Here is a 57,550-nt window from a genome sequence, read left to right as displayed (position 1 = left end):
GCTGCAAATTCGGGACTGCTGGGCGGAAAAGGCGTGGATGGCGCGATTCATAGCGCCGGAGGGCCGGAGATCATGGAGCAGTGCATGGAAATTCGCAAGCAGCAAGGCGGCTGCCCGCCAGGCAACGCCGTGATTACAGGAGCAGGCCGGCTGCCTGCCCAGCATATCATTCATACCGTCGGCCCGATCTGGGAGGGCGGCGGAAGGCGCGAGGAGCATACGCTGGCGGAATGCTACCGCAACAGTCTCCTGCTTGCAATCGAGGTCGGTGCCAAAAGCATCGCCTTTCCTAATATAAGCACGGGTATCTATGAGTATCCTAAAGCTCCGGCATGTGACGTGGCGTTAAAGGCGGTGACGAAGCTGCTTGAGGAAGATCTGCCGGATAACCGGCTGGAGCGGGTTGATTTCGTTTGCTTTTCTCCCGAGAATGAAGAGCTCTATGTCCGTTGGCTGGAGCGGTTCACGCAGGAGAAGGAGGCGCAAGTATAAGAAAAACCTCTATCGACGCACATTCTGAGAAGACAGACCGCATGTATAGGACGTTTTTCTTGCGATATCAGGAAGGCCCCTGCTTCGAAGTTTATACTTTCTGAGATCTTAAGAAAAACCTCTATCGAAGCACATTCTGAGAAGACAGACCGCATGTATAGGACGTTTTTCTTGCTATATCAGGAAGGCCCATGCTTCGAAGTTTATACTTTCTGAGATCTTAAGAAAAAACCTTGTGGTTATAGAATTGTTCAGCTCTGGCTGTAACATGGTGTATTCTATAATCTTAATAAAAAGCAGGGGCGCAAATGTGCGCCCCTGCCGTTTATTCGCCGTTTATTACATATGATAGGAACCGCTTGGTTCAAACAGCACCCATTCCAGCATGGTAATCATGTCGTCAAGACGGGCATCCTGATTGAGAAGGGAAGCGCGCTCAGGGCTGTCCTCTTCGAGAGAAGCCAGCCGGGTTTGCAGTTTTTTCTTTTGCATCGAAAGTTCATTGATTTTGGATTTGATCTGGTTCTCTGTTCGCATGGCATAATCCTTTCCTTTGGCATGAAAATGATCGCTGTACCCCATATTATAACATTTGATTCAGCTTAAGACGAAGGAGCGGGTCCTATGACGAGTGAAATTAATATGAAGAAAATAGCGGCTGAGCATGCCGCCAAGTATGTTCAGGACGGGATGAAGATCGGTCTGGGCACAGGCTCTACCGCCTATTACGCCATTCTCAAAATCGGAGAGATGGTCAGGTCCGGACTCTCGATCCAGGCCGTGGCTACATCGGACGCTTCGGAGAAGCTGGCGATGGAACAAGGCATATCCCTGACGCCCGTACACCAGATCGATCGCTTGGATTTGACGATCGACGGAGCTGACGAGCTGGATGATCAGCTGCGGTTAATCAAGGGAGGAGGCGGAGCCCTACTTCGCGAGAAGATCACGGCTTATCACAGCGAACGGCTCGTGATTGTGGCGGATGAGGCAAAAGCGGTTGCTCAACTGGGCGCTTTTCCGCTGCCGGTTGAGATTGTCCCTTTTGCCTATGAATGGACAATTCGGTCCCTGGCACAGCTTGGTTGTTCGGTCCAATTGCGCCGTCAGCCGGATGAAGGGTTGTATGTAACGGATAACGGGAATTATATTGCTGATTGCCGGTTTCAGGAAATCTTGATGCCGGAGGAATTGAGCTCCCGTTTAGGCACTGTACCCGGCGTGGTTGAACATGGTCTGTTCATCGGCATGGCCGATCAAGCGATTATCGGCTGCCGGGACGGTTCGGTACGGATACTGCATTCCGCGAGCATGCAGGCCAAGAATACATTTGACAGTTGATCCGGCGTTCATTAACCTTAAATACATGATATCTTTCGGAGGGTGAAGTATGTCGGATATTCAAGAACACGAGGATTACCCGCTGCATTTGCTGGTAGTCCTAGCCAGAGCTTATAACGCAGTGATGACGCATTCGCATCGAAGCATCAACAGCCATGGTTTGAATTCCACCGAATTTGGGGTATTGGACGTGCTGTACCACAAAGGTCCGCAGCCGCTGCAAAAAATAGGGGAGAAGGTGCTTATCTCCAGCGGTAACATTACATACGTGGTCGATAAGCTTCAGAAGAAAAACCTGCTTGTTCGCCGGGCTTCCGCTGAGGACCGCCGCGTGATCTATGCCGAGCTGACCGCAGAGGGGAAGGAATTCTTCGAGGCCATCTTCCCTCAGCATCAGGAATTGATGGTGAAGGTGCTTAGCGGATTGTCGGAAGAGGAAAGAGCGCAGGCGGCCATGCTGCTGCGCAAGCTGGGGATCAGCGCAGAGAAGATGCTGTAGTCCTACATGAGTTTAGATTGGAGATAGGTATGCTTAAAGATATAACGATGCAAGCGTCGCAGCCCGAAATCAAGGAGCTGCTCAGTTACTCGGTTTTCCCGGATCCGGAGGCGGTGGACGAGGCAGTCGCATTTTATCAGGGCGGCGACAGCCGGTTGTTCGGCTACGAAGAGGACGGACTTCTTCTGGGAGTCATCGGTTTTGATGTGAAGGAGGACGAGCTTATCATCCGGCATTTAGCGGTCCTGCCGGAGAATCGGGGGAAGGGATACGGACGCGGATTGATTTTGGAGCTGCTCCTCGAGGTGCAGCCTAAACCGGAACGAGTCATTGCGGAAACGGACGAAGAAGCCGTGAACTTCTACCGCAGTATCGGTTTCGAGGTTTACAGCCTGGGAGAGAAATATCCGGGCGTCGAAAGATTCCGCTGCATGTATGAGGTGGAGGAATCCGAAGAATAGCCATTCCTATGGATGCATGTAGCGTCTTTAGAGTGGAATTAAAATTGCCATTCAAGTTCATATACCCGTTTCGCACAGGAGGCATTCCTCATATAATGTCGTAACGAGCGGGGCAGGGGGTGAACATGTTGGTGTACCATTATACCGCTGTCGGCGATTCCTTGACCTTTGGGTTTGGGGCGATGCCTGGCAGCGGTTTTGTTCCGTTATACCGTCGGATGGCGGAGGAGAAGCTTCGCCAATTCGTGGCCCATGAGAATCTCGGGGTCAATGGATTAACCTCGGATGAATTATACGATCGGGTCGTTCAGCTTCCAACGTATCGCTATCATTTGCAGCAGGCCCAGATTATCACGATGTCGATCGGCGGCAATGACCTGATTCGTGCGGTGAAGTCCACGGGAGGTCGACCGAATCGGGAGGTGCTGGACACCGCCTTGTATCGATGCCAGAACCATGTGGCTAATATCGTCAAACATATCCGCAAAATAAAGTCACCGGCCAGCAAGCCTTATTTTATTCGCGCTATCGGTCTGTATAATCCATATCCGGCCTGGACGGAGGCAACGGAATACGTGATTCGGTTCAATCGGCACTTGATGGGGTTGAGCGACGGCTATTTTCGCGTTGCGGATATTTACGCACAATTTTCTGGCCGAGAGAAGGAACTGATGTCGGTGGACGGTTTACACCCGAATGGCCGAGGGTACCGGGTGATCGCGGAGCAGTTAAACCGGCTTGGGTACAAGCCACTTGCATAATAAACGGAAATTCACATGAAAAAAAGGGCGTCCCCGGGTCTCATGACCTCTAACGGACGTCCTTTTGGTTTAAGCATTATTAACACTTAGAATAAGTTCCTGAACCAGCTTCGAACCGCCCATTTGCGTTCCTGCCGTTTTTTGTATTTGGGCAGGGAGCGATACACGTCCATCGATTCCTGATAGGATTTCTTGGCATCTTGGGCTCTTCCCAGCGATTGATACATATACCCCAGCAAATAAAAGGCTTCGCTGGAGGAAGAGTGAATGGCATGGAACTGCTCTAAATAGTGGAGCGCCTTCTCGCGATCCGAATCCCGAAACGCCTCGGCAAGCCTAAGATAAGGCCGGCCATATTTGACCCTCGGATTGATCTGAAGGGCCTGGACGATATCAGCCTCTCCCTGAGCGATGCTGCCGGTATGCAGACGCGCGCTTCCGATATCGTCCCAGAATTCGGCGGAATCCTCTAAACTGGATTCCATGGTTTCCAGGAGCTTTAGGGCCTCTTCATACTTGCGGCGCTCCAGCAGCAATCGGGCAAGCTCGTGCCGGGAGGATACGTCGCTGGGGCTGACCGCAATCTGTCTGCGCAGCTTGGATATAGCCCTTGCACGCTTGAACGGCTTCGTCACACTGGGAAATACCCCGACAAAACGGCGATCCAGCACGTACACGATAAGAAGCAGCACCAGAATCGCCGTTATCGGATTGCCGAAAATGTAAAACAAAAATCCGAAAATAATGAGTTTAAACAAACAAATCCCTCTATTTCCTTGTAATGTCGTAGCCCAAATTATACCATATCATGGATTTATTTAGGGGGAAATGCGGTCGGTTCTATAGACCTTAAAAGGATGCGCATGTCGGAATAGGTCGCAGGTATTGAAAGTAGCCAGTTGATAACCGATATAGGTAGTAAAGAGGTGATAATCATGGCGAAAAAGGGACAGACATTCCATCATTACAGTTTCGAAACTAAGAAAAAGGCAGTCGCCATGCGGCTGGAAGGCATGACGAAGAAAGAAGTGGCATCCGCCTTACAAATATCAGACATCGGACGGCTGAAAGTGTGGATGCGCAAATACCGGGAGCTGGGAGAAGAAGGCTTGGTCGATCGCCGCAGACGAATCGTGCTTTCAGACCATGACAACGAACGGAATGAGAAAGTTCAGGTTCCGCAGCTGCAGAAAATACAGTAATTATAGTGAGGCGTGGTTGAACGACGGTTCCACCACGCCTCTTACATATGGGAATCATGGAAATCGGCGTATTGATACCCGCAGATGCGCTTGCATTTGGGCGGGTTCACTATTCTTATCGCGAACAGGCGGCAGCCCAGTTCATTTTAGCGGAAACGACATAACATGTGGTATGTTCAAAAAAGGAGGGATTGTTGTGAGCGGAGTAGGAGAAGGTTACGGCGGCGGCTATGGATATGGCTCTTCTGTAGGTGCTATTTTGGTATTGTTCATCTTGTTGGTGATCATTACTCGCGCATTTATCTAATCCATCTTTTGAGCGAACAAAACCAATGAATCAATAAGAGAATACCGGGCACCATGAGCAGTCACAAGGAAAGACCGTCCCGAAGAGGCATTGCTGCTTCTTAGGACGGTCTTGTTTATGAATAACGAGTTTTATTAAATTACGTCCCCTTCATGCTACATCATGATCAATATGGCTTTCCCGTTTACGAAAGATACGATATTGAAATTGGAGTACCCCCAAGTTTCAATGGTTTTTCCGCCGCCGGAGGTAATGTCTTTGGCAGCCGGGTTCCCCCATGAAAGCTGTACCTGCTCTTTCGTCATGCCGAGGGAAACCTGTCCGGCTTTGATCTGCTTCCAGACGGAGGCGGACCATTTGTATTTTTTATAGGGGTCGTAAGTTAATAACGAGGAACGGTCCGCAAACAGCTGCGTCACTTCGGAAGACCGCATAGGATAACTTTTTACCGTTTTCCCCGATGCCGATTTGAAGATTACGTTGAATTCGCCCTTGTCGTCAGGCAATATGTCGGTAACGGTCAATTTAGAGAAGCGTTCCAGATCTTCGAATTCGTTCACCCAATACGTTCGGCCGATATACTTAACCAAATTGCCCTGCATCGCTTTTTTGATCAATCCAGCCGTTTCGCTGGAGACGACGGTCATGGCCGCATCCGCGCCGAGGGAGATTTGAGCTTGCTTCCACTTGGCATCCCAGCTGGTTTTAGCTCCCAGAGCATCGGATAACACGGAGGCCGGAATGAGAAGCTCGCCCTTGTCGTTCACGGGTGCGGCTTTAAGCCGGATGGTGCTTTCATTCAGCTTGGCCTGGTTGCTGCCTGCTTTGAACGAAAGCAGGGTCTGGCCGAAGTTCGCCTCCACGCTTCCGTTTTTAGCCGAATAGGTGCCGCCCAGTGCCTGAATGACGGATTTAGCCGGTACCATGACATTGCCGTTGACCTGTTTCGCGTATTTCAAATTGTTGCGCAGGCTGGACGATACCGTCACCGATTTGGACTGGCCGCCTGAGGTTACCGTAATCTGCGTTTTGCCAACGCCGGCAGATTTCAGCGTGCCATTTTTCTGCATACTCAACAAATACGGCTTCTCGATATCGATGCCGGCGTCTTTAACCGGTACCTTGATTTTCGCCCCGTTCGTATAGGTTTCCTGGATGCTCACTTCCAGCGATTCTCCTACATAAGGCGTCGCATCGGATATGGCAACGGACAAACTCTTGACTACCGGTACATCGATGTTCTTGTTCTGTCCCTCCTTATGATGTACCCAGCTTCCATCACCCCGCTGCGCATAAAAGCCTTCCGACAAATCCTTTGCATCCCCATAGATGGATGTTTTTACGATCCCGCTAAGTCCGGTAATCTGCTCTTTGAGTTTCCAGCGGTCTTTATACTCGCCGGTAGTCCATACGGTTCCGTCCTGGAGCGTCACAATGAGAAGATCCGTCGGCTCACTCGATGCATAAACGATATGAGCTGCATTCTGGGCCACGGTAACCGGTATGATCCGCCCGTTATCGTCGAAGTTGGACGTCTCGTACACGACCACGTCGCCGTTGTCATGCAGCAGGGCAACGCGTCCGCTGTGTACCGTCATGGATTTGACGGCTGCCGTGTTTTCCACGATCCCGAGCTTTTTGAATTGCCCCTTTTTGTAGTTATCCTGGAGCAGCAGCTCTCCATTGGAGGATAATGCAGCGAATTCCTGATCCGCATTGGCGATCAGCAATATGCCGCTGAGGTTCTTCGCTTTTTCATCGCCGGCCCATACGGTACCGTCCGACTTCAGCCAGTAGGAACCGGCTATCTGCTTCACGCCGCTTGTTCCCGGAACGACCTGGGGCCCCTTGCCGATGTCCCACTCTACTAAGCGGCCCTCCTGCGTCATACCGATGCCGCCGTACTCATAACCGCTGATGGCTGCGACGTTGCCTGGTGTTCGAATGGCGTGGCGCCCGTCAATCAGGGACCACATGGAGCCGTCGCTCATCAGATAGGTGTTTCTTCCGGCAATGTCTTGGATCCGGAGCTCGGACCCGTCGGCAGAAGCGATGTCTTGCGTCGTCCCTGCAAAACCAAGCCCTGCCAGCATGCTGAATAACACGAGAACATACAACGTTCTTTTCACTTACATGACCTCTCTTCACTGTACAAATAGGAATATTTTTCAAACAACCTCATTGTTTTCGACAAAATAGGCGTTATTCCTGCAAGATTTAGGGAAGCGTTGATTAAAAAGGAACAAAAAAACGCTCCTGGATGGGGGCGTTTTGCAGATGAAGCTTGCAATTATTCGATGAATTTGTCCCGGCCCGACATATAAGATAAGCCGGTTCCCTTCAAGAGCAATAAAACCGCGCATGCATCATTTTTCACGATTTCGATTTTTGGGAATTTTCTGAACGTAACGATTGAAATTATTATGAACAGAGCATATTTCATTCTGGCGAGTTCTATTTCCTTAGTTTCATTGCTAATGAAACCATTCATAATCGAATCACCCCTCTTCATCAATGGAAGTGCCTTGTTAACGGAACAGAAGATATACAATGCCGGCTGCTGCAAGAAATACAATTCCCGCGAGAAAGAACCAGTTGGCCGACTTTTTTCTGGATGCGCGGTCGTCCTTGGAATCGGCATAGAAGTTGCCTCTCTGCTGGTACCCCGTTGTAAACGCTCCCGATAGGATTCCTGTCACCAAGAGACAAGCTATTCCTGCGTACAATAGCAGGTCCATCTTGAATTCCTCCCCTTATGCTCTTATATAATAAGAACGTTCGCAGAGCGGGATTGGTTATGCTTCATGACGCATATGGATTGCTGGACCAACAGACCGCGGGTCTGAAAAATATAAAAAGCCGCTCAATGTAGAGCGGCTGAACATAAAAAAAAAGAACAAAAGCCCCGTAACAACATGTTGACATTACAGGGCTTTTGTTCGGGAGCCACCGAAGTGACTCCCTCATGGGAGAGGAGAAACCGGACGAAGAGCTTATGGGGAAACGTAAGTCTTCTCCGCGGTTGTCTACGACATTCATTGATGTCGATATTTCAAGGATGCCCGGCTGGTGCAGAAATATACCTTGCTCTGAAAAAAAGTTGGGAGCTGTTACGTTTCATTTTTCATATACGGGATGATTGTGTTACGATAATCACTGTCCATGGCGTTGTCTGGGCATCTAATTTATAGATAATGAAACGGGTGAATGAAGCAGTGAGAGTAGTATCCGGAAGTGCAAAAGGCCGGCCGCTCAAAAGCGTGCCGGGTACAAGCACCCGTCCGACGACGGATAAAGTGAAAGAATCCATATTCAGTATGATCGGCCCTTACTTTGAGGGAGGAATCGCGCTTGACCTGTTCGCAGGCACGGGAGGCCTTGGCATTGAGGCGTTAAGCCGGGGGATGGATCGTGCTGTTTTTATTGATGTGGAACCGAAAAGCATCAGCACGATCAAGGATAATTTGAAGGCGGCCCGGCTTGAGGAAAGCGCAGAGGTATACCGCAACGATGCGGCACGGGCGCTTAAAGCGCTTGAAAAGCGAGGCTATGGCTTCGATTTGGTCTTCTTGGACCCGCCGTACAGGTTTAAGAACGGCGATGAACTGATGCTGGATATGGCCGAGCGAGGGTTGCTGCAGGATTCAGCCTTGGTGGTATTGGAATACGAATCAAGTTACAATTATGCTGAGGAATTTGGCGATTTTCATTGTATCCGAACCGCGAAATACGGAGAAACCGCCATATCGATATACCGTTATGACACAGCGCAAGATCAAGCGACGGAGCTTGATGAGGAGGAATTACACGATGACAAATGAGAATACTAGTACATACCGCGTTGCCGTATATCCGGGGAGTTTTGATCCGGTCACCATGGGACACATGGACATAATTACACGTGCTTCGAAGCAGTTTGATCTGCTGATCGTGGCCGTACTCAATAATTTAAGCAAGAACCCGCTCTTCACGGTGGACGAGCGTAAGGACCTTCTGAGACAGGCTACCGCGCATCTGCCGAATGTGGAAATCGACAGCTTCCGCGACCTTTTGGCGAACTATATCCGTCAGAAGAACGCCCAGGTCATCGTACGCGGGATCCGAACCGTGACCGACTTTGAATATGAACTTCAGCTGGCATCCACCAACCATAAGCTGAATCCGGATGCAGAGACCATCTTTATGATGACGCATCCGAAATATTCGTTCTTGAGTTCCAGTCTTGTGAAGGAAATCGCGCATTTTAACGGCGATACTACAGATTTGGTCAGCCCCGAGGTCGATGCGGCGTTGCGACGCAAATTCAGCGGGGATCACGCCCGATAAGACGGGAGCACAGCCAGAAAGCCGCTATTAATAACAAGCAGATCATGCCTTGAACCTGCAGGAAAGAAGGCAGTCCGCTCCAAAAATTGAAGAATTGCTCCGTATCGGCATGATCGATCGGTTCCGTTCGGAATGCCGGCACGATGCCCGCGGAAAGGGTGCTGACCGGTTTCCATATGGCCAATGTAATGACAAAGGCGAGTATCGAATGCAGGAATCGCTTTGCCATAAAGTAACGCCAGGAGAGACCGGCTTCCCGCATCAGCGACAGGCTTTGCAGATGGGCGCTGATTCCGCTCCATGCCAGTGCTGCCGATAGGACCGCCAGCTGCAGAGCCCCTGCTTGAAATGCCGAGGAGCTGATCGATTGGGCGGCCAGATGGGCTTCCAATATCCCGGGCACAAGATAAGATGGAAGCTGGGGGAGCAGCTGGCCGGTCAATACTCTAGTAAGAACGGCGAAGAACAAGATAAAGCCGCCCGTCATCATTAAGGTCTGTACCGAACGGGTAACGGATTCGCCAAGGAGTTTGCCGAAGCTTCGCCCATCCCGTCGATGGGCGTCCAGCGCGGCGGAGGCTGCCCGTCGAAGAATCGGACGCTTCGCCCATTCGTTCATCCGGTCATTAACGACGGGTGCGCCCTGCTTCCCGGCTTCTGCAGAGGGCGATTTGCTGAATAGACTGAATGTCCATGCGGCCAGCAGGCCGGATATCCAGTGGACGATCAGCAGCAGATAACCGGCTTCCGGTTTATGCAGCAGGCCGGTTCCGATGACAACGAGGATGGTCATCGGATTGCAAAAATGGGCCAAAGCGGCAAGCCTGCCGGCGTCAATGGCACGGAGCTCGCCTTGTTTGTGCATGCCGGCCGCGGCCTGAGCGCCTGCCGGGAACCCGGCTGTCATTCCTGTTATAAGAACCCAGCCGCCAGTACCGGGGAGTTTGAATATTTTTTTCATCATAGGGTCCAGCAGTACGCCAACCCCGTGGGCCCAGCCGTAAGCGATGAGGATTTCCACCAGCACGAGAAAAGGCAGCAAAGATGGAAATACGATATTCCACCACAGCTTGAGTGCTTGCAGGGTGGCTTGGAAGGCGGGTTCGGGCGCGCTGACGACGGCCAGTACAAGCAGGAACGCGGCGGCACCGAGAAGAATGGTGTTCCACAGCCCGTTGGATGACTTGACGGCGTTGTCTTTATTCATAAGGAATCTCCTTTCGGCGTAAACATGGCTAGTACAACTTTATGCAGAGGAGACAACCGTCAGACCAAACTTGGTGGAAGGCTGGATATATGAGGCGGAGGGAAGGAAAACCATGAAGAAGTCTGTAAAACCGAATGGCTTAAAAATTGCGCTGTATTTGTTGCTGGTCGGGGTCATGCTGTACGTTGTCGTTTATATGCCGACCCCTTATCTTGTATACCAGCCCGGGAGTGCCGAAGAGGTTCGTCCCATGATCAATGTCGAGAAGGGCGATCCGGCGGAAGAGGGTACGTTCATGATGACTACCGTGTCGGCAAGTTATGCCAATATGGCTTTGTTAATGCTGTCTGCGTTTAATCCTAATGCAGAGGTCGTGAAGAAGGCCGAAAAAATGGGCGATCAGAGCAAGGACGAGTATGCGGCCACGCAAGTGTATTATATGAATTCTTCACAGTCTTCTGCGATGGAAGCTGCTTATCAGGAGGCCGGAATCGATTACAGCATCGAGCCCGCTTACGTATTCGTGATGTCGATCTCCGAGAATTCGGCCAATGCCGAGCATTTTCGGCCTGGCGATAAATTGATCAAGATCGATGGTCAGCCAGCAGAGGATAATGAGAAGATTGCCAGCCTGTTAAGCGGGAAAAGCATCGGAGAAGAGGTTTCCGTGGAGCTTGAACGCAAGGGGAAAACCGTGAAGGAGCAGGTGAAGCTTGTAAGCATTAAGGATGAGAAGACCGGCGCGGAGCGTCCGGGATTAGGCGTCATGATTGCCACGATGCAGAACGTGGAGCCGGCCGATCCCGATCACACCATTCACTTTGCGAATACCAACATCGGAGGACCGTCAGCCGGACTGATCTTCACCCTTGAGATATATAATCAGCTTACCGAAGGGGATTTAAGCAAGGGTTACCGGGTAGCCGGAACGGGTACCATCGATAAATCAGGCGCCGTAGGGCCCATAGGCGGCGTGAAGCATAAGATCGTGGCTGCCGACCGGAAGGAAGCCGATATCTTTTTTGTGCCTCAAAAAAATTACGATGAGGCCAAGAAGCGCGCGGACCGGATCAAAACGGATATGAAGCTGATCCCGGTCGATGACCTGCAGGATGCCGTGGATTATTTGGAGGAGCTGCCGCCTAAGGGGTGAGCGGCGGCAGCAGGTAATCGCTGTAGTAGTTTCGTATTTGGGGCCTAGGTTGCCCGTTAGCATAGACGGCGGCTGCCGCCAGGTCACGCTCCAGCTGAGGATGCTCCAGCTTAGCAGGCTGATGAATGACGGGGAGTGAAGCGCTTCGCTTCATTCGTTTCAGCAGCGAACGCCCCGTCTCGCTGAAGCCGAGGACCCGGATATATCCCGGACCTTTGGCGAGCTCTTCACGATTCATCGATGCCTTGTCATGATTCAGCATGATGTGCATCAGCATGCGTTGAAGCTTGGTTCGCGTATAGCGCTTGGTCTTCAAGGCTTCCAGAAGGGCGTCAACCGTCGGCTGCTCCAGCAGCGATAGCGAGCGCTGAACACGATGCTCCAAGCCCTCGGTTACTTCGAGGAAGCTTTCAAGCTGAGCGGGTGTATGCGTGAGCAGGGCTTGGAACAGCGGCTGGCGAAACTGCTCCCAATGGACAGGAGCTAGTCCGCTCTTGATTTCCCTCTCCATGATGTCGTACGTGAATTCCGGCATATAGGGTCTGGCGGCTTCCAAGCCTTGTGACAGAATAATGTTCCGGATGGCGGTTGCGCTGGCAATGGATGACGTTCCCGGCAGCGGATCGTGGTAATGTGCGCTTACTCTTGGAATGGTATAGGGCGTAATGCGGCTGCCCAGGCGCTGGAGTGCGATCAGATAGTGCAGCCCCAGGGAGTTGTTCGGCTGCGTGAGCAGCTCTTGCAGCTCTGTCGTTGCCGTTGCCGGACCGGATTCACCGAAAAGGGCAGCGGCGGCAGCGCCGTAGGCAGATGGGAAGTTCATGCCTTCCCGGAGGCGCTTTTCGATTTCGGATCGAAGCTCGCCGGATTCGTTTGCGAGCGAACGGGACAACGGCAGGATCTGCTCCAGCGTCCCGCTTTCGGATCCGAAGGAAAGGCCATCCACGACGCCCGTAGCTTCCAGAATGGCTACCGCACCGAACGCGAACCATTCCGCAGGCTGCACGGCATAGGTTACCGGCAGCTCGAGGCACAGGTCAACACCCATGGCAAGGGCCATTTCCGCCCGAGCGCGCTTGCTTGCGATGGCAGGTTCGCCGCGCTGGAGAAACGGACCGCTCATCACCGCGACGACGGCATCTGCCCCCGATACTTCTTTGGAACTGCGATAATGCAGTACATGACCGTTATGTAAGGGATTATATTCAACGACTATGCCAACCGTTTTCATTCGTTTCAACTCCTTGATTAGAATATAACATAATTGCATGACGTTCCTGCAACAATAAGCGACCCTCCCGGGAGTGTTATAATTCTGGTAGTATGAAGAGAAATATCGGGTAACAATATAGAGGTTGTTAGGGTTATCCTGTTGACAAAACTCTCTGGGAATCGGTATAATAATCTTTGTTTGTTTGGAGTGATGGATATGCTAATTCAATTTCGTAAATTGACAACCAGCGATCAACCGTTACAGTTCCATCAAACCGTGGATGTAAGCAATGCCATTAAGGACCGGAAGGATATTGTTGCGGTTAAGCCATTAGACGTGGATTTGAAAGCAACTTCGTCGATTACCGGTTCGGTGGATGTTCGCGGACGATTGCAAGGCGAGCTGGAGATGAATTGCTCCCGCTGCCTGAAGCCGATCAGCGAGCATGTGCACATCCCTTTTCATGAAGTATTCCAGCCGGTGGAAGATCCTGAATCTGTGGTTCAGGATGAGGATGACGATACTACATACGTGCAGGGTGAGAGTGTGGATCTCACTCCCTATGTAGAAGAAGCATTTCTGCTCCACCTGCCGCTAGCTCCGGTTTGCAAAGCCGACTGCAAGGGACTCTGCCCGAATTGCGGCAAGGACCTGAATGAAGGCACCTGCGACTGCGATACGGAAGTGATCGATCCTAGGCTAGCCGGACTGAAGGACTTCTTTAAATGATGATGGATATGGCACCCGTGTTTTAGCGGGTTGAATTGATAAGGAGGTGGGAACATGGCAGTACCTCAACGTAGAACGTCCAAAACACGTCGTGACAAGCGTCGTACTCATTTTAAGCTGGCTGTGCCAGGCATGGTGAAATGCGAGCAATGTGGTGAATTGAAGCTTGCTCATCGCGTATGTAAAGTGTGCGGAACGTATAAAGCAAGAGAGATCATCAAACAATAGTTTCTAAATAAGTAGTACTTCATCTTTGGTGAGGTGCTATTTTTTTTGTCTCAAGTCCCTCTTTCTTTTTAACGTGACATGATTTATACTTAACATTAGTACCAGGTTCTAATATTTGCGACTAATTTACATATAAGTATGTTTGAAGATTGGCGGCTATCATAGCGGCAGAAGGAGTTGTTTCGTCATCGATCGTTTATCCAAGAAAGACCGTCACCAGCGGCTGATTCAGCTGATCGACGAGAATCCCTTTGTTACGGACCGCGAGTTGACTCGCCAGCTTAAAGTAAGCATTCAAACGATACGCCTTGACCGTATGGAACTGGGCATCCCGGAGCTCCGTGAGCGAATGAAGCAGATGGCGGAGCATTCCTATGACCAGGTTCGTTCCTTGTCGCTCGAAGAGGTGATCGGGGATGTCGTTGACCTGCAGTTGGACAAGAGCGGAATATCGATATTTGAAATCCGTGAGGAACATGTATTCAGCAAAACGCGGATTGCCCGCGGACATTATGTGTTCGCTCAGGCCAATTCGCTTGCCATTGCCGTGATCAATGAAGAAATCGCATTGACGTCTTCAGCGGATATACGGTTTTTGAGACAGGTGCGCCTCGGCGAGAAATGCATTGCCAAAGCCTACGTCAGGTCCATTGCCGGCCAGAAGGGGAAGGCCAAGGTGGAAGTGTTTACTTATGTCGCTGATGAAATGGTGTTTCAGGGGAATTTCGTAATCTACCGATCTGCAGGGGAATGACATAAGTGAAGGAGGAAATTTGGCATGAGAATTGTGGTTGATGCGATGGGCGGGGACAATGCCCCCCAGAGCAACGTCGACGGCGCGCTGATTGCCGCACGGGAATGGAGCGACACCGAGATCATCCTCGTCGGGGATGAGGCCCAGATTGGAGCCTTTCTGAAGGACAAGCCGTCCAATCTGAAGGTGGTTCATGCGAGCGAGGTCATTGAAGCGGAGGATGAGCCGGTTAAGGCCGTTCGCCGGAAGAAGGATGCGTCGATGGTCGTGGCGGGGCGGATGATTCGGGAAGGCGAAGCGGATGCCATGATCTCGGCGGGCAACACGGGAGCGCTCATGACGACCGGATTGCTCGTCGTGGGCAGGATGAAAGGGATTGAGCGCCCCGCGCTGGCCCCAATGATTCCTACGCTCGACGGCAAGGGGATGCTCGCCTTGGACCTCGGAGCGAATATGGACTCGAAGCCGGAACATTTGCAGCAGTATGCGCTGATGGGCAGCCTGTATCGCGAGAAGGTGCACGGTATCGCCAAACCTCGCGTCGGGCTGTTAAATGTCGGCACCGAGCCGGGCAAGGGCAACGAATTGACGAAGCACGCGTATCCATTGCTTGAGGAATTGCCTATTCATTTTGTTGGCAATGTGGAGTCGCGCGATGTCATGAACGGCGTTTGCGACGTACTTGTCTGCGACGGGTTCTCGGGCAATATTCTGTTAAAATCGATTGAAGGAACAGCCGGTGCACTCTTTTCGCTGTTGAAGGAGCAGTTCGGCAAGTCCCTTAAGACCAAGATGGCTGCCGCATTGATGATGCCGGAGCTTCGCAGCCTGAAATCGACGCTCGATTATAAGGAGCATGGCGGTGCGCCGCTGCTTGGTCTGGGCGGCCTGGTTGTCAAGAGCCACGGTTCGTCGGATGCGAACGCCATCAAGAATGGGGTTCGTCAAGCCCGAACGGCGCTGCAGAACCGGTTGGTAGAGAGTATTTCGAATGAAATCAGCGGGAAGTGAGTGAGGAAATGAACAATTTGCGTCCGGTCGGTATTATTGGCACAGGCAAATACGTGCCTGAAAAGATTTTATCCAATAGCGATTTAGAGAAAATGGTAGATACTAGCGACGAATGGATCGTCTCGATGACGGGGATCCGCGAGCGGCATATTGCCGCGCCGAACGAAGCGACTTCGGATTTGGCTTATCAAGCTGCTGTGAATGCGTTGAAATCCGCCGGCATGCAGGCTGAGGATCTGGAATTGATTATTGTGGCGACCATTACGCCGGATATGTTCTTTCCATCGACCGCTTGTTTGCTCCAGGATCGGCTTGGAGCCAAGAAAGCAGCGGCATTTGACCTGTCCGCGGCCTGCTCGGGATTTGTATACGGCCTGGCCACTGCCACCAACTTCGTGAAAACGGGCATGTACAACAACGCCCTGGTCATCGGGGTGGACTGCTTGTCCCGGATTACCGACTATACCGACCGCAACACCTGCGTCCTGTTCGGTGACGGCGCCGGAGCGGCGATCGTAGGCGAAGTGCCGGAAGGCCGCGGATTCCAGGCGTTTGATCTAGGCGCGGAAGGCGCGGGCGGGGCCCATCTGTATATCGAGGCAGGCGGCTCGAGATTGCCTGCGTCCGCTGAAACGATTAACACCAACAAACACTACATTTACATGAACGGCCGCGAAGTGTTCAAGTTTGCGGTGCGGGTCATGGGCACTGCCACGGAAGCCGTCCTATCCAAAGCAGGCATCGACAAAAAGGATATTGATTTATTCGTTCCTCATCAAGCGAACATCCGGATTATCAAGTCGGCCATGGAGCGATTGGAGCTTCCGGAGGAGAAGGTCGTCATCAATGTTGACAAGTATGCCAACACCTCGGCCGCTTCCGTGCCGCTGGCGCTCGTGGAAGCCCAGGAGTCCGGCCGCCTGAAAGAAGGGGACAAGGTGCTGATGGTTGGTTTTGGCGGCGGATTGACATGGGGTTCCTCAGTACTCATCTGGTAAACCGAATGGATTTAACAGGACTAGTGAAAGAAGAGAAGGGAGCCAACGATTTTGGGTAAAACAGCATTTATATTTCCGGGTCAGGGCGCTCAGTCCGTCGGAATGGGAAAAGACGCCTATGATGCGGTTCCTTCCGCACGCGATCTATTTCTAACCGCGGATGCTCAGCTTGGATTTCCGCTCAGCTCCATTATTTTTAATGGCCCTGATGAAGATTTGAAGCAAACCGTCAATACGCAGCCGGCTCTGCTCGCAACCAGCATGGCTTATCTGGAAGCCGTTCGCGGCAAAGGAATCGTGCCGGATTACGTTGCGGGCCATTCCCTCGGCGAGTACAGTGCGCTTGTATGCGCAGGCGTGCTCTCGTTCGAAGAAGCCGTGTCGATCGTTAGAACACGCGGCGAATACATGGAAGCTGCCGTTCCGGGAGGACAAGGCGCCATGGCAGCCGTTCTCGGCGCAGACCGGGAGGCCCTGGCCGAGCTGTGCAAGGGCATTTCGGCAGAGGGGCATGTCGTAGAGCTTGCGAACATGAACTGCCCGGGGCAAATCGTCATCTCCGGTTCGGCTCAAGGCGTTGCAGCTGCTGCAGAAAGAGTCAAGGAAGCCGGCGGCAAGCGGGCCATCCCGCTGGAAGTCAGCGGCCCCTTCCATTCTTCCTTAATGAAGGAGGCGGCAGAGCGTCTGGCCGGCAAACTGGCGCAGGCTTCGTTCAACGCACCTTCCGTTCCGGTGGTTGCCAACGTGACGGCCCGTCCGGTGGAAGATGCCGCTGCCATCCGCGGTTTGCTGGTGGAGCAGGTCTATTCCCCTGTGCTGTGGCATGACAGCGTGGAGTGGATGATCGCTCAAGGCGTGGACACCTTCGTCGAGATTGGCCCCGGCAGTGTTCTCAGCGGTTTGATCAAGAAAATTGACAAATCCGTCAAAGTCATGAATGTGAATAGTCTGGAGAGCGTCAACAGTTTGGAGACGGTTGTTTAAACAGCTTTTGATGTCAACCGGATCACTCTGGAAAGGAGGAATAGGTATGAGTGAAGCTCTAAAAGGACAGACTGCGCTTGTTACGGGTGCTTCCCGAGGAATCGGCCGGAGCATTGCTCTCGCACTTGCCGATCTGGGCGCGAACGTTGCTGTCAATTATGCAGGAAGCGAAGCGGCCGCAACCGAGGTTGTGGAGGCGATTCGTGCAAAGGGCGTTTCGGCGATCGCGGTTAAATCCAACGTCGGACGGACCGAGGAAGCCGATGCGATGGTTAAGCAGGTGTTAGAGACTTTTGGTCGAATTGATATCTTGGTGAATAATGCAGGGATTACTAGAGATAATCTAATCATGCGCATGAAGGAAGAGGAGTTCGATCAGGTGATTGAAACGAATCTGAAAGGGGTATTCAATTGCCTCAAAGCGGTGACGCGTCCCATGATGAAGCAGCGCTATGGACGCATTATCAACATATCCTCCGTTGTCGGAGCGCTTGGCAATCCGGGACAGGCCAATTATGTCGCGGCCAAAGCCGGCGTCATCGGTCTGACCAAATCAGCCGCGAGGGAGCTGGCTTCCCGTGGCATTACGGTAAATGCGGTAGCGCCAGGATTTATCGATACCGACATGACTCGTGAACTTCCCGAGGACATGCGCGAAGGCCTGCTTGGCGGAATTCCGCTGGCCCGTTTAGGCCAGCCGGAAGAGATTGCCGGCGTGGTGACTTTCCTAGCATCTTCCAGCGCGTCTTATATGACTGGACAGGTGCTGCATGTGGATGGCGGCATGTACATGTAGAGCCGCTGCTGTTCCGGCGCTTGACGCGCCGGGCGCTAAATCGTTTTCAAATGCCTTCTATGGCAATTTGAAGTCATATCTCGTATAATGACCAAGAGGAGGTGAGCCGGATGTCCGATGTATTGGAACGCGTAAAACGCATCGTTATCGACCGCCTGGGTGTTGACGAAGCCGACGTAACATTAGAAGCATCTTTCAAAGACGACCTTGGAGCTGATTCTCTCGATGTAGTTGAATTGGTGATGGAGTTGGAAGATGAGTTTGATATGGAGATCTCTGATGAAGATGCGGAGAAAATTACGACCGTAGGTGAAGTTGTAAACTACATACAATCTCATACCTAAGTCATTACAGTTAAGTCCCGTTCTTTAGCAAGGCGGGACTTCTCCACATTCAATCAAAGCTTTAGTTCTAACAAGTGATAGATTATTACTGCCTTGGTTCATCTTGAGTCCTTACGGTTTCATAGATGGACGGGCAGTCCATATAGAGGTGAGTCTGTTTGAAACAAAGAGTCGTTGTAACAGGAATGGGAGTCATGACCTCGCTTGGTCAAGATCTTGATACATTCTGGAACAGTTTGATGGAAGGCAAGTCCGGCGTATCCCGCATCGAAGCATTTGACGTGAGTGATTACACCACGCAGATCGCTGCGTCCATGAAGGATTTCAACCCGGAGGATTACATGGACCGCAAGGAAGCCCGCAAGATGGACCGATTTGTGCAGCTAGCTGTGGCAGCCGGTTCGAAGGCGCTGGAGGACAGCGGTCTTGATATCGGCGTGAATGCCGATGCAGAGCGGGTCGGCGTTTCCATCGGATCGGGTATCGGCGGTTTGGGAACCTGGGAGGATCAGCATAACATCCTGCTGGAAAAAGGCCCGAAACGTGTAAGCCCCTTCTTTATTCCGATGATGATCGCCAACATGGCCTCAGGGCAGATGTCCATCAATCTGGGAGCCAAAGGGCCGAACACCACCCAAGTGACGGCTTGTGCTACCGGAACGCATTCGATCGGCGATTCCTATCGCCTGATTCAGCGCGGCGATGCCGACGTCATGATCTGCGGCGGGGCGGAGGCGACCATTCGTCCGACGGGGATGGCTGGTTTCTGCGCTATGCGCGCAATGTCGACCCGCAATGACGAGCCGGAGAAGGCCAGCCGGCCATTCGATACCGGCCGCGACGGTTTTGTCATGGGTGAAGGTGCCGGCGTGCTCGTCATCGAATCCCTTGAGCATGCGTTGAAACGCGGAGCCAAGATTTATGCCGAGGTGATTGGTTACGGCCTTAGCGCCGATGCCCATCACATTACCGAGCCGGATCCGGACGGGGCAGCCCGCTGCATGAAGATGGCGATCCGCGACGCAGGCATTGCGCCGGAAGACGTGGATTACATTAATGCTCACGGGACTTCTACGCCGGTGGGTGACCGCTCGGAAACGAAGGCCGTAAAGATGGCTCTTGGCGACCATGCATACAAAGTGGCCGTGAGCTCGACCAAGTCGATGACAGGTCACTTGCTTGGGGCCGCCGGCGGTGTCGAGGCGGTTATCTGCGGATTGAGCTTGAAGAACCAGACCATTGCACCGACGATTAACCTGGAGGATCAGGATCCGGAGTGCGATCTGGATTACGTACCGAATCACCCGCGTAAAGCCGATTTGGATGTAGTGATGTCCAATTCGTTCGGGTTTGGCGGGCATAATGCCACGATTATCCTGAAAAAATACGCCGAGTAAGGGGACAGTGTGTTGAGTGGAGATCTGAAGCAGTTACAGCATAAACTTCAAATCCAGTTTCGCAATGCAATGCTGCTGAAGCAGGCCTTTACCCACGCATCTTATGTAAACGAGCATCGCTTCAGTCAGAGCCAGGACAACGAGCGACTTGAATTTCTCGGAGACGCCGTTCTGGAACTGACGGTCAGCGAATTCTTGTACAACCTTTTTCCGGACCGTCCGGAAGGCGAATTAACCAAGCTGCGGGCCGCTATCGTATGCGAGCCCTCCCTGGTGCAATTCGCTGTAAGTCTGGACTTTGGACGTTACGTTCTGCTAGGCAAAGGAGAGGAAATGACGGGCGGTCGAACCCGCCCGGCTCTTCTTGCGGACGTATTCGAATCATTTGTGGGGGCGCTTTATTTGGATCAGGGATTGGAAGCGGTACGCCGGTTTTTGAGCGACCACGTCTTCCCTACGGTGACCGTCAACGGTCGACCGCAGATGAGCGATTATAAGACCGAGCTTCAGGAACTGACCCAGCATCACGGCATGGGCGCACTGGAATATCGTATCGTAGAAGAGCGAGGACCGGCGCATGAGCGGGAGTTTGTCTCGGAGGTATACATGGGAAGCGAATGTCTTGGACGCGGAAGCGGCAGATCCAAGAAAGAAGCCGAGCAGCAGGCAGCGGCGGTAGCCTTAAAGCAGCTGAAACGTGCGGATGCCTAAAGCTTCGCTGATGTGATGACAAACAAAGAGCAAAGAGCAGTCAAGCGGATAACCGGACCCGGATAGGATGACTGTTTTTTGCTCTTTTCGTTGTCTGTCTTTTGTTTAAGGGGACAGCTGCTTATAACGTTGATGGACCTCGTCCAAAGACGGCGGTGAAGCCGATTCTACTTGTGGTACAATAGCAGGAGAGGTGATAGTTCGAATATGTTTTTGAAACGGATCGAGTTAGCAGGATTTAAATCGTTTGCCGACAAGACGGAGATGGAGTTTGTCCGGGGAATCACGGCCGTTGTAGGTCCGAATGGCAGCGGCAAGAGCAATATTTCCGACGGGATCCGCTGGGTGCTTGGCGAGCAAAGCGCTAAATCCCTCCGCGGAGGCAAGATGGAGGACATTATCTTTGCCGGAAGCGATGCGCGTAAAGCGGTCAACTATGGGGAGGTTTCCCTTACGCTGGACAATGAGGACCATGTGCTGCCGCTGGATTTTAACGAGGTGACCGTAACCAGACGGGTGCACCGCAGCGGGGACAGCGAGTATTTCATTAACAGGCAGTCCTGCCGGTTGAAGGATATTACGGAGCTGTTCATGGACACCGGGATCGGCAAAGAAGCCTATTCCATCATTGGACAAGGCCGCATTGAGGAAATTCTGAGTACACGATCAGAAGATCGCCGGGGGATTTTTGAGGAAGCTTCCGGGATCGTTAAATATAAGTCTCGTAAAAAAGAGTCTGTGCGCAAGCTGGATGAAACGGAGCAAAATCTGCTTCGCATCCATGATTTGGTCACCGAGCTGGAGGATCAGATCGGACCGCTCAAAGAGCAGTCCGAGAAGGCCATTCGCTACAAGGAGCTCCGGGAGGAGCTGAAGCACAAGGAAATTTCGCTGTACGTGTATCAGATCGAACAGATACATACCTCATGGAGCGAGGCCAATGCCAAGCTGGAACAACTGAAGGAAGAGCAGCTTGCCTTATCCACCGTAGTTTCCGCGCATGATGCCAAGCTGGAGAGCGACCGATCGGCCCTGCGCCAGCTGGAGCAGGAAGTTGAGGATCTGCAAAGTCAGCTGCTTCAGTTCAGTGAGCTGTTCGAGAAGAGCGAGGGTTATGGCGAGGTGCTCAAGGAACGCCGCCGCAACCTGGAACGTACGCGCGAGCAGCTGGAAGAAAGCTTGCACTCGGGCGATCATCGTCTGGAAGAGCGTGTAGGCGAGCTCGCGAGAATGAAGAGCAAGCTGCAGGATCTGCAGCAGGAGCTTACCCAGGTTCGGGATCAGCTGTCGGCGGAAGAAGCAAAGCTGGTTGGCGTAACCGGCGGTATCAGCCAGCAGCAGGAAGAGAGCTTGAAGGGGAATTTGCTGGAGCTTATGAACCAAATGGCGCAGGCGCGGAATGAAATTCGGTATGCCGACCAGCAGCAGGAGGCACTCGACCGGCGGATGAACCGGGCGCAGGAGGAATCCGGCAAATGGGAAGCCCTGAAAGAAGATCTGCTCCGTCGCAAAGATAGCATTGATCGAAGCATTGAACGTTTCGGCAAAGAAATTGCGGACCTTCGCAGCGGTTACATCAGCGAAAGCGAGCGGTATCAGTCCCTGCAGAAACTGCAGGAGGAGACGCAGGGAGCCCTTCGGAAATGGGAGCAGAAGCGGGAAGCGCAAATATCCCGCCGGGATACCATGAAAGAGCTTCAGGATGATTTTGACGGATTTATGCTGGGTGTTAAGGAAGTGCTGAAGGCTTCGCGCAAATCCGTGCTCCATGGCGTCCATGGTGCGGTGGCCGAGCTCATTCGCGTACCGGAGAAGCTGGAGCTTGCGATGGAGACCGCCCTTGGCGCGTCGGTTCAGCATATCGTCATGGAGAACGAATCCGTGTCGAGGCAGGCGATTTCCTTCCTGAAGCAGCGCCAGTTAGGCCGTGCTACATTTCTGCCCTTGGACGTTATTCGTCCAAGGAACGTATCGGCATCCGACCGGCACTTGGCGGAAGGGGAGGCCGGGTTCGTAGGGTTTGGCTCCGAGCTGGTGAAGTATGATTCCAGATACAGCAACATCGTCGGCAGTCTGCTCGGCAATGTCGTTATCGCCGAGACCCTGGAGCAAGCGAATAAGATCGCGGCCCGATTCTCCTATCGATTCCGCGTTGTCACCCTAGAGGGAGACGTCGTCAATGCAGGCGGCTCCATGACGGGCGGCAGTCAGCATAAAAAGACAAGCAGCCTGCTGGGACGCAAACGGCAGCTGGAACAGCTCGATCAGGAAATTTCGGAAACGGAGAAGCAGCTGGAGAAGCTCCAGCAGGGCATTGAAGGCGTTCGGAATCAAATGATTGAATCTCAGGATAAGCTGGACGAGCTTCGCAAAGCCGGAGACGACAAACGGATCGAGGAACAGCAGGCTGCGGGCGACCGCAAGCAGCTGGAGCATGAGCTGCGTCACGTTCTTGAGCAAGCCGAGCTTGCAGGCGAAGAGAAGAGCAGTCAAGAGAAGGAAGCCAAGGAAATTCAGCAAAGCCGTGAACGCGCACAGAAGCTGCTGTCTGAGCTGGAGGAAGAAGAGAAGTCCACCCATCTGGCGATCCAAGCGGCAGAGTTTGCCCGAAAAGCAAATGAATCGGCCAAGGAAGAGCTTCAGAGCCAGCTGACAACCCTCAAGGTTCGCGAAGGAAAGCTGGATCAGGAAACCTTCTCGCTGGAGGAGCAGCTGAAACGCCTGCAATCGGATGTTGACAACCATGAGAAGGAACAGAAGCAGAACCGCACGATGCTGGCCTCCGTTCAAGCAGACTTAAGTCAGAACGAAAGCGAGAGCGTGAAGCAGATCGAGGATCTGAACCAGTACAAGCTGAAGAAGGAAGAAGCCACGCAGCAGCTCGAATTCAAACGGGCGGCACGCACCGCGCTAAGCCGGAAGCTGGAGCTGGAAGAGAGCGAAACCAAGGAACAGCGCACCCAGCTGCGGTCCGTGGATGATCAGCTGCGCCAGACCGAGATTGGGGTAAACCGGCTCGATGTGGAGCTTGAAAATATATTGAAGAAGTTAAGCGAGGACTATGAGCTGAGCTACGAGCTTGCCAAGCAGCGGTATCCGATTCCGGAAGACATCACGGCCGCTCAGAACGAAGTGCGTGATTTGAAGCGGTCGATCACTTCCCTGGGGGACGTCAATCTCGGGGCCATTGAAGAATACCAGCGCGTCAATGAGAGATACCTCTTCCTGAGCGAGCAGAAGGCGGATCTGGTGGAAGCAAAAACGACGCTCTACCAAGTCATTAAGGAAATGGACGATGAAATGTCCAAGCGCTTCAAGCAGACCTTCGATGCCATCCGGCGCGAGTTCGGCACGGTGTTTACGAAGCTGTTCGGAGGAGGACGAGCCGACCTGATCCTGATCGATCCGGAACGTTTGCTTGAGACGGGGATCGATATCGTTGCCCAGCCTCCAGGCAAGAAGCTGCAGAATCTGCAGCTGCTCTCCGGCGGAGAACGTGCATTAACGGCTATGGCGCTGCTGTTTGCCATTTTGCAGGTGAAGCCGGTTCCGTTCTGCGTGCTGGACGAAGTCGAAGCGGCGCTAGATGAAGCGAACGTGGTACGATTTGCCCAGTATCTGCGCGAATTCTCTGAACAAACGCAGTTTATTGTGGTCACCCACCGCAAAGGAACGATGGAAGAGGCGGACGTGCTGTACGGCGTCACGATGGAGGAAGGCGGCGTGTCGAAGCTGGTATCCGTCAAGCTTGAGAATGAGGAAGCGGAGATTGCCTAATTTAACATAACGACATGGAGGTACGTATGAGCTTTTTTAAGAGGTTAAAAGAGAGCATTTCCAGCAAAACGGAAAACGTAACAAAACAGTTCCGCGACGGGTTGGAGAAAACCCGGAAGGGGTTTATCGAGAAAGTATCGGACCTGGTGATTCGCCGGAAAAAGATCGATGAGGAGTTCTACGAGGAATTGGAAGAGATTCTGATTGGCGCTGACGTCGGCGTCAATACGGTGATGGATCTGATGGACGATCTTCGTGCCGAGGTGAAGAAACGGCGGATCGAGGACGCTGCCGATTTGCAGCCGGTATTGTCCGAGAAGCTGATGGGACTTCTCCGTGATGACAGCAGCAACGAGCTGCGGGAGAATCCGGACGGAATAACGGTCATCCTGTTCGTGGGCGTTAACGGAGTCGGCAAGACAACAACGATTGGCAAGCTGGCGCATCGTTACAAGCAGGAGGGCAAGAAGGTTTTGCTCGCAGCGGGAGACACGTTCCGGGCGGGTGCGATCGAGCAGCTGGAGGTATGGGGAGAGCGGGTTGGCGTAGAAGTCATTAAACAGCAGCCCGGCTCAGACCCGGCAGCCGTCATGTTTGATGCGGTTCAAGCTGCCAAGCAGCGGCAGGCGGATGTCCTGCTCTGCGATACGGCGGGACGCCTTCAGAACAAAACGAATCTGATGGAAGAGCTGAACAAAATCTTCCGCGTCATTCAACGCGAAATTCCAAGTGCCCCGCACGAGGTGCTGATGGTCCTTGACGCGACGACGGGACAGAATGCGTTGAGCCAGGCGAAACTGTTCGGCGAGAAGAGCGGCGTGACCGGCCTCGTGTTAACCAAGCTCGATGGTACGGCTAAGGGCGGAATCGTCATCGCGATTCGTCAAGAGCTGAATTTGCCGGTGAAGCTGGTGGGCTTGGGAGAGAAGATGGGCGATCTCCAGACCTTCGATTCGGAGCAGTTTGTGCATGCTCTCTTTGCGGGTTTAATCAAAGAAGAAGAGAATGCCGCAGAACAACAAGGCTAAACTCTTGTCTAGCGAAAGCGAGCAGGTATATGAAAAGGACCGAAAGACTTACTTTCGGTCCTTTTTCATGTTCTGTTCGGTCCAAGAGCCATGCATACATATTCTTATGAAGAAACGATTCGAACGAATTCAATCGAGCGAAGCGGGATGATGGCGGTATCGGTTGGCGGGCCATAGATGATCGGCGGTACTTTTAAGGTGATGGTTCCCTCGCCCACTTCGTTCAGCGTGCCGATGATGACATCTCCCGACACCGTTACTTCGGTTTCCGAGCCGATAAATCCTTGCAGCCAATCCACGTAGCGCATATCGGTTAACCTCCTTGCCGTAAATGAAAGTTTGAATCCGATCTTCAGATCCCTAAGGGAATTACTGAACGGAAGTAATATTGGCGAACGGAATCAGCACGAGGTCACCGGATGCTTCACGAAGCTGAACGCCGTCTTCGGCGGTGGCCAAAACGACCCCCTCCAAGGTGACAAACGTTGTGCTTACTCGAACCTGTTGACCGGTGCGGACTTCGAAGTACTGAGTCAGTTCCGGATTAATGGTTAGCCCCGTGAGCACCTGGCTCTCCAGGGATTCCACCCTATCGGTCAATTGACTGGTTTCCTGGCTTAGAAGCTCGACCTGCCGCGTTAGTTTTTTTACTCGTCCGGCAAGCTTTCTGCAGAACAGGAAGCAACACATGCTCATTCTCCTTTCTGTATTACCAACGGTTGTGCTCTTCGATGTGATCCTTTAAATCGAGGAGCGAGGCTGTGCTTTTTTTCTCGGCTGCCCGAATCAGCGGCATCATCTGCTGCACGCGACCAGGGCCGTATTTTAGGAAGCTCTCGGTTTTATCCACCAGCACATCAAGCGGCTGACGGTAATCCGTAAAGTATTGGCCTAGATGAAAAGAACTCAGCAGGCTGTGCACTTTGCCCATGGTGCTGAGCGCCAGTACGGGTTTGCCTCCGCGTAAAGCGGCCAGCGATGGATGAAGCTTGAACGAGATCAGATAGTCCACGGATTGTATGAAACGGTAGGTGAGCTCAATATCCATGAGAAACGGCAGCGTTTCAATGGAAGCACCGGGTGTTAGCTCCCTTACCTTCTGCTGTAATTGCAGGCATGTGTTGTAATCGGAATACGCGTTCCCCGGATGATGAATGACCGGAATAAGGACGGCATGATAGCCTACTGCGACAAGATGACCCAGCAATTTGGTCATAATATCCATCGGGAACGATTCATAGGAAAACACAACAACGCCAATCGTTGGACGCTTCGAGAATCGTTTTACCGGGATGTCGGGCTGACGGTAGCCGAATACCATATCTGGGGCCGTTTCGACGTTTCGGTGAAAGCCAGCCCGCTTGGCGATGGCCGACGATCGTTCATCCCGGAACACCGCGCGTTTTGCCTGGGAGATCATCTCCCGGTAGGCGGACACCTGGTCTTCAGGCCAGGTGTGTTCCGGGTAGGCATCGACGATGCCGACGCCGTAAACCCAGGTAGGTTGTCCTTTGAGCTGCGAAGGGAAGTAATACGAATTGAACGAGTAAGGTGTGATCAAATCGCCACCGCCGATGATAAAGGCATCCGTCTGACCGGGATCCAATCGGGAATTCCAAGGATAGACGTGGTGTTCGTGGAATACTTGCCGAAGGGTGTGAAGAAACAAATCATCGCCGAAGTTTCCCATTCCGTAGTAGCCGGAAGCGGCAATATGCATGACGTATCACCTCCTTTTCAAGCGCTAACCCTGCATGGATTGCTTATACCAGGCTTCGAAGAGGCTGCTGCTTCGTTGGCTGGTGCTGCCGCCATAAATGACGCGATGATACAACAGCGCATCCACCATGATCGGCGAACTTTGTTTAAGAACGCGTGCGGTCACATCGATATCTTCGAAGATGCGTCCGAAACGATCCTCGCGATTTCGCCATCCGCCAACGGCGACCAGGGAAGATTTGCGGTACATTCGGGGAACGAGCGGGTGGCCGTGTTCATGCGATCGATTGAAGGACGGAGAGTATATCGAATATAGCTTGCCGGAGTCAACATTCCTTCTCCATAACGGACCGAGCTGCCGGGTTCGTTCCCAACATCCGTATCTGCCCGTGGCGATCAGCCCGTCCGGATTTTTGTCAAGCGCATCGGATAGGAGAGCAACCGCATCGGGTGCCAGCCAATCATCCCCGTCCAATTCCAGAATATAGTGACCTTTTGCTTCCGTAAGCAGCCGATTCATCATGATCGCCTTTCCTCGGTTACGCGATTCTGCTGTCACCCGTATTCGGCCGTCATGAAAAGCGCAGGCTTCCTTCAGGCTTTCGTCCTCCGAGCCGTCATCGCCGATTAACAGCTCCCAGTTTTCGTTCGTTTGCGCCAGTACGGAACGAATGCTCCAGCCTAAAGTGTCCTTCATGTTATGAATGCTCATGAGAATGGAGACTTCTGGCTGCTGAGACGATTTGGAGGATAAAGCCCCTTCGGGGTCAGCGGCGCTATCTAGCCTCCGTGTTGCAGACAGTATGGGGAGAATATACTCCAGTTCCTTTTGATACGGTGGGTTATGCGCCGCTTCCAGGTGTAACGTTAGGCTGGAATCGACTGGCAGGAGATCATAAGGCAGAAATCTGGCAGCGGGTAGCCTGTCATTCCAGCCGGCGAGGGCGGCAAGAAGCCAGGCTCTTCTCCAATAGATCGGGGCACCGCTCATACATATACAGACGATATGGTCCGGAATATGAAGCGGCATTGGGATCAGAGCCGACGATGCCCGATGGGTAAACGACAAGCTGCAGCTCCATAAAATCCACTCGCGGTCTGTTCCTGAGACTTCCTGAATGACCCGCTCACGATAAGATGCGGCATCGGTGGACCTATAGCCGAACGGCTGCGTACGAATCATGGCGTAAGGGATCACTGGGCATTCATGCTTTTGTTCATGATGGCTTGCCGGATCACTTGATCGGCTTTCAATCCGCGTTCAACCCAGCGGTTCTCTCTGGCGAAGGCTATGCGGGCGAGCTTATGCTCTGCCGTATCCGGGCGATCCAGCATGGCTGCCAGCTTGCTCAGGAAATCATCATGGGTCGTCGCTGTGGTGACGTGCGGCTCCATGGCAATGCATTCCGGCAGCGCCGTTGACAGCACCCGGACGCCGGAAGCCATATACTCGTATGCTTTGACCGGATTGGTAGCGAGCGTAATCGGATGGTACTGGAAGGGAATCAATGCAACGTCGATATGAGTAAGGTAACGCTTCAGCTCTTGGTGCGGCTTTTCCCCGAGAATATGCACGTTCTGAAGCTTCGAATAATCGCCGGAGCTGCCGTAAGGAGCACCAATGGAAACGAACTGGACGTTCGGAAACCGGAGGGCGGCCTTAGCGAACAGCTCATGGTCCACCCAATAAGCCCAGGCTCCGATATAAGCAACAACAGGACCCGGAGGGAGATCGGCGGGTCTTTCGCTGAATGGAATATGAAAAAATGAAGAATCAGCTCCATTCGGGATCAGGGTGAGCGGTTTATCCGGATAAGCCAGGGACAACCGGGTGTGGATCACCTCTGCGGTACACACGACATGGTCCGCCTCATCAATCATTTTCGGTTCATATTTAGCCCAATGCGGAAATTCGTCACAGCAGTCGTAGATCGTAATATCGGGCTTGAAAAGCGTGGAAATGCGCGTCCGGAGCTTAGACCAGGTGGTCCAGACGACAATGGGATGTTTTTTGCGGAGGGCAGGCAGCTTTTTGTGCAGAAACGTTTTGGTATCGGTGAACAGATACACGTTCGGTTCAATTTCTTTGAACTCGTTATCGAGCGGGGCCAGGTTTTCGAAGAAAACCTGATGACCAAGCGAGCCCAATTGCGCCATAAGCTGCTGCGGTCTCTGTTTCATGTACGACCAGTTCATCGTTCTCGGATAAATGATGACAGCCAAGAGGTTTCCTCCTTTCTTTTGTACTCGGGATAATATATGCGTTGCTAGCTTCATAGAATTGGACGAATGCGCCGAATCGCTGAAAAATGGTTGATTTCTACAAGCTTTCCCCTGGCCGGAACGAATCTATCAGCTTCCCATATATTGCTTAAAATATGACGTTTTCAATCCTGTCTTTTCATATAAAAAGAGGGAGAGTGAAGGTTCGTGAATTCCAAGAAGGTTCTTGTTGTGTTCGGAACGCGTCCCTACCGCAAAGAAGCCGATATGGGGGTCCGCTGGATTTTGCATGCCGGCAGAGCTTATAATGAAGTATAAGTCGGGTTCAGAAAGTCAGGTGTTCAGCACCGAAGCTTAAACTTCCGATGTGCGTTTATTCAAAACGCTTCAGTTGGATGAAGGTAGATGATGGCTTTTTGAAGAACCTCTATAAGATTTCAAGCGAAAGGATACTGTTATGGCCAATACTTACACTTATCCGCGCAGAGAAGAGATAGCGAACGCAATAACGCATGGCATAGGAGCCGCGTTAAGCGTTGCCGCGCTGGTGCTCCTGATCGTTTTTTCAAGCTTGAAGGGCACGGCCTGGCATGTTGTGAGCTTTACGATCTACGGATCCACGATGCTTCTGCTGTATTTGAGCTCAACGCTCGTTCACGGCTTGAGGGACGGGAAAGCCAAGGATTTCTTTGAGTTCATGGACCACTCTTCCATTTATTTGTTTATCGCGGGGACATATACGCCATTCCTGTTGGTCGCCATCCGGGGGCCGCTGGGCTGGAGTCTCTTCGGAATCGTATGGGGCATTGCGCTGTTCGGCGTCGTATTTAAAGCGTTTTTTGTCAAAAGGTTTCTGTTCCTCTCCACGATTTTCTACATTGCGATGGGCTGGCTGATCGTCATTGCCTGGAATCCGTTAACGGCGGTAGTCGCGCCTCAAGGCATGAATTTGCTTGTTCTTGGCGGCGTGCTGTACACGCTGGGTACCATTTTCTATGTATGGAGAGGTTTCCCGTACCATCATGCCATCTGGCATTTGTTTGTGCTGGCAGGCTCGATTCTCCACTTTTTTGCGATACTGATTTACCTTCTGCCTATCGGTTGAACCGCTGGGAAGACGGCTTTCTGAACATGATGAAGGATGACAAGGGAAATGGCTTGACATCCTTCTTCGTTTTTTGTATGATAAGGTTCGTTAAGCGAACTGTAAAGTGTTTTTCCTTGACGAGGGGGTGCCCTTAAATGAGTCAGGAGAATCGGCTCGAGAAGACGAACCGGATCAATTTGCTGTTCGATTTCTATGAGCAGCTGCTGACAGAGAAACAGCAGACCTTTTTGAAATATTATTTCCATGACGATTTTTCCCTGGGTGAAATCGCCGGCGAATTTGAGATTAGTCGTCAGGCCGTCTATGAGCATATTAAGCGCGCAGAGCAGGTGCTCGAGTCTTATGAAGAGAAGCTGGGGCTCCTGAGCAAGCATGAGGCGCGTGTCCGAGAGCTGGATAAGTTTCGGGAAATGGTGGAGACTAGCGACCTGGACGAACATGATAAGCATGTAATGACCGATATGGTCGAACGATTAAAAGTATGGGATTAAGTATGAACGGAGGTGGCGGATATGGCGTTTGAAGGATTGACCAGCAGACTACAGAATGTGTTCAGCAAGCTTCGTGGTAAAGGCAAGGTGTCCGAAGAAGATGTAACAGCCGCCATGCGTGAAGTTAGACTAGCGCTTCTGGAAGCCGACGTTAACTTCAAAGTGGTTAAGGATTTCGTATCCAAAGTAAAAGAGAAGGCCATCGGCAAGGAAGTGATGGACAGCTTTACGCCCGGCATGGTGATCATCGACATCGTTAACAAAGAGCTGACGGAGTTGATGGGGGGAAGCCAAGCCAAACTGGCGAAGAGCAATAAGCCGCCGACGGTCATTATGATGGCCGGTTTGCAAGGTGCCGGTAAGACAACGACCTCGGGCAAGCTGGCTAAGCTGCTTCAGAAGCAGAACAGCCGACCGCTGCTCGTGGCAGGCGACATCTATCGTCCCGCTGCGATCAAGCAGCTCGAAGTGCTCGGCAATCAGATCAATGTGCCGGTATTCTCCTTAGGAGACAAGACAAGCCCGGTTGAAATCGCGAAGCAGGGCCTGCAGCATGCCAAAGATAACGGCCACGATTATGTCATTATCGATACCGCCGGCCGGCTGCACGTCGATGAAGAGCTGATGGAAGAATTGAAGCAGATCCACAGCGTGGTGAATCCTGATGAAGTCCTGCTTGTCGTTGATGCGATGACAGGTCAGGATGCGGTGAATGTCGCGGAAAGCTTCAACCAGCAGCTGACGCTCACGGGCGTCGTGCTGACAAAGCTGGACGGTGACACCCGAGGCGGTGCTGCCCTCTCGGTTAAGGCCGTTACCGGATGTCCGATTAAATTTGCGGCGCTCGGGGAGAAGATTGATGCGCTCGAGCCGTTCCATCCGGAACGGATGGCATCGCGGATCCTCGGCATGGGCGATATGCTGTCTCTTATCGAGAAAGCACAATCGAACATTGATGCGGACAAGGCCAAGGAAATGGAACGTAAGATGCGCAATGCCGAATTTACGTTCGAGGATTTCCTGGAGCAGATGGATCAGGTGAAGAAGCTCGGTCCTCTGGATCAGCTGATGGATATGATTCCAGGCATGGGCAAAATGAAGCAAGCCAAGGATCTCAAGGTCGACGAGAAGCAGATGGGACGCATCGAGGCTATCGTCCACTCCATGACAACGGCGGAGAAGCAGCAGCCTGACATTATCAATCACAACCGTCGTAAACGGATTGCGGCCGGCAGCGGAACCTCGCTGGCTGAAGTGAACCGGCTCATCAAGCAGTTTGACGAAATGCGCCGTGTGATGAAGCAATTCTCGGATATGATGGGTCCTAAAGGCGGAAAGAACAAGGCTTTGAAGCAGCTGAAGGGCCTGACCGGCGGAAAAGGCATGAAGTTTCCGTTCCGTTAAGCCCCGGTTATATCGAATGGACATTTTTTGAAGGAGGTGAATTTTCAAATGGCAGTACGTATTCGTCTGAAACGCATGGGTGCTCACAAGGCTCCTTTCTACCGCGTGGTGGTTTCTGATTCCCGTTCCCCACGTGACGGCCGTTTTATCGAGGAAATCGGTTATTACAATCCGGTTGCTCAACCGGCTGAAGTTAAGATCGATGAAGAGAAAGCACTGAACTGGCTTCAAAATGGTGCGCAAGCATCTGACACGGTTCGCAACTTGCTTAGCAAAGCGGGCGTAATGAAGAAGTTTCATGAGCTGAAGCATCAGAAATAAGACTGATCGCGAGGGTTATCTATGGAAGAATTAGTTCGCGTTATTGCTAAGGCTTTAGTGGATCATCCAGAAGATGTGACTGTGAAAACCGTTGAGAAGGAGCACTTGATTGTATATGAACTGTACGTGCATCCTGACGATGTCGGGAAGGTCATAGGCAAACAAGGGCGTATCGCCAAATCATTGCGTACAGTCGTTACATCGGCGGCAGTTAAAATGGATAAACGGGTGACCGTTGATATCATTTCTTAAAATATACGAAAGGGGGTTAGGATGCATGTCCTAGCCCTTTTTCGTACATGCTGAAGAAATCAGCCGGTCATACCAGCTTGGAACGTTCATTAAGTGATGCAGGAGGAAGACCATGTCTGAAAAGTTGTATACCGTAGGCAAAATCGTGAACACGCACGGCATTCGCGGCGAAGTTAAGGTCATGCCGCATACGGATTTTGCCGACCAGCGTTTTGCCGCGAAGAGCAAGCTGTATATCGTTCCCGACAAAGGGAATAAGATTGAAGTAACGGTCGAAACATCCCGCTTTCATAAAAACATGTATGTCCTGAAATTCAAGGAGCTTCATGGGATTAACGAGGCTGAAAAATATAAGGGCTCGCTGCTGAAAATCACCGAGGATCTTCAGGAGGAGCTTCCGGAGAACGAGTACTATTTCCACGAGATCATTGGTTGCAAGGTGATGACGGATGAGGAACCGGCTGAGGAGCTTGGCACGATTTCCGAGATTTTGACGCCAGGCGCCAATGACGTATGGGTTGTCAAAACGCCTAAGGGAAAAGAAATTCTTCTCCCGGCCATACCGGATGTCGTGCTGGATGTCGACAAGGAATCGAAGCTTGTCCGCGTGCATCTGATGGAAGGGTTGTTATAGTCCATGCGGATTGATGTGTTGACGCTGTTTCCCGAAATGTTTGATGGCGTGTTCCATTCGAGTATTCTGGGTAAAGCGGCCGAGAAAGAAATCGTGAACCTGAATGCCATCAATTTCCGCCAGTATGCCGGGAACAAGCATGGGCAAGTCGATGATACGCCATATGGAGGCGGTGGCGGAATGGTGTTAAAACCGGACCCGATTTTTGCTGCGGTAGAGGACATCCTCGCTTCGAATCCGAATCATGGTGAGGGAGCTCATCCTCCCGGAGAGATTTCGGCTGAAATCACCGGCGCAGCCAAACCTCCGCGAGTCATTCTGATGTGCCCGCAAGGAGAGACTTTTACGCAGAAGAAGGCGGAAGAGTTGTCTCAAGAAGAGCATCTGGTGTTTATATGCGGGCATTACGAAGGTTACGATGAACGAATCCGCGAGTTTCTCGTGACGGATGAGTTATCCATCGGAGATTACGTGCTTACCGGCGGAGAGCTGCCGGCCATGGTGGTCATCGATTCCGTCGTCCGATTGCTGCCGGGTGTACTTGGGAATGAAACCTCGGCGGTGACGGATTCATTCAGTACAGGCCTGCTGGAATACCCGCACTATACACGTCCGGCGGAGTTTCGCGGCTGGAAGGTGCCGGATATTTTGCTAAGCGGTCATCATGCGAATATCGATGTATGGCGCCGTGAACAAGCGCTTAAACGGACATGGGAAAGACGCCCTGAATTGTTGGAGGGACTGGAGCTTTCGAAACAGGATAAGGCGTATCTTGAGAAATTACGTGCCCAAAGCGGCAAGGGAAAATGAAACGAATAACTTGGATGACGAAAAGAGAGGGCTTCTCGTAAATGGGCCTTCTCTTTTTTTGTTGCGGCTCAACTGTGAGATTTCGAACCTATTGTTCGCCCAGTGAATAGTCTGCAGATATGGGTGTTTGCTGAGTCCAGAGAAGCAGAACGAGGAGTGAAGCATATTGGATTCCCCACGGAGAGGAAATCGCGGCAAATTGAAGTGCACGACTTCACGAAAAACAGTGCCCAGGCGAACGAGGTTAAGAGAGCTTTGGTTGAGTCGCCTGGTTTGGTCGTTTCGCCAGTTGAGAGTACTTGTCCGCATATTCATTGAGCAACCGGTAAATGAAAACTTCATTCGGCTAAAAAGACAAGTTCAACGGATCCAAAAATTGTTGTCTTCCAATATGTCACTCTCTAGAAGCGAAAAGCGATTTATTCGTATGGCCGCTGAACAAGTATTGGTTATTTCTAATATGAACAATAGCAGAGAAATTATAGATCGAATAAACTTTTTTGCAGTACTTATCCTTTCTTATGCCGAGCGCATCGGAATAGGAAGATTGATTAGATCATCCGTTCTTGAAATTAGCAATTCTCTCAACAGATGGGGTTATGCACGAGAAAGAATGGATTTGATCCCATTACACAACTTAGTCGATAATCTCCCGTTATATATTGCGGACGCAGTGACGAATCCAGGGATGGAATCCGCGAATAGATTAGGAGTTGTTTTTGAAGACATCAATCAACAATTATCCCTTTTGGGGGCTTCAGCAGCGCAGCGGGAAGCTTTGCAGACAGCGCCCCAGGACGTAATAGCATCACTGGTGGAAGGCGCGTCTCCGATGCAAGTGAATGATCGATTGATGAATTATACCAATATGCTTGGAGAAACGGTAACAACTTTGGATATACCGACAACTGATCGGAATGGGTTGTTGTTTTCTTTGTTATCTGTTTCAAGAATAAGTGCCGAAAGCGTTCAAAGTATGATGGTGCAGGATTTCGCTGAAAATGTACAAGATCTAACGGGACCGACGGGTGAAACAGGAGCCGCAGGTCCCCAAGGAGTACCGGGTGTTCCTGGTGCAGCGGGGTCAACGGGAGCGACGGGTGCAGCAGGTGCAAGAGGAGCGGCGGGAGCGGTAGGTGCAACTGGGGCAATGGGAGCTACAGGTGCTACTGGAACAATAGGAATGACGGGAACGGCAGGAGTAACAGGTGCAGCGGGAATGACAGGCGAGATAGGAGCAACCGGAGCGACGGGATTGACGGGTGTGACAGGATCGACAGGCCCAACGGGAGTAACGGGAGTAGGAACAACTGGTGAGACGGGAGCGACAGGAGCCACCGGAGCGGCAGGAGCCACTGGAGCAACTGGGGTAACAGGAGCAAACGGAACAACAGGAGTAACAGGGGCAACGGGGGTAACAGGAGTAACCGGAGTAACCGGAGCAACAGGTGAAACGGGTGCAACGGGAGCTACAGGCGCAACGGGGGTAATCGGGGTAACAGGAGCCACGGGAGCCACAGGAGCGACAGGAGCAACAGGAGCAACAGGAGCAAGGGGTGCAACCGGAGCTACAGGTGAAACGGGAGAGACAGGAGCAACTGGGGCAACAGGAGCAACTGGGGCAACAGGAGCAACTGGAGCGACAGGTGTAACAGGAGCAACGGGGGTAACAGGAGCAACAGGAGTAACAGGAGCGACAGGTGAACCGGGTGCAACGGGAGTGACAGGAGTAACAGGAGCGACAGGTGAACCGGGTGCAACGGGAGTGACAGGAGCAACAGGAGCCACTGGAGAGACTGGAGCAGCGGGAGCAACAGGAGCGGCAGGAGTGACAGGAGTGACAGGTGAAACGGGTGCAACGGGAGTTACGGGAGCGACAGGAGCCACTGGAGCCACGGGAGCAACTGGTGCAACAGGAGCAACAGGTGTAACAGGAGCCACGGGAGCAACGGGGGTAACAGGAGCCACGGGAGCAACGGGTGTAACCGGAGAAACTGGTGCAACAGGAGCAACAGGAGCCACTGGAGAGACTGGGGCAACAGGAGAGACTGGAGTAACAGGAGCAACAGGTGCAACGGGAGCCACCGGGGTAACAGGAGCAGCAGGGGCAACAGGGGCAACCGGGGTAACAGGAGCAACAGGGGCAACAGGAGCCACCGGAGCCACGGGTGCAACTGGTGCAACAGGAGCAACGGGGGTAACAGGAGCCACTGGAGCCACAGGAGAAAGAGGAGTAACGGGGGCCACTGGAGAGACTGGAGCCACGGGAGCAACAGGAGCAACTGGGGCAACAGGAGCAAACGGAACAACAGGAGTAACAGGAGTAACCGGAACAACAGGTGAAACGGGTGCAACGGGGGTAACAGGAGCAACAGGAGCCACGGGTGCAACAGGAGCAACAGGAGCCACGGGAGCGACAGGAGCTACGGGAGCAACAGGAGCAACCGGGGTAACAGGAGCGACAGGAGCGACAGGAGCAACGGGAGCCACAGGAGCGACAGGAGCAACAGGAGTAACAGGAGCCACGGGGGTAACAGGAGCAACCGGAGAGACAGGAGCCACGGGTGCAACCGGGGTAACAGGAGGAACAGGAGCGACAGGGGCAACAGGTGAAACAGGAGCAACGGGGGTAACAGGAGCTACAGGTGAAACAGGAGTAACCGGAGCAACAGGTGAAACGGGAGCCACAGGAGCAACCGGAGAGACAGGAGCGACAGGAGCCACGGGAGCCACAGGAGCAACAGGAGCAACGGGAGCCACAGGAACAACGGGAGCCACAGGTGCAACAGGAGCCACAGGAGGCACGGGAGCAACAGGAGGCACGGGAGCAACAGGAGTAACTGGTGCAACAGGTGCAACAGGTGCAACAGGTGCAACAGGTGTAACTGGGGAAAGAGGAGCCACCGGGGTAACAGGAGCCACGGGAGCGACAGGAGAAAGAGGAGCAACGGGGGCAACGGGAGCCACGGGAGCCACGGGAGTAACAGGAGTAACAGGAGCCACAGGAGCAACAGGAGCGACAGGAGCTACAGGAATAACAGGAGCGACAGGTGAACCGGGTGCAACGGGAGTGACAGGAGCAACAGGGGTAACAGGAGCCACGGGGGTAACAGGAGCGACGGGGGTAACAGGAGCGACGGGGGTAACAGGAGCGACGGGGGTAACAGGAGCGACGGGGGTAACAGGAGCCACGGGTGTAACGGGAGCATCAGGGGCAACGGGTGTAACTGGAGTAACAGGGGCAACAGGAGTAACTGGAGTAACAGGAGTAACAGGAGTAACAGGAGCGACAGGAGCCACGGGTGCAACCGGGGTAAGAGGAGCGACAGGGGCAACAGGTGAAACGGGAGCAACAGGAGAAAGAGGAGCCACGGGAGCCACGGGTGCAACCGGGGTAACAGGAGGAACAGGAGCAACAGGGGCAACAGGTGAAACGGGTGCAACGGGAGCAACTGGGGTAACAGGAGCAACCGGAGAGACAGGAGCCACGGGAGCGACAGGAGAAAGAGGAGCAACGGGGGCAACGGGAGCCACAGGAGTAACTGGTGCAACAGGAGCAACAGGAGTAACAGGATTAACAGGAGTAACGGGAGCAACAGGAGGCACGGGAGCAACAGGAGGCACGGGAGCCACAGGAGTAACTGGTGCAACAGGTGCAACAGGTGCAACAGGTGCAACAGGTGTAACTGGGGAAAGAGGAGCCACCGGGGTAACAGGAGCGACAGGAGAAAGAGGAGCAACGGGGGCAACGGGAGCCACGGGAGCCACAGGAGTAACGGGAGCAACAGGAGGCACGGGAGCAACAGGAGTAACTGGTGCAACAGGTGCAACAGGTGTAACTGGGGAAAGAGGAGCTACCGGGGTAACAGGAGCCACGGGAGCGACAGGAGAAAGAGGAGCAACGGGAGCCACGGGAGTAACAGGAGTAACAGGAGAAAGAGGAGCAACGGGAGCAACAGGAGCAACGGGAGTAACAGGAGCTACGGGAGCAACCGGCCCAACCGGAGCAACAGGTCCGGTAGGCCCGACGGGTCCAACCGGGTCTACTACCCTCGTGGGCGGTAGTGTGATCTATGCCAGCAATGGAGTCATACAAAATGTGGCCACCAACTCGCCGGTTACTTTTTCAACAAGCACACTTCAAGGTGTAACCTTTAACGGTACCACGACGCTGACCATCGTGACAGCTGGCTTCTACTACTTTGACTGGCAGATTTCGCTGGAAACTGGTTCGACAGCGCCTAATACTTTCGGAATCGTTGTTAACGGTAATACGACAAATACGGCGAACATGAACTCGAATTCAACCAACGCCGAAGTTTCAGGATCTGCCGTCATCAATTTAAGTGCAGGTAATACCGTTGGGCTTTATAATTTATCGCCGGTCTCTAAATCGATAATAGCACCGCAAACCGCTGCAAGAATTTCTATCTTTAGAATTGGCTCATAGCCCAGTATTGTATACTTTAATGTCAACTTTTTTAATATGGTTGATGCATCGTCTCCTTCAGTGGGTAATATGTATCTGGAGAAACACTTGAGATTACTGGGAGGCATCTTGTCATGACAGAACATCGACAACAACAGGAAGCAAAAATAGAAGAAACAAACCATACTGAAGTTCAATTCCAAACGGTAGACGACATCCTTGAATACTATGGCAAGCGCCACAAAGGCTTGCATGACTCGAAAGAAAGCGTAAATTAAGTTCAGCCTAACCGCTTCCGGCATGATCTTCATGCTGGAAGTGGTTTTTTAAAGACCAGTGAGCGTTAAACGGATTTACAGAGAGGGTGTAAAGATAAAATACTTGATTCAGTCAGCAAAATATGTTATTATTTCTTTTGTTGTGAATACGGTGGTCCGCTGCGGATAATGAAGGAAATACATAGAGTTTCCGGAAGATGCAAGAACACCTGTGTGAGAGGAGGGAGTCCTAGATGAATATCGTTCAAGCGATTACTCAAGAACAACTTCGTAAAGATATTCCGAGCTTTCGTCCTGGTGATACTTTAAAAGTACACGTTAAGGTTATCGAGGGAACTCGTGAGCGTATCCAGTTGTTTGAAGGTGTAGTAATTAAACGTCGCGGTGGCGGAATCAGTGAGACTTTTACTGTTCGTAAAATTTCTTACGGTGTTGGTGTGGAAAGAACTTTCCCAATCAACTCGCCTAAAATCGATAAAATCGAAGTGGCTCGCCGTGGTAAAGTGCGTCGTGCGAAGCTTTATTATCTTCGTGAACTGCGCGGTAAAGCAGCGAGAATTAAAGAAATTCGTCGTTAATTACAAGGCGGCGGTAAAAGGGGGCTTGTGCGTATATACAAGCCCCTTTTGTATATCCAAAAATCGTTATCATGCGAAAGCGATCTATAGGGAAGGACGGTGGATTATGGAGAAAGATCAACACCAGGAGGCCATTGAAACCAACGTGGGGAAACCCGCCAAAAAGGCTAAGAACGAGCTTGTAGAATGGCTGAAGGCTCTTCTCATTGCTCTGGTTCTCGTCGTTCTCATTCGCTGGCTTCTCTTTAAACCGTTTATTGTGCAGGGACCATCGATGGAACCTAACTTTGTTTCGAATCAGAAGCTGATCGTCAACGAGATTTTATATGATATCCGCAAACCCGAGCGTGGCGAAGTTATCGTGTTCCATGTTCCTGACGAGGGAAGGGATTTCATTAAACGCGTGATCGCGGTTGCCGGTGATACGGTTAAAGTGGAAGGCGATAAAGTGCTTGTCAACGGGGAACCTGTGAATGAAACCTACATACAGGAAGCAATTGATCAAGCCCATGCTGAAAATCGATTATACAATAACACGGATTTTCCGAACTCGTTTGTTCAGGACGGCGTTGTCCCGGAGGGCCATGTGTTCGTGATGGGGGATAACCGCTCCAACAGTACCGACTCCCGAATGATAGGATATGTTCCTTTGGGGGATATTATCGGTCGAGCAGACTTGATTTTCTGGCCGATTAAAGACATAGGGCTCATCAACCATTAGCCAGCCGCATGGCGCTATAGAAACGATGAAAGTTTGCAGAGCAAAGTAGAGGTGACGACGTTTGACAATACAATGGTTTCCTGGACATATGACCAAAGCGCGCCGTCAAATTCAGGAGAAGCTGAAGCTGATCGATGCCGTTATAGAACTGATCGATGCGAGGCTTCCGCTCTCAAGCCGAAATCCGATGATCGACGAGATTTTGCAGGGCAAGCCGCGGCTCGTTATTATGAATAAAGCCGATTTGGCCGATCCTGAGGTTACAAGGCAATGGCAGGCCTATTTTAAAAAAGACGGACTGACGGCTTTTCCCGTCGATGCATCCACGGGGACAGGCGTTAAGGATATTCCGAACCAGATTAAGCTGCTGCTGAAAGAGAAGATCGACAAACAAATCGCCAAGGGCATGAACCCGCGAGCGATGCGCGTGTTGATTGTAGGCATACCGAATGTAGGTAAATCCACGCTGATTAACCGGCTTGCCGGCCGTAACATCGCGGAGACGGGAGACCGTCCGGGCGTCACGAAAGGGCAGCAGTGGATCAAGGTTGCCGGCGGTGAGATGGAATTGCTGGATACCCCGGGTATTCTGTGGCCGAAATTCGAGGATCAGAATGTAGGATACCGCTTAGCGGTAACCGGTGCCATCAAAGAGGAAATATTGAACGTAGAGGATATTGCCTTTTTTTCGATCAAATATTTCGCCAACTATTACTGGGAAACGATGAGCGAGCGCTTTGACCTGAAGGAGCGCCCGACGGATCTGGACAACCCGGATGAAATCGTCGCGGTCATGGAGGCGATCGGAAGAAAACGCGGCTGTATCGTAAGCGGCGGAAGAGTCGATCTGGAAAAAGCCTCGAGCCTATTCCTGCGTGAGCTTCGCGCAGGGAAGCTTGGGCGATATTCCATGGAATCGCCTTATTGATTCGTTAAAGGGAGAATGCAATGCCTCTCCAACCCCATTAAACCGAAAGAACCGTTCAGCCGAATACCGGCAGAACGGTTCTTTTTTCTTAAAAAGGATAAAACTAGTCTGTTTTTTCGGTAGATGCCCTGAAGATCGGCTTTGTTTGGATATGGGTGACTTGATAGGGCAGTGCCGGTTCTTTCACCCGTGACAACAGCATGTTAGCCGCAGCAATTCCCATTTCATCGCTATAGATATGTACCGTTGATAAATGGGGTTCAACGATGCGCGATTCAGGCGCATTATCGAATCCGCATACGGCAATGTCGCCGGGGATGGCGATATGGCTATGCTTCAAGGCTTTCATCACATTGACCGCAATAAAATCATTGGCGCATACAAAAGCGGACGGCAACTGTTTCATCTGTTTCAGCCGCTTCTCCATCCAGTCGGACTCGGAGAAAAACTCACGGTCCGGGTTTAGGACACACTGTTCCGGATCCAGCCGGACCCCCATCTCGGTCAAAGCCCGATTAAATCCCACCCAGCGTTCATTAAAGCTCTTGCAGTGCTGGATGTCCCCGATGAATCCCAAAGACGCGTTGCCCTGCTCAATGAGCAGCTTGGTCATGTGACAGGTGCTGTGTTCATTCTCCATCAGAAGCAAATCCGCCTGCAAGTCCGGGTAGAACATGTCAGCGGCACAATCGATAAATACGGTAGGCAGGCCCAGGCTTGTGAGCTCCTTGCTGTATTCCATATCAAATAACTCGATACATATGATGCCATCCACTTTGGAGGATTCAAAATTGTTAGGCAGCGTCCGAGAGCTTCGATCGATGTCGCGGACAATATGAATGGACAGGTTATATCCTTCCGCGCTGATTCGTTTCTCAAGCCCACTGATTAATCGCGAGCCAAAGTGGGAGGTGCTTGGAAGATTCGCCGTCAGAAGAGCGATGTTTCCCGGGTTTTTGGTCAGCAGATTGTCCGTCTCCATGAAAGCAAATTGTTTGTATTTCAGTTCAATCGCTTTTCGGATAACCTTGCTGCGCGTCTCGTCCGGAATACTTTCGCTCCCGTTCAGAGCCTTGGATGCCGTGTTTCTGGAGATCCCCAGTGCATCGGCAATATCTTGAATTGTGACTTTTTCTTTCGTCATGTATCTGATTTCACCTCAAATGATCAAGTTCATACGAAGGTCCGCTGTTTCTTCCAGTCGCTAATGACCTCTGAATATCTTAAATCAAATGTATAATAGATTAGCCCAAATAGCAACCTCAACTTTACAAATGCACAATCTATTTAACATTTAAACAGAAGAGGTTGAGTTATATTTCTGGTTTCCATTTATTTATATTGGCAGAAACATCATCTAACAAGGAAAAAATAATAAACACTTCCGACTTTATAAGGAAAACAGCTTGTGCTGCTCATTTTTATGACAGGAAGGGGAAATAAATGAACAAATAGTGTTGTCAATTGCACAAATTTATTTTTACAAATACTATTGACTGATGTTACATCATTTGATAAATTGTAAAAGCGATATTCAACATAAGTGAAAAATGAAAGCCTTTTCTGTAAGCAATATGTAAACTTCTCTAGAAAGAACGGGGGAACAGGTTTGAGACATTCAGTGGAACCAGCCAATCAGGGGGCAGGGGTAATCAGGGGACGGAGCTCCGCAGGGCGAACGCTCGCTTTCATCAAGAAAAATTATTTTCTATACATACTGCTGGCTCCGGCACTTATATTGACCCTTATTTTCAAGTACGTTCCGATGTATGGTGCCGTTATTGCATTTAAGGATTTCAGCCCCATTAAAGGAATCCTCGGGAGCGAGTGGGTCGGGCTCAAGCATTTTGAAAAATTCATCGCCTCGCCAAATTTTGACGTCATTTTTATGAATACGCTTAAATTGAGTTTTTTTGGTCTTATCTTTAGCTTTCCGGTGCCGATCCTGCTTGCGCTCATGTTAAACCAGGTTCGCAAAGCGGCAATCAAGAAAAATATTCAGCTGTTTCTGTACGCGCCCAATTTCATCTCGGTGGTCGTCATTGTCGGGATGCTGTTTATCTTCTTGTCCCCGACGGGGCCGATCAATCAATTGGTCATTTGGATGACGGGAAGTCCGCTGATGTTTATGTCGCAGCCGGAATACTTCAGGTGGATCTATATTCTATCGGATATATGGCAGGGTGCCGGATGGGCCTCCATCATCTATGTGGCTGCTCTTGCGAATGTGGACCCGGAACTGCATAACGCGGCCAGTCTGGACGGAGCTAATTTACTCCAGCGCATCCGACATATCGATCTGCCTACGATTAGGCCGATTATGGCAATCGTCTTCATACTGGCGGCAGGAGGCATTATGTCCATAGGCTTTGAGAAAGCTTATCTGATGCAAACCTCGATGAATCTTCCTACTTCGGAGATTATCGCTACCTATGTGTACAAGGTCGGATTGCAGTCAGGCGATTATGCATACTCGGCAGCCGTTGGTTTATTCAACTCCGTCATCAATGTCATTTTGCTCGTAACGGTGAACTTTATTGTCAGAAAACTCAATGAAGGCGAAGGCCTCTACTAGGAAAGGAGTCATACTCATGGCCGTCAAACATTCACGCTTCGACCGTTTCCTGTTGTCATTAAATGCGATCTTTTTAACGCTTGCCGTACTGGTCGTTGTCGTACCCTTGGTTTACATTGTGGTGGCCTCGTTCATGGATCCCACCGTTCTGCTGAATCAAGGACTGTCTTTTAAAATCTCCGATTGGAGCCTGGAAGGATATCAGATGATTCTGTCCAATCCCGCGATGCTCCGCGGATTTGGCAATGCCGTTTTGTATTCGACAGCCTTTGCGCTTCTCACGGTAACGGTTTCGGTCTGTGCGGGATACGCACTTTCGGAGAACCGGCTGGCCGGACGCCATTTTTTCATGACGTTGTTCATTATCACCATTTTTTTCGGAGGCGGACTGATCCCTACGTATTTGCTTGTAAGGGAGCTTGGCATGCTCAATACGGTATGGGCCGTGATCATCCCCGGCGCGGTGAATGTATGGAACATCATTTTGTCCCGAACCTTCTTCAAAGGGGTGCCTAATGAATTGAAGGAGGCAGCCAATGTGGATGGGGCTTCCGATATGAAAATCTTTGTCCGGATCGTACTGCCGCTATCCAAGCCCATCATCTTTGTGCTCGCGCTGTATGCCTTCGTGGGCCAGTGGAACGCATTCTTCGATGCCATGATCTATCTGGATGATCCCAAGCTGCACCCGCTGCAGCTCGTTCTGCGATCGATTCTCATACAAAACCAGGCTGCGCCGGGCATGATCAGCGACCAGCTTGCGATGGCGGAGCTGAAACGGCTCTCGGAAATGATTAAATATTCGGCGATCGTGATATCCAGCCTTCCGCTATTGATTATGTATCCGTTCTTCCAAAAGTACTTCGAGAAAGGTGTTATGGTAGGCTCTCTCAAATAGCGGGCCGCCTTCAACATAGTTATCCAAATACAGGATTCGGGAGGTCATTGATATGAATACGAAGAGATCCAAGAAACATAACCGTAAAAAAGCGGTAACCCTGACAGCTCTGGCGGCCGTGCTGCTCTTGTCCGGGTGCGGCAAGGGCGGGGAAGCCTCAAATGAGTCGCCGGACGGTAAAGTCACCCTGAACGTCCTGACGCAAAGTTCGCCGCTAGCGCCTGCTGACCCTAACGAGAAGCTGATCAACAAGCGCCTGGAGGAGAAAACGGGCATTCACATCCAGTGGAAGAATTATACCAGCGATGTATTTGCGGAAAAACGCAATCTGGCCGTAGCGAGCGGAGATTTGCCCGATGCCATCTTTGATGCGGGGTACGGAGATTATGATCTGCTGAAGCTGGCAAAGGACGGAGTCATCATTCCCGTTGAGGATTTAATCGAACAGCATATGCCCAATCTGAAAAAGGTGCTGGAGGAGGCGCCGGAATACGTCAACATGATTACGGCGCCGGATGGGCATATTTATTCCTTCCCATGGATCGAGGAGTTGGGCTCAGGGAAAGAGCGGATTCAATCGGTGGATAACTTCCCCTGGATTAACGTGGAGTGGCTCGACGCCTTGGGACTGGACATGCCAACTACGACGGAAGAGCTGAAAACCGTATTAAAAGCGTTCAAAACCCAAGATCCGAACGGCAACGGGCAGGCTGACGAAATACCGCTTTCCTTCATTAATAAACCGGGCGGGGAGGATCTGACATTCCTGTTTGCTTCATTCGGCTTGGGCGAGAACTGGGATCACACCGTTGTTACGGATGACGGCAAGGTGGTGTTCACCGCCGCAGAGGAAGGGTATAAGGAAGCCATAGCATTCATTAACGAATTATATGAAGAGGGATTAATCGACATCGAAGCATTCCAGCAGGATTGGAATACCTACCTGGCCAAGGGAAAAGACCATCGGTACGGCATGTATTTTACGTGGGATAAAGCCAACATCACGGGCATGAATGATACGTATGACCTGATGCCGCCGCTTGCAGGGCCAACCGGCGAGATCAATGTAACGAGGACGAACGGAATCGGCCTGGATCGGGGAAGATTGGTCATTACCAGCAGCAACAAGAAGCTGGAAGAAACGGCCAAATGGATTGATGCCATGTATGAACCGCTCCAATCGGTTCAGAACAACTGGGGAACTTACGGCGACGACACCCAGCAGAATATTTTTGAGCTGGATGAAGCCAAAGGGATGCTGAAGCACCTTCCGCTTGAAGGCACGGCTCCGGTAGAGCTTAGACAAAAAACAAGCATCGCGGGGCCGCTTGCGATCCTGGACGAGTATTATGGAAAATACACCACGATGCCGGATGATGCGGCGTGGAGGCTCAAACTCATGAAAGACGTCATGGTACCGCACATGAAAGCAGAGAATACATACCCGAAAGTGTTCTTCTCCATCGACGAGTTGGATCGCTTATCCACGATTGAAGCGGACTTGTTCCCTTACCTGGAAAGAATGCGCACCGAATGGTACCAGAATGGAAAAGCAGATCAGGAATGGGATGCTTATCTGAAGGAATTGGATCGACTCGGACTTCAGGAGTGGCTGACGATCAAACAAACGGGTTACGACAGAAACATGAAGTAACCGTGTGGAATGCAGCGGCCGTTCATGCATATCGTTGAAGTACGGCCGTAAACCCATGATAACGATAATGAAGGAGATCACAAATGACGAACACGGAACAGCAAAACTATCGAAATGCTTACCATTTTTCACCCCAAAAGAACTGGATGAATGATCCAAACGGCATGGTCTATTTTAATGGGGAATACCATTTGTTTTATCAGCATCACCCATTTGGCACCACATGGGGACCCATGCACTGGGGGCATGCGGTCAGCAAGGATCTGGTCTTCTGGGAAGAGCTCCCCATTGCGTTAGCGCCGGATGAGCATGGCACGATCTTCTCAGGCAGTGCGGTTGTGGACTGGAACAACACCAGCGGATTTTTCGATGAAGGGCCCGGGCTTGTGGCGATCTTCACGCACCACCATGATGTGCCGGGCGCACAGCAAATGATTCAGTACCAAAGCCTGGCGTACAGCAAGGACGAAGGAAGAACCTGGACGAAGTATGAAGGCAATCCGGTCCTTGGCCATGACAGCTATGTTGATTTTCGGGATCCCAAAGTGTTCTGGCATGAGCCGTCATCGCAGTGGGTGATGATTGTGGCATGCGGGCAGACGGTATGTCTCTATCGATCTTCAAACTTAAAGGAATGGGTATTTGCCAGCGAGTTTGGAGAGGGCATCGGATTTCACGATGGAGTCTGGGAATGTCCGGACCTGTTCCCCCTTGCAACGGAAGACGGTGGAGTGCGATGGGTCATGCTTGTCAGCATTGGCGATGATCCGGCCTACGTCGAGGGCTCCAGGACGCAATATTTCATTGGAGACTTTGACGGGACAACGTTTATGCCGGATGAACGCTCCAAAGGTGAAGTGCGGTGGCTGGATTACGGCAGAGATAACTATGCCGGGGTCAGCTGGTCGGACATTCCGGCAGCGGATGGCAGAAGGCTGTTCATCGGCTGGATGAGCAATTGGAAATACGCAAACCTCACGCCAACGGATGGTTGGAGGGGGGCCATGACCTTGGTGCGTGAACTCAAGCTGGAGACGCTGGAAGGCGAAGTTACGGTAACGCAGCAGCCGGTTCGCGAAATGGAAGCCCACCGCACCGAGTTGCTTTCCTTACATGATATCGCTGTGGATGAAGCTGCAGCCCGTTTAGCCGCTGTGCGGCTGGAGAGCTGCGAGATCCTTGTCCGCTTTGATGCAGCATTTTCGCTTGGTTTGAAAGTAAGGACAGGATTAGAGCAAGAGACCTTGGTCGGTTGGGATGCGGGGTCTGCCGAGGTTTACGTGGATCGCAGCCGTTCAGGGCAGGCGGATTTCCATAAGGATTTCCCGGGCAAACATACGGCCCTGCTTCAGACATCGGGCTCTATGCTGGAGATGCGGATTTTCGTGGATCGTTCGTCCGTGGAACTGTTCGCGGATCGCGGGCAGGCGGTGATCACGGATTTGATTTATCCTGATCCTCCTTCAACGGGAATAACCGTATTTGCCGATGATGAACGGAAGGTTATAGAGTCCCTGCATGTCTATGAGTTTTCTTCACCTGGTGGCCAGCTAAAGCAATATGAATGAGTAATAAGGAGATTCGGCGTTATGCGTATTGGAGCAATGGAAGCGGGCGGCACCAAATTTGTCTGCGGTATCGGAAATGAAGACGGAATCGTCGAGGAACGCATCAGCTTTCCGACAGGACAGCCGGAAGGCACATTATCCAGAGCCATTTCCTATTTCCAGGATCATGCGGTAGAAGCCATCGGCATCGGGTCGTTTGGACCCATCGATCTGAAGCTGGACAGCCCGACATACGGGTATGTAACGTCAACACCGAAACATGGATGGTCGCAGATCAATGTTCTCGGTAAGATGAAGTCGCATATGGATATTCCCTATGGCTGGGATACGGATGTCAATGCAGCTGCTTTGGGAGAGGCGACTTGGGGAGCAGCCAAGGGGCTGAACAGCTGCGCGTATTATACGGTAGGTACAGGTTTTGGGATCGGCCTTTATACCGAAGGTCGGCTGGTTCATGGATTGGTACATCCGGAAGGCGGGCATGTTCCCGTGAAACGCCATCCCGAAGATGCGTTTGGAGGAACCTGTCCTTACCATGGCGATTGCTTGGAAGGATTGGCAGCTGGTCCGGCGCTTGAAGCCCGATGGGGATTGAAAGGGGATCTGCTGCCCGCAGACCATCCGGCTTGGGAAATCGAAGCCTATTATTTAGCGCAGTCCATAACTGGACTGATTCTGACGAATTCCCCCGAGAAGATCATACTGGGCGGCGGCGTTATGCAGCAAGCCCAGCTGTATCCCCTCATTCGTGCAGAAGTGAGGCGTAATTTGAACGGATATGTGCTTGCCGACGAAATTGTACATGATATCGAGAATTATATAGTTCCCCCATTATTAGGCACCCAGTCTGGGTTATGCGGGGCATTGTCTCTGGGAATCCGGGCATGGCAAGATTCGCAATCCTAAACAGGCTCGTCATTAGGTGAACAGTCCGATTGTTCGGGCTGTTCCTCCCTAATATAACGCTTGGTAAAGAAACCGAAAAGAGGTGGATATATGAAATTATCGCAAGGCATACATACGGTGTTGCTGCGCACGATGTCTGCGATCACGATGACCTTGTTGCTGGCGACAAGCGTCATTCCGGGTTCGGCATGGGCGGCGTCAGCGATCCAAGAAGAGAATGCAGTTTTAAAGGAGAAAGGAGAAACCGACATTTTTGAAAGCGCATCCAATGTAAATACCAACCTCGAGGGGTGGCAGTTGAAAGGCAGCGGCAGAATGGAACAAACGGCAGAAGGTTTACGGCTTAGCTCCGATTCAAGTGAGAATGCAGCGGCAATCTCCGCAACCAGAGCGGATGATTTTGTCTATGAAGCCGATGTGATGATTACGAATATGCAAGCAGATGCTTCGCTGGTCTTTCGTTCAAGCGATGACGGCTGGTCGTCGTATATGCTGCAAATCGTGCCCAGCGCAGGTTTGGTTCGCCTCAAGGATGCCCGCGAAGGGAAGGGAAGATTGAAGGTGGAAAAAGCGGTCGCATTGAGCCAAGGGGAAATCGTTCACCTTAAGGTCAAGGTGGTAGGCGGCAATATCAAGGTATATTGGGGAAGCCAATATGAACCGATGATTGAAGTCGATGATACGGCTTATTCCACAGGATACCTGGGTCTTCATGTGTGGGACGGCTCCGCCCTCTTTCAGAATATCAAGGTGAGCGAGTGGAAAGGCAACCTGTTCGGTCCGGCAGCTACGAGCGGGGAATGGCAGCCTGACATCAAAGGGCTTAAGGGGTCGGCATCGGAGGGGCACGAAGCCCACAAGATCTATAAGAATGCGGCTGCGGATTATGTGCTGGAAGGCAATATCACCTTAGGGGGACAGGCTGAAGCGGGGTTCTATTGGAGAGGGAACGATCAAGGAACGGAGGGATACGAGGCCGTATTCAGGAGAGAGGATGATCAGGTGCGGGTAACGCTGGAAACTTCGGATGGAAAGGTGATCGGCGCATCGAGCCGTACCTACCCAAGCCTGCCCACAAGTGCGCATCATGTGGAGATCCACGTCTCCGAAGACAGCATTCAAATCGCTGTAGATGGTTACGAACCCGCTGCGATCCGCGTATCCGACAGTAGTTACGCGGGCGGATCGATCGGGATGAAGGTAAAGTCCGGAACGGCATACTTTCAGGACGTGTACGTAACCCCAATGGCGGATTATTATACGGAGGAATACCGCCCGCAGTATCATTATAGCCCAATCCGAGGCTCGGCAAGCGATCCGAACGGATTGGTCTATTTCGAAGGGGAGTATCATCTCTTCCATCAGGACGGAGGCCAGTGGGCGCATGCGGTAAGCCGGGATCTGGTGCATTGGAACAGGCTGCCGATCGCGCTGCCTTGGAACGATCTCGGACATGTCTGGTCGGGTTCCGCCGTTGCCGATACAACGAACGCTTCAGGTCTGTTCGGGGATTCCGGAGGCAAAGGACTCATTGCCTACTACACATCCTTCAATCCTGATCGGCCGGGCGGAAATCAGAAGATCGGACTTGCTTACAGCACCGATCACGGACGGACCTGGACGTATTCGAAGGAACGGCCGATCCTCATCGAGAACCCGGGCAAACAGGGCGAGGATCCGGGAGGATGGGATTTTCGCGATCCCAAAGTGGTTCGGGATGAAGCCAACAACCGCTGGATCATGGTGGTATCAGGGGGAGACCATATCCGCTTCTATATCTCCGACAATCTTGTCGATTGGACCTTAACGGACCGTTTCGGGTATGGGGAATATATCCGTGGAGGCGTGTGGGAATGCCCGGATCTGTTTCAGCTTGCCGTGGACGGCTCCGGTCAGCGCAAATGGGTGTTGATGATCAGCAGCGGCGCTAATCCGAACACCCAAGGCTCCGATGCGGAATATTTTATCGGCGATGTGACGCCAGACGGCAAATTTATGAATGATCATACGGCGGGGACCGTGCTGAAAACGGATTGGGGCAAGGAATTCTACGCCTCCATGTCCTTCTCCGACCTGCCGGACAATCGAAGAATCATGCTGGCATGGATGACGAACTGGGATTATCCCTTCAATTTTCCGACTTCGGGCTGGAAGGGTCAGCTGACCATCCCTAGGGAGTTGTCGCTCAGAACGACGAGTGAGGGAATACGTCTGCACCAGTCTCCAATCTCTGAGCTAGAAACCCTCCGGAATACGGTAATCCATGTGAATAACAGGCAAGTGACGGAGACCTCGCAGAATGTGTTAAAGGGTATTCAGGCAGGCACGTTTGAAATCGAGGCGGAAGTCAAGATTCCGACAGACAGCAGCGATCTGGAATTCGGCTTCCGGCTGCGGGAAGGCGGCGAACAACAGACGGTGGTCGGTTATAACAACTCCGCGCATCACATGTTCATTGACCGTTCGGCATCGGGAACCACGGATTTCTCCAGCTTGTTCTCGACCGAACACAAAGCATTGCTGCACCCCGTAGATGGAGTGGTCAAGCTGCGTATTTATGTCGATGAATCTTCCGTCGAGGTGTTCGGCAATGATGGAAAGGTTGTGTTCTCGGACGTCATTTTTCCGGATCAAGCCAGACGGGGGATGAGTTTTTACACCCAAGGCGGCCAAGTGAAGCTGAAATCCCTAAAGGTTCATGAACTGGATTCCGTGTGGAGGCCTCTTGATCCATCGGAGCCTGCTTCCCGCATCCTGTTGGATTCATACGAGTTGGACCTGTCCCAGGGACAGACCGAATCGTTGTACGCAGCCGTGGATCGTGTCCCGGGCAACGGGAAGAAACCTCTGGTATGGACATCCAGCGATCCCGATACGGTCCGGATAGTTTCATCCGATGAGACCCATGCCGTATTGAAAGCGGCGAATGCGGGAGAAGCCGTCATTACGGCCTCAACCCCAAACGGAAAAATATCGGCGAGCACCCGCGTGTTGGTCTCGAGCGGAACATTCAAAACGAATCTGACGGGATGGAAACCGGATCTTAAGGCCTCGAAGTGGGTCCTTACCGAGCATGGAATCCGGGGCAGCCATTCGAGTGATGCTAATTATATGGCGCAAGAGAAGGCAGGAGACTTCAGATTCGAGGGAGACATGCGGCTTGGGGAGGCAGGCGGTGCCGGATCCATGCTGTTTCGGGCAAGCGGGGACGGCCGCAGCGGATATTATCTGAATTTGGACCCTGGATTGAAGTCGATTCGGCTCTTCTATATGGTCGAAGGTCGATTCGAGGAACGTCAAGTCCTGGCCAGCGTCCCCGGCTTTATCCAAGGGGGAAGAACCTATCACCTGAGGATTGAAGCGAAAGGTCCGCATATTCAAGTCGGCGTGGACGGGAAGACGGTAATCGATGTGATGGACGGGACATTTGCCGAAGGGCATTTTGGGGTCAATGTGTTTGGCGGACAGGCTTCCTATCAAAATGTCTACGTCCGTCATTCGTCTGAAGCTCGACTGACGAAAACCAGCTTCACGAACGAAGCCGTGAACAAGGCGATCTATACCGAGAAATCCGTAAACGGCGAACCCGTTACCGTGAAGGAATCAACGGGTACGGGCAACCTGCTATGGGTATGGGTGCCGACAGGAGAGGAAGGCACGTATTCCATTCGCACGCCGGAAGGGAAGGCTTTGGATATGGATACCGGGCAGAACCGGATTCAGTTATACACGTATCTCGGTTATAACAATCAGCGGTGGAGAGTGGAACGTCAGGAAGATGATACGGTAACCATCCGATCGGTCCACGATGGACGGGCACTTGCTGTAAAGGCTGACGGTTCGGGGCTGGAATTGAATGAGCCGGATGCCGCTTCGGATCGTCAGCGATGGCGGCTTGGGCTTTGAAGCCAAGGATCGATAATCGAATAAAGGGAAGAGCTGCCGTTGCCGGCGGCTCTTTTTTTCGGGGATTATAACCGAGGGTTCGCCGATGGACGAACCCATTCCTGCCGGGATGCGGACGGGATAAAAGGGTGACGCTCCCTGGCGAGTATGATACTCTAGAAGAGTTACTAGATTGATAGAATAGATGCGATACACCGTGTGAACGAATAGGAAACAAACGGTAATTCGGAATCAAAGGGGTTAAACCTATGACAGATTTATTAATGTACGAGCGAGAGTATTGGAGCCGTTATATACATATTGCAGGCATCGACGAGGTCGGCCGCGGCTGTTTGTTCGGCGATGTGGTCGCTGCGGCGGTCATTATGCCGGAGGGGCTGGTCATTGAAGGAATTAACGATTCGAAGAAACTCAGTGCCAAGAAGCGGGAAACCCTTTACGACCTTATCATGGAGCAGGCGTTGGCGGTCGGCGTCGGTTTGGTGGATGCGGAAACGATTGACCGCATTAACATCAAACAAGCCGCAAGACTTGCGATGAAGAAGGCGATTGAGCAGTTGGCCGTTCCCCCGCAGTTTCTGCTTGTTGATGCCGAGAAGGTGGATTGCGATATTCCCCAGCGTGCCATCATTAAAGGGGACGCCAACAGCCAGTCCATTGGGGCAGCCTCCATCATAGCCAAGGTCACCCGCGATAGGCTGTGCGAGGGGGAATGGGAGGCGCGTTATCCGGAATACGGAATCGCCGTACATAAAGGCTATGCTACCAAGTTTCACCGGGAACAGCTGCAGCTGCACGGACCTACCGCCATGCATAGAAGAAGCTTTTTGAAAAATATGGAGATTGAGCAATTGTCCTTGTTCTAGATTTCGATGCAGCCCGCCCTCGTCAAAAGGCGGGCTGCTGCCGATATATAAGGTAAACAGAAGGTGTGGGAGGAACTATCGTGAACATCGGATCGTTGATTCGCGGACTCCTGGGCGAGCAGAAGCCGGGAGACGCCAAAGCGTTGGAACTTAAGCCGGGTCAGGTCGTTCGCGGTGTCGTTATGAACGTATCGGAGGGCGGGCAGGAAGCGGTGGTGCAGATCCAGGGCGTTCAAGTGAAAGCGAAGCTGGAAACGCCGCTCCGAGCCGGGGAAACGGCTCTGCTGCAGGTTCAGCCGCCGGGAGAGGGAGGGACAGCGGTGCTTAAGCCTCTCAGCCAAACGCCGGGACAGCCGTTGTCCCCGTCATCCATGGCGGAGGTGCTGGATTTTGCGGGTCTTCCGGATACGAAGGAAAACCGCGAAATGATCCGGGGCATGCAGAACGCGGGAGTTCCCCTGACGAAGGACAATATTGCCATGTTCCGAGAGGCTTTGGCCGTAAAGCCTCCTCAGATCCCGGCTGCGGAATGGGCGGAGTCGGCTGCGATCGCGTTTCACCGCGGACTGCCGATTAGCCCTGAAAGCGTAAAGGGACTGCATCAGGCCGTATTCGGACCCCAGCTGCATCAGCTGCTGCAGTCGCTGGAGCAGCAGCTGACGTCTGCTCTAAGCAACGGTAACGGAGGCGCAGCGGCTGCCGGGAAAAATGCAGCGTCCGCTGCGCCTTCGACGGCAGCTGGCGCAGAGGGTACCGCTGCCGCGCAGCAGCAAGCAGCAGCGGCGAACAACGCTGCTGGAGGTACCGCGCAGACCGGCTCAGGTCAGCAGGCGCTGCTGACCAAGCTGCAGGGCCTGCTGCAGCAGCTGCGCGGCGAGCTCGCGCAGCCATGGGCCAGCGGCGGCACGACAGCGCCTGCCGCCGGACAACCCGCCGCCGTGCCCACGGGGCCGGCGGCAGCTCTTGGCGAAGGGGCCGCAGGCCCTTCGCCAAAGCCGCCCACCCCCGGCGCGGAGCCGTGGGTGGGGCGGCTCTTGAAGCTGCTCGGTGCGGAGCACGAGCAGCAGGCCCTGCGCGGGGCCGGGACGGGCCCCGCGGGCGAAGCGGCGCGTGCGGGCAGCACCGCGCCGGCAGCGCCAGCCGGGCAGCCTGCGGCGACGCCCGGAAGCGGCACGGCTGCGGGCACGGCTCACGGCGCTGCCGCGCCCGGAGCGAATGCGGCCGTGCCTGCGTCGGCAGCTGCTCCAACGGCAGCTGGCGCGGCTGCACCGGCTCCGGGCGCAGCCCAGCCAACCGCTGCTGCGGCTGCCCAAGCTTCCCTGCCCGCCACTCCTGCCCCTGGCAGCGGTGGCGCAGCAGCGATTACGCCAGGAGCTTCCGCCACGCCAGGGAATGCGGCGAATGCGAACCAGCAGGCGCCGGCTGTTCCGAATGCTCAGGCCGGCGCCGCGAATCAGCCTGGCTTGACGCAGCCGGTAACGCCAACGGTGCAGCAGCAAATAACCCAAGGCGTACATCAGGCCGCCATGGCTTCAGGGCCATCAGGGGATTCGTCGCTTGCCCTGCAGGATACGCTGAAAGGGGTACTGCTTCAGGTGCTGTCCGGCCAGGATACGCCTCCGGCGCTGAAGGAAGCGGCTCAGCAGGTCGTTCAGCATTTAACGGGCCAGCAGCTTTTGCTGAATACCGATCGAACGGCGCCGTTCGCACAGGTCACGCTGTTCATACCTTTGCATGGCGCCGACGGGGAACAGACTGCGTCCGTACATATTCAATCCCGCAGAGGCCGCAAAGGCGAGCTGGATGCAACCAACTGCAGGCTGTTGTTCGACCTGGACATGAAGTTTCTGGGGCCGACCTTGATCGATGTGAAGGTTGTTGACCGGATCGTCAGCCTTAACTTTCGGAATGATCAGCCATTTGCCGCGGAGCTGTTCGAAGGGACCAAGCAGGAGTTGGCACAAGCCGTTTCGTCGATCGGCTACCAATTGCTCAGTGTCAAAACAGAACCGCTGCCCCTGGATTCGCTGCCGGTTGCAGAAGATTCCGTGCAGGGAACGGCAGCCGAATACACCCCTCAGGTTTATAAAGGGGTGGACATGCGGATATGAGCAAGCTAGAGAAAGAGGAAGGACCAATCCCTGCGATGAAAAAGGCGGTGGCGCTTAAATATACGCCCGGTGAAAGCGAAGCGCCGGTTGTGGTTGCCAAGGGACAAGGCAAACTGGCGGAGTCTATATTGGATAAAGCCAAAGAGCATGGCGTTCCCGTGCAGGAAGACGCAGCCTTGGTGGAGATTCTCTCCAAGCTGGATCTGGATCAGCAGATCCCGGAGGAGCTGTACCAGCTGGTTGCGGAAGTGCTGACGTATGTTTATCGTGCGGATCGCCAAGCGAAGGACGGAGGGATGATGCCGTCATGACCTCTCCATCCGGAAAAAAGGACAACCGCAAGCAAAAAGGAGCGGCTGCCGAAGAACTCGCGGCCGCCGCCCTGATTCAAAAAGGATATCGGATTCTGGACCGGAACTGGCGCTGCCGTTTTGGAGAATTGGACATCGTGGCGGAAACAGGGAAGACTCTTGTGGTGATCGAGGTAAGGAGTCGGAGCGGTACGACCCGCTTCGGCACGCCTTCCGAGTCCGTGAACGCCCGCAAAGTGATGCAGGTCCGAAACACGGCCCAGCAGTATGTTCACCAGAAGCGTTATTATGAACGGACGATACGGTTCGACGTCATTTCGGTTATGCTCCGGGAAGACATGACGGCAGATTCGATGGATCATATCGAGAATGCATTTTAAGTTGGATCTGATCCGAATCGAAAAGAATAACCATAAAAACAGGTGAGGGCTCCTTGATCCCTCACCTGTTTCTGCATGATGGCCGTTCTCTTTAATACGAGCAAACTTCCAGACAATTGTCGTCCAGGTCATAGAATGTAAAATAGGTTGCGCCGTATTCCAGGATGGTATCGACCCGTACGTTTTGTTTCCTCAGATGCCGATATGCGTCCTCCACATTCGGAACGAAAAAATTAAACATGGCATGCCGGCGTTCAAAGTATCTCTCTTCTTCTGTTGAGAAAAGGGTAAGGGAGGTCTGTCCGAACAGAATGCATTGATACTCCCCTTGCTCGCTCTCCCAGCCGATTCTGCCCCCAAGAACGCCTGTGTACCATTCTTTAGCGGCTTTTATATTCCTCGTGGGGACAAAGACGGTGTCAATATGCTGAAATATGGAAACGCTCATGCTATCCTACCTCTCGTCCTTATTCTTGCGCCAGATCATAATATGCTCTTGTTGCCCTGTATCGGGATCCACGGTTTCTTCAAGGCGTTCAAAACCGTTCTTCGCGTAGAAGCGGAGTGCCCTTTGGTTATCCGCATATACCCGAAGCTTCAACGTATCTCGAAGGTCCATGGCATAGCGAAGAAGGGCTTTTCCGCATCCTTGATTTTGGCGGTTTGGATCGATGAACAATGCCGCTAAATCCTCGCCTACAAGGGAAACAAAGCCCCGGACTTGACCTGTTTCCTCCAATAGATAAGTTTCGGCCATCGG

Annotated in this window: 58 protein-coding genes and 1 pseudogene (2 of these 59 running past the window's edge); 45 read left to right on the top strand and 14 right to left on the bottom strand. The window is 52.4% G+C overall.

The window, feature by feature from the left end:
* Positions 1-492 carry the 3' portion of a macro domain-containing protein gene (locus M1D70_RS20785; protein ID WP_015736389.1) on the top strand. 84 nt of this gene lie to the left of the window's left edge, so only the last 492 of its 576 coding nucleotides appear in the window; its start codon lies off the left edge, out of view; it ends in the stop codon at positions 490-492.
* Positions 493-831: 339 nt separating this feature from the next.
* Here the strand turns inward: M1D70_RS20785 and M1D70_RS20780 are convergent, their stop codons facing one another.
* The gene (locus M1D70_RS20780; protein WP_456287804.1) at positions 832-1,029 is read right to left on the bottom strand and encodes a hypothetical protein; all 198 of its coding nucleotides are present in this window, start codon (positions 1,027-1,029) and stop codon (positions 832-834) included.
* Positions 1,030-1,116: 87 nt separating this feature from the next.
* Here M1D70_RS20780 and rpiA point away from each other — a divergent pair, with 87 nt between their 5' ends.
* From rpiA to M1D70_RS20760, 4 genes are all read left to right on the top strand, one after another.
* Positions 1,117-1,833, top strand: a complete 717-nt coding sequence (rpiA, locus tag M1D70_RS20775; RefSeq protein ID WP_456287803.1) for a ribose-5-phosphate isomerase RpiA — start codon at positions 1,117-1,119, stop codon at positions 1,831-1,833.
* 49 nt (positions 1,834-1,882) lie between these two features.
* Positions 1,883-2,332, top strand: a complete 450-nt coding sequence (locus tag M1D70_RS20770) for a MarR family winged helix-turn-helix transcriptional regulator (RefSeq protein WP_009595330.1) — start codon at positions 1,883-1,885, stop codon at positions 2,330-2,332.
* 29 nt (positions 2,333-2,361) lie between these two features.
* Entirely contained in the window at positions 2,362-2,793 is a 432-nt protein-coding gene (locus M1D70_RS20765; protein ID WP_456287802.1) for a GNAT family N-acetyltransferase, read from the top strand.
* A gap of 125 nt (positions 2,794-2,918) precedes the next feature.
* Complete coding sequence (locus M1D70_RS20760) at positions 2,919-3,554, top strand: GDSL-type esterase/lipase family protein (protein ID WP_009595336.1); 636 nt, start codon at positions 2,919-2,921, stop codon at positions 3,552-3,554.
* Between the two features lie 86 nt (positions 3,555-3,640).
* Here M1D70_RS20760 and M1D70_RS20755 read toward each other — a convergent pair whose 3' ends face one another.
* Entirely contained in the window at positions 3,641-4,312 is a 672-nt protein-coding gene (locus M1D70_RS20755) for a tetratricopeptide repeat protein (protein WP_009595342.1), read from the bottom strand.
* A gap of 177 nt (positions 4,313-4,489) precedes the next feature.
* On the opposite strand from M1D70_RS20755, the gene M1D70_RS20750 reads away from it, so the two are divergent.
* Positions 4,490-4,756 (top strand): helix-turn-helix domain-containing protein, encoded by a 267-nt coding sequence (locus M1D70_RS20750; protein WP_009595340.1) that lies wholly within the window; start codon positions 4,490-4,492, stop codon positions 4,754-4,756.
* 196 nt (positions 4,757-4,952) lie between these two features.
* Positions 4,953-5,063, top strand: coding sequence for a hypothetical protein (locus M1D70_RS20745; protein ID WP_015736381.1), 111 nt, complete (start codon positions 4,953-4,955; stop codon positions 5,061-5,063).
* Positions 5,064-5,218: 155 nt separating this feature from the next.
* Here M1D70_RS20745 and M1D70_RS20740 read toward each other — a convergent pair whose 3' ends face one another.
* Both M1D70_RS20740 and M1D70_RS20735 read right to left on the bottom strand, forming a co-directional pair.
* Positions 5,219-7,192 carry a stalk domain-containing protein gene (locus M1D70_RS20740; RefSeq protein ID WP_009595334.1) on the bottom strand — a complete coding sequence of 658 codons (1,974 nt, stop codon included), beginning with the start codon at positions 7,190-7,192 and terminating at the stop codon, positions 5,219-5,221.
* 399 nt (positions 7,193-7,591) lie between these two features.
* Positions 7,592-7,801, bottom strand: a complete 210-nt coding sequence (locus M1D70_RS20735) for a DUF5316 family protein (RefSeq protein WP_009595327.1) — start codon at positions 7,799-7,801, stop codon at positions 7,592-7,594.
* A 477-nt stretch (positions 7,802-8,278) separates the two neighbouring features.
* On the opposite strand from M1D70_RS20735, the gene rsmD reads away from it, so the two are divergent.
* Both rsmD and coaD read left to right on the top strand, forming a co-directional pair.
* On the top strand, positions 8,279-8,884 hold the full coding sequence (gene rsmD / locus M1D70_RS20730) for a 16S rRNA (guanine(966)-N(2))-methyltransferase RsmD (protein WP_456287801.1): 606 nt from the start codon (positions 8,279-8,281) through the stop codon (positions 8,882-8,884).
* A complete protein-coding gene (coaD, locus tag M1D70_RS20725; RefSeq protein WP_009595333.1) occupies positions 8,874-9,389 on the top strand; it encodes a pantetheine-phosphate adenylyltransferase in 516 nt (171 codons plus the stop codon). The genes rsmD and coaD overlap by 11 nt, the downstream gene beginning before the upstream one ends.
* Here the strand turns inward: coaD and M1D70_RS20720 are convergent.
* On the bottom strand, positions 9,367-10,596 hold the full coding sequence (locus M1D70_RS20720) for a nucleoside recognition domain-containing protein (RefSeq protein ID WP_456287800.1): 1,230 nt from the start codon (positions 10,594-10,596) through the stop codon (positions 9,367-9,369). The two genes, coaD and M1D70_RS20720, sit on opposite strands and share 23 nt — an antisense overlap.
* Positions 10,597-10,708: 112 nt before the next feature.
* Between M1D70_RS20720 and M1D70_RS20715 the strand changes: the two genes are divergently transcribed.
* Entirely contained in the window at positions 10,709-11,749 is a 1,041-nt protein-coding gene (locus tag M1D70_RS20715) for a SepM family pheromone-processing serine protease (RefSeq protein ID WP_036673913.1), read from the top strand.
* On the opposite strand, the gene M1D70_RS20710 is transcribed toward M1D70_RS20715, so the two are convergent.
* On the bottom strand, positions 11,739-12,980 hold the full coding sequence (locus M1D70_RS20710; protein WP_456287799.1) for a nucleotidyltransferase: 1,242 nt from the start codon (positions 12,978-12,980) through the stop codon (positions 11,739-11,741). The genes M1D70_RS20715 and M1D70_RS20710 overlap by 11 nt on opposite strands.
* A 198-nt stretch (positions 12,981-13,178) precedes the next feature.
* On the opposite strand from M1D70_RS20710, the gene M1D70_RS20705 reads away from it, so the two are divergent.
* The 12 genes from M1D70_RS20705 (at position 13,179) to ftsY (ending at position 25,719) form a co-directional block, all read left to right on the top strand.
* A complete protein-coding gene (locus tag M1D70_RS20705) occupies positions 13,179-13,691 on the top strand; it encodes a YceD family protein (RefSeq protein WP_009595343.1) in 513 nt (170 codons plus the stop codon).
* Between the two features lie 54 nt (positions 13,692-13,745).
* Positions 13,746-13,919: a 50S ribosomal protein L32 gene (gene rpmF / locus M1D70_RS20700; RefSeq protein WP_006211382.1), complete on the top strand. Its 174-nt coding sequence runs from the start codon at positions 13,746-13,748 to the stop codon at positions 13,917-13,919.
* Positions 13,920-14,067: 148 nt separating this feature from the next.
* Positions 14,068-14,673 carry a transcription factor FapR gene (gene fapR / locus M1D70_RS20695; protein WP_456290473.1) on the top strand — a complete coding sequence of 202 codons (606 nt, stop codon included), beginning with the start codon at positions 14,068-14,070 and terminating at the stop codon, positions 14,671-14,673.
* A 24-nt stretch (positions 14,674-14,697) separates the two neighbouring features.
* Complete coding sequence (plsX, locus tag M1D70_RS20690; RefSeq protein ID WP_009594999.1) at positions 14,698-15,684, top strand: phosphate acyltransferase PlsX; 987 nt, start codon at positions 14,698-14,700, stop codon at positions 15,682-15,684.
* Between the two features lie 8 nt (positions 15,685-15,692).
* Positions 15,693-16,682: a beta-ketoacyl-ACP synthase III gene (locus M1D70_RS20685; RefSeq protein WP_456287798.1), complete on the top strand. Its 990-nt coding sequence runs from the start codon at positions 15,693-15,695 to the stop codon at positions 16,680-16,682.
* 51 nt (positions 16,683-16,733) lie between these two features.
* A complete protein-coding gene (gene fabD / locus M1D70_RS20680; RefSeq protein ID WP_009594994.1) occupies positions 16,734-17,666 on the top strand; it encodes an ACP S-malonyltransferase in 933 nt (310 codons plus the stop codon).
* A gap of 46 nt (positions 17,667-17,712) precedes the next feature.
* Complete coding sequence (fabG, locus tag M1D70_RS20675) at positions 17,713-18,462, top strand: 3-oxoacyl-[acyl-carrier-protein] reductase (RefSeq protein ID WP_009594984.1); 750 nt, start codon at positions 17,713-17,715, stop codon at positions 18,460-18,462.
* A gap of 110 nt (positions 18,463-18,572) precedes the next feature.
* On the top strand, positions 18,573-18,806 hold the full coding sequence (acpP, locus tag M1D70_RS20670; RefSeq protein WP_006211375.1) for an acyl carrier protein: 234 nt from the start codon (positions 18,573-18,575) through the stop codon (positions 18,804-18,806).
* Positions 18,807-18,964: 158 nt separating this feature from the next.
* On the top strand, positions 18,965-20,203 hold the full coding sequence (fabF, locus tag M1D70_RS20665) for a beta-ketoacyl-ACP synthase II (RefSeq protein WP_456287797.1): 1,239 nt from the start codon (positions 18,965-18,967) through the stop codon (positions 20,201-20,203).
* A gap of 12 nt (positions 20,204-20,215) precedes the next feature.
* Positions 20,216-20,914 carry a ribonuclease III gene (rnc, locus tag M1D70_RS20660; RefSeq protein ID WP_036663972.1) on the top strand — a complete coding sequence of 233 codons (699 nt, stop codon included), beginning with the start codon at positions 20,216-20,218 and terminating at the stop codon, positions 20,912-20,914.
* Positions 20,915-21,121: 207 nt separating this feature from the next.
* Positions 21,122-24,691, top strand: coding sequence for a chromosome segregation protein SMC (gene smc / locus M1D70_RS20655; protein ID WP_009594988.1), 3,570 nt, complete (start codon positions 21,122-21,124; stop codon positions 24,689-24,691).
* A 26-nt stretch (positions 24,692-24,717) separates the two neighbouring features.
* Entirely contained in the window at positions 24,718-25,719 is a 1,002-nt protein-coding gene (ftsY, locus tag M1D70_RS20650; protein ID WP_009595001.1) for a signal recognition particle-docking protein FtsY, read from the top strand.
* Positions 25,720-25,823: 104 nt separating this feature from the next.
* Here the strand turns inward: ftsY and M1D70_RS20645 are convergent, their stop codons facing one another.
* The 5 genes from M1D70_RS20645 to M1D70_RS20625 all read right to left on the bottom strand — a co-directional run bounded on the left by M1D70_RS20645 (position 25,824) and on the right by M1D70_RS20625 (position 29,661).
* Positions 25,824-26,027, bottom strand: coding sequence for a hypothetical protein (locus tag M1D70_RS20645; protein WP_009594997.1), 204 nt, complete (start codon positions 26,025-26,027; stop codon positions 25,824-25,826).
* A gap of 61 nt (positions 26,028-26,088) precedes the next feature.
* A complete protein-coding gene (locus M1D70_RS20640) occupies positions 26,089-26,415 on the bottom strand; it encodes a hypothetical protein (RefSeq protein WP_433940644.1) in 327 nt (108 codons plus the stop codon).
* A 13-nt stretch (positions 26,416-26,428) separates the two neighbouring features.
* Positions 26,429-27,439, bottom strand: a complete 1,011-nt coding sequence (locus M1D70_RS20635; RefSeq protein WP_456287796.1) for a polysaccharide pyruvyl transferase family protein — start codon at positions 27,437-27,439, stop codon at positions 26,429-26,431.
* A 24-nt stretch (positions 27,440-27,463) separates the two neighbouring features.
* Positions 27,464-28,621 carry a glycosyltransferase family 2 protein gene (locus M1D70_RS20630; protein WP_456287795.1) on the bottom strand — a complete coding sequence of 386 codons (1,158 nt, stop codon included), beginning with the start codon at positions 28,619-28,621 and terminating at the stop codon, positions 27,464-27,466.
* An 11-nt stretch (positions 28,622-28,632) separates the two neighbouring features.
* Entirely contained in the window at positions 28,633-29,661 is a 1,029-nt protein-coding gene (locus M1D70_RS20625; protein WP_009595000.1) for a glycosyltransferase, read from the bottom strand.
* Positions 29,662-30,118: 457 nt separating this feature from the next.
* On the opposite strand from M1D70_RS20625, the gene trhA reads away from it, so the two are divergent.
* The 13 genes and pseudogenes from trhA (at position 30,119) to ylqF (ending at position 41,615) form a co-directional block, all read left to right on the top strand.
* Positions 30,119-30,766, top strand: coding sequence for a PAQR family membrane homeostasis protein TrhA (gene trhA / locus M1D70_RS20620; RefSeq protein ID WP_456287794.1), 648 nt, complete (start codon positions 30,119-30,121; stop codon positions 30,764-30,766).
* A gap of 137 nt (positions 30,767-30,903) precedes the next feature.
* Positions 30,904-31,260, top strand: a complete 357-nt coding sequence (locus M1D70_RS20615; RefSeq protein WP_009594991.1) for a putative DNA-binding protein — start codon at positions 30,904-30,906, stop codon at positions 31,258-31,260.
* 21 nt (positions 31,261-31,281) lie between these two features.
* Complete coding sequence (gene ffh / locus M1D70_RS20610; protein WP_009594989.1) at positions 31,282-32,664, top strand: signal recognition particle protein; 1,383 nt, start codon at positions 31,282-31,284, stop codon at positions 32,662-32,664.
* Positions 32,665-32,712: 48 nt separating this feature from the next.
* Positions 32,713-32,985, top strand: a complete 273-nt coding sequence (gene rpsP / locus M1D70_RS20605) for a 30S ribosomal protein S16 (RefSeq protein ID WP_006211361.1) — start codon at positions 32,713-32,715, stop codon at positions 32,983-32,985.
* 21 nt (positions 32,986-33,006) lie between these two features.
* A complete protein-coding gene (locus tag M1D70_RS20600; protein ID WP_006211360.1) occupies positions 33,007-33,237 on the top strand; it encodes a KH domain-containing protein in 231 nt (76 codons plus the stop codon).
* 112 nt (positions 33,238-33,349) lie between these two features.
* Positions 33,350-33,871, top strand: a complete 522-nt coding sequence (gene rimM / locus M1D70_RS20595) for a ribosome maturation factor RimM (RefSeq protein WP_009594996.1) — start codon at positions 33,350-33,352, stop codon at positions 33,869-33,871.
* A 3-nt stretch (positions 33,872-33,874) separates the two neighbouring features.
* Positions 33,875-34,681, top strand: coding sequence for a tRNA (guanosine(37)-N1)-methyltransferase TrmD (gene trmD / locus M1D70_RS20590; RefSeq protein ID WP_456287793.1), 807 nt, complete (start codon positions 33,875-33,877; stop codon positions 34,679-34,681).
* Positions 34,682-34,907: 226 nt separating this feature from the next.
* A pseudogene (locus M1D70_RS20585) lies at positions 34,908-35,219 on the top strand (collagen-like repeat preface domain-containing protein); the annotation flags it as partial.
* A gap of 438 nt (positions 35,220-35,657) precedes the next feature.
* Positions 35,658-39,131, top strand: coding sequence for a hypothetical protein (locus tag M1D70_RS20580; RefSeq protein ID WP_456290472.1), 3,474 nt, complete (start codon positions 35,658-35,660; stop codon positions 39,129-39,131).
* A gap of 113 nt (positions 39,132-39,244) precedes the next feature.
* Positions 39,245-39,388, top strand: a complete 144-nt coding sequence (locus tag M1D70_RS20575; RefSeq protein WP_162939111.1) for a hypothetical protein — start codon at positions 39,245-39,247, stop codon at positions 39,386-39,388.
* 233 nt (positions 39,389-39,621) lie between these two features.
* Positions 39,622-39,966: a 50S ribosomal protein L19 gene (rplS, locus tag M1D70_RS20570; protein WP_015736355.1), complete on the top strand. Its 345-nt coding sequence runs from the start codon at positions 39,622-39,624 to the stop codon at positions 39,964-39,966.
* Between the two features lie 106 nt (positions 39,967-40,072).
* Positions 40,073-40,687: a signal peptidase I gene (gene lepB / locus M1D70_RS20565; RefSeq protein ID WP_036663956.1), complete on the top strand. Its 615-nt coding sequence runs from the start codon at positions 40,073-40,075 to the stop codon at positions 40,685-40,687.
* A 61-nt stretch (positions 40,688-40,748) separates the two neighbouring features.
* Positions 40,749-41,615: a ribosome biogenesis GTPase YlqF gene (gene ylqF / locus M1D70_RS20560; protein ID WP_456287792.1), complete on the top strand. Its 867-nt coding sequence runs from the start codon at positions 40,749-40,751 to the stop codon at positions 41,613-41,615.
* Between the two features lie 103 nt (positions 41,616-41,718).
* On the opposite strand, the gene M1D70_RS20555 is transcribed toward ylqF, so the two are convergent.
* A complete protein-coding gene (locus tag M1D70_RS20555) occupies positions 41,719-42,759 on the bottom strand; it encodes a LacI family DNA-binding transcriptional regulator (protein WP_456287791.1) in 1,041 nt (346 codons plus the stop codon).
* 507 nt (positions 42,760-43,266) lie between these two features.
* On the opposite strand from M1D70_RS20555, the gene M1D70_RS20550 reads away from it, so the two are divergent.
* The 10 genes from M1D70_RS20550 to M1D70_RS20505 all read left to right on the top strand — a co-directional run bounded on the left by M1D70_RS20550 (position 43,267) and on the right by M1D70_RS20505 (position 56,790).
* Positions 43,267-44,190 carry an ABC transporter permease gene (locus tag M1D70_RS20550; RefSeq protein WP_085981264.1) on the top strand — a complete coding sequence of 308 codons (924 nt, stop codon included), beginning with the start codon at positions 43,267-43,269 and terminating at the stop codon, positions 44,188-44,190.
* 16 nt (positions 44,191-44,206) lie between these two features.
* Positions 44,207-45,088, top strand: a complete 882-nt coding sequence (locus M1D70_RS20545) for a carbohydrate ABC transporter permease (RefSeq protein ID WP_009590918.1) — start codon at positions 44,207-44,209, stop codon at positions 45,086-45,088.
* Between the two features lie 52 nt (positions 45,089-45,140).
* Complete coding sequence (locus M1D70_RS20540; protein WP_456287790.1) at positions 45,141-46,742, top strand: ABC transporter substrate-binding protein; 1,602 nt, start codon at positions 45,141-45,143, stop codon at positions 46,740-46,742.
* An 83-nt stretch (positions 46,743-46,825) separates the two neighbouring features.
* On the top strand, positions 46,826-48,310 hold the full coding sequence (locus tag M1D70_RS20535; RefSeq protein WP_456287789.1) for a glycoside hydrolase family 32 protein: 1,485 nt from the start codon (positions 46,826-46,828) through the stop codon (positions 48,308-48,310).
* Positions 48,311-48,331: 21 nt separating this feature from the next.
* Entirely contained in the window at positions 48,332-49,216 is an 885-nt protein-coding gene (locus tag M1D70_RS20530; RefSeq protein ID WP_456287788.1) for an ROK family protein, read from the top strand.
* A 90-nt stretch (positions 49,217-49,306) separates the two neighbouring features.
* The gene (locus tag M1D70_RS20525) at positions 49,307-53,122 is read left to right on the top strand and encodes a GH32 C-terminal domain-containing protein (protein ID WP_456287787.1); all 3,816 of its coding nucleotides are present in this window, start codon (positions 49,307-49,309) and stop codon (positions 53,120-53,122) included.
* Positions 53,123-53,370: 248 nt separating this feature from the next.
* The gene (locus tag M1D70_RS20520) at positions 53,371-53,988 is read left to right on the top strand and encodes a ribonuclease HII (RefSeq protein WP_009590921.1); all 618 of its coding nucleotides are present in this window, start codon (positions 53,371-53,373) and stop codon (positions 53,986-53,988) included.
* Between the two features lie 80 nt (positions 53,989-54,068).
* Entirely contained in the window at positions 54,069-56,099 is a 2,031-nt protein-coding gene (locus M1D70_RS20515) for a hypothetical protein (protein WP_456287786.1), read from the top strand.
* Complete coding sequence (locus tag M1D70_RS20510; protein ID WP_456287785.1) at positions 56,096-56,410, top strand: EscU/YscU/HrcU family type III secretion system export apparatus switch protein; 315 nt, start codon at positions 56,096-56,098, stop codon at positions 56,408-56,410. The genes M1D70_RS20515 and M1D70_RS20510 overlap by 4 nt, the downstream gene beginning before the upstream one ends.
* Positions 56,407-56,790 carry a YraN family protein gene (locus M1D70_RS20505; protein ID WP_009594711.1) on the top strand — a complete coding sequence of 128 codons (384 nt, stop codon included), beginning with the start codon at positions 56,407-56,409 and terminating at the stop codon, positions 56,788-56,790. The genes M1D70_RS20510 and M1D70_RS20505 overlap by 4 nt, the downstream gene beginning before the upstream one ends.
* A 91-nt stretch (positions 56,791-56,881) precedes the next feature.
* Here M1D70_RS20505 and M1D70_RS20500 read toward each other — a convergent pair whose 3' ends face one another.
* Positions 56,882-57,238 carry a VOC family protein gene (locus M1D70_RS20500; protein WP_009594720.1) on the bottom strand — a complete coding sequence of 119 codons (357 nt, stop codon included), beginning with the start codon at positions 57,236-57,238 and terminating at the stop codon, positions 56,882-56,884.
* Between the two features lie 6 nt (positions 57,239-57,244).
* Positions 57,245-57,550, bottom strand: partial view of an N-acetyltransferase gene (locus tag M1D70_RS20495; RefSeq protein ID WP_456287784.1) — the 3' portion only. Its footprint extends 138 nt past the window's final position; only the last 306 of its 444 coding nucleotides appear in the window; its start codon lies beyond the right edge, outside the window; the stop codon is at positions 57,245-57,247.

The organism is Paenibacillus sp. AK002 (genome assembly GCF_053903045.1).
This window is presented reverse-complemented; position numbering and strand designations above follow the sequence as displayed.

Excerpts from the sequence above, each read along its gene's own strand:
- M1D70_RS20780 (WP_456287804.1), bottom strand. The coding sequence starts at position 1,029 with ATGCGAACAGAGAACCAGATCAAATCCAAAATCAATGAACTTTCGATG.
- rpiA (WP_456287803.1), top strand. The coding sequence starts at position 1,117 with ATGACGAGTGAAATTAATATGAAGAAAATAGCGGCTGAGCATGCCGCC.
- M1D70_RS20770 (WP_009595330.1), top strand. The coding sequence starts at position 1,883 with ATGTCGGATATTCAAGAACACGAGGATTACCCGCTGCATTTGCTGGTA.
- M1D70_RS20765 (WP_456287802.1), top strand. The coding sequence starts at position 2,362 with ATGCTTAAAGATATAACGATGCAAGCGTCGCAGCCCGAAATCAAGGAG.
- M1D70_RS20760 (WP_009595336.1), top strand. The coding sequence starts at position 2,919 with ATGTTGGTGTACCATTATACCGCTGTCGGCGATTCCTTGACCTTTGGG.
- M1D70_RS20750 (WP_009595340.1), top strand. The coding sequence starts at position 4,490 with ATGGCGAAAAAGGGACAGACATTCCATCATTACAGTTTCGAAACTAAG.
- M1D70_RS20735 (WP_009595327.1), bottom strand. The coding sequence starts at position 7,801 with ATGGACCTGCTATTGTACGCAGGAATAGCTTGTCTCTTGGTGACAGGA.
- coaD (WP_009595333.1), top strand. The coding sequence starts at position 8,874 with ATGACAAATGAGAATACTAGTACATACCGCGTTGCCGTATATCCGGGG.
- M1D70_RS20720 (WP_456287800.1), bottom strand. The coding sequence starts at position 10,596 with ATGAATAAAGACAACGCCGTCAAGTCATCCAACGGGCTGTGGAACACC.
- M1D70_RS20715 (WP_036673913.1), top strand. The coding sequence starts at position 10,709 with ATGAAGAAGTCTGTAAAACCGAATGGCTTAAAAATTGCGCTGTATTTG.
- M1D70_RS20710 (WP_456287799.1), bottom strand. The coding sequence starts at position 12,980 with ATGAAAACGGTTGGCATAGTCGTTGAATATAATCCCTTACATAACGGT.
- M1D70_RS20705 (WP_009595343.1), top strand. The coding sequence starts at position 13,179 with ATGCTAATTCAATTTCGTAAATTGACAACCAGCGATCAACCGTTACAG.
- rpmF (WP_006211382.1), top strand. The coding sequence starts at position 13,746 with ATGGCAGTACCTCAACGTAGAACGTCCAAAACACGTCGTGACAAGCGT.
- plsX (WP_009594999.1), top strand. The coding sequence starts at position 14,698 with ATGAGAATTGTGGTTGATGCGATGGGCGGGGACAATGCCCCCCAGAGC.
- M1D70_RS20685 (WP_456287798.1), top strand. The coding sequence starts at position 15,693 with ATGAACAATTTGCGTCCGGTCGGTATTATTGGCACAGGCAAATACGTG.
- fabG (WP_009594984.1), top strand. The coding sequence starts at position 17,713 with ATGAGTGAAGCTCTAAAAGGACAGACTGCGCTTGTTACGGGTGCTTCC.
- acpP (WP_006211375.1), top strand. The coding sequence starts at position 18,573 with ATGTCCGATGTATTGGAACGCGTAAAACGCATCGTTATCGACCGCCTG.
- smc (WP_009594988.1), top strand. The coding sequence starts at position 21,122 with ATGTTTTTGAAACGGATCGAGTTAGCAGGATTTAAATCGTTTGCCGAC.
- ftsY (WP_009595001.1), top strand. The coding sequence starts at position 24,718 with ATGAGCTTTTTTAAGAGGTTAAAAGAGAGCATTTCCAGCAAAACGGAA.
- M1D70_RS20645 (WP_009594997.1), bottom strand. The coding sequence starts at position 26,027 with ATGCGCTACGTGGATTGGCTGCAAGGATTTATCGGCTCGGAAACCGAA.
- M1D70_RS20640 (WP_433940644.1), bottom strand. The coding sequence starts at position 26,415 with ATGAGCATGTGTTGCTTCCTGTTCTGCAGAAAGCTTGCCGGACGAGTA.
- M1D70_RS20635 (WP_456287796.1), bottom strand. The coding sequence starts at position 27,439 with ATGCATATTGCCGCTTCCGGCTACTACGGAATGGGAAACTTCGGCGAT.
- M1D70_RS20630 (WP_456287795.1), bottom strand. The coding sequence starts at position 28,621 with ATGATTCGTACGCAGCCGTTCGGCTATAGGTCCACCGATGCCGCATCT.
- trhA (WP_456287794.1), top strand. The coding sequence starts at position 30,119 with ATGGCCAATACTTACACTTATCCGCGCAGAGAAGAGATAGCGAACGCA.
- M1D70_RS20615 (WP_009594991.1), top strand. The coding sequence starts at position 30,904 with ATGAGTCAGGAGAATCGGCTCGAGAAGACGAACCGGATCAATTTGCTG.
- ffh (WP_009594989.1), top strand. The coding sequence starts at position 31,282 with ATGGCGTTTGAAGGATTGACCAGCAGACTACAGAATGTGTTCAGCAAG.
- rpsP (WP_006211361.1), top strand. The coding sequence starts at position 32,713 with ATGGCAGTACGTATTCGTCTGAAACGCATGGGTGCTCACAAGGCTCCT.
- M1D70_RS20600 (WP_006211360.1), top strand. The coding sequence starts at position 33,007 with ATGGAAGAATTAGTTCGCGTTATTGCTAAGGCTTTAGTGGATCATCCA.
- rimM (WP_009594996.1), top strand. The coding sequence starts at position 33,350 with ATGTCTGAAAAGTTGTATACCGTAGGCAAAATCGTGAACACGCACGGC.
- trmD (WP_456287793.1), top strand. The coding sequence starts at position 33,875 with ATGCGGATTGATGTGTTGACGCTGTTTCCCGAAATGTTTGATGGCGTG.
- M1D70_RS20580 (WP_456290472.1), top strand. The coding sequence starts at position 35,658 with ATGATGGTGCAGGATTTCGCTGAAAATGTACAAGATCTAACGGGACCG.
- M1D70_RS20575 (WP_162939111.1), top strand. The coding sequence starts at position 39,245 with ATGACAGAACATCGACAACAACAGGAAGCAAAAATAGAAGAAACAAAC.
- rplS (WP_015736355.1), top strand. The coding sequence starts at position 39,622 with ATGAATATCGTTCAAGCGATTACTCAAGAACAACTTCGTAAAGATATT.
- lepB (WP_036663956.1), top strand. The coding sequence starts at position 40,073 with ATGGAGAAAGATCAACACCAGGAGGCCATTGAAACCAACGTGGGGAAA.
- M1D70_RS20555 (WP_456287791.1), bottom strand. The coding sequence starts at position 42,759 with ATGACGAAAGAAAAAGTCACAATTCAAGATATTGCCGATGCACTGGGG.
- M1D70_RS20545 (WP_009590918.1), top strand. The coding sequence starts at position 44,207 with ATGGCCGTCAAACATTCACGCTTCGACCGTTTCCTGTTGTCATTAAAT.
- M1D70_RS20540 (WP_456287790.1), top strand. The coding sequence starts at position 45,141 with ATGAATACGAAGAGATCCAAGAAACATAACCGTAAAAAAGCGGTAACC.
- M1D70_RS20535 (WP_456287789.1), top strand. The coding sequence starts at position 46,826 with ATGACGAACACGGAACAGCAAAACTATCGAAATGCTTACCATTTTTCA.
- M1D70_RS20530 (WP_456287788.1), top strand. The coding sequence starts at position 48,332 with ATGCGTATTGGAGCAATGGAAGCGGGCGGCACCAAATTTGTCTGCGGT.
- M1D70_RS20525 (WP_456287787.1), top strand. The coding sequence starts at position 49,307 with ATGAAATTATCGCAAGGCATACATACGGTGTTGCTGCGCACGATGTCT.
- M1D70_RS20520 (WP_009590921.1), top strand. The coding sequence starts at position 53,371 with ATGACAGATTTATTAATGTACGAGCGAGAGTATTGGAGCCGTTATATA.
- M1D70_RS20510 (WP_456287785.1), top strand. The coding sequence starts at position 56,096 with ATGAGCAAGCTAGAGAAAGAGGAAGGACCAATCCCTGCGATGAAAAAG.
- M1D70_RS20505 (WP_009594711.1), top strand. The coding sequence starts at position 56,407 with ATGACCTCTCCATCCGGAAAAAAGGACAACCGCAAGCAAAAAGGAGCG.
- M1D70_RS20500 (WP_009594720.1), bottom strand. The coding sequence starts at position 57,238 with ATGAGCGTTTCCATATTTCAGCATATTGACACCGTCTTTGTCCCCACG.